This is a genomic window from Pseudomonas caspiana (assembly GCF_002158995.1).
GTDB lineage: Bacteria > Pseudomonadota > Gammaproteobacteria > Pseudomonadales > Pseudomonadaceae > Aquipseudomonas > Aquipseudomonas caspiana.
The window spans coordinates 76,667-134,337 of record NZ_LOHF01000017.1 but is presented as its reverse complement, the minus strand read 5'-3'; the positions used below and the strand labels follow the sequence as shown (position 1 = coordinate 134,337).

The following is a 57,671-nucleotide window of genomic DNA, read 5'->3' as shown; positions in this document are numbered from 1 at the left end:
TGCTGATGCCTGGGCAACTTGGGACCCGTACACCACGGTCGCCACCACCCAGAGCCATGACCGCGTTCTGGTCAGTGGCAGCGAGCTTTTGAGCAATCACCTGTATCTGGCCGCGACCAGTAAAGCCATCGCTGAGAAGCGCGTGCAGCTAGACGACTTCGTTGCGCGGGTTGAGCGTGCCTATCTGTGGAGCAACACCCACCCCGCCGAGTACGCCAAGGCTCAGGCCGCGATCACCGGCCTGCCGATCGAGGTTCATCTGGAAATTGCCAACGCCACCAAAATGAACCGCGTAGAGATTGACGACAACGTGATCAAGGGCCTGCAAGCCACCGCTGACATTTACCAACAGGAAGGCATCCTGACCAAATCGATCGACGTCTCAAAAGGCTTCGACAAAAGCTTCAATGCTTCGCGTGCTCAGGTTGTGCAAACAGCCGCTCATTAATCCTCAGACAAACCCTTTAAAATTCCGGAGCACGCTCATGAGCAAGCAACGTCAAAAAGAGCCACGTCAATTGAAGCTGGGCGCAATGGTCCACGGCGTCGGTCACGGCTGGGGCGAATGGCGTCATCCGAACGCATTGGCAGATGCCAGCGTGAATTTCAGTTTCTACAAACAGCAGGCAAAACTGGCAGAAGCGGCCAAGTTTGATTTCGTGTTCATCGCCGACAGCCTGCACATCCACGAGAAATCCAGCCCGCATTACCTCAACCGCTTCGAACCGCTGACCATTCTCTCGGCGCTGGCAGCGACCACGGAGAACATCGGCCTCGTCGCCACTGTCACAGTGAGCTACACCGAGCCATTTCAGGTAGCGCGACAGATTTCTTCGCTGGATCACATCAGCGGTGGCCGCGCTGGCTGGAACGTGGTGACGTCCTGGCTCAGTGGTACTGCCGATAACTTCAGCAAAGGCGAGCACCCGCCGCATCCGGTTCGCTACCGCATTGCCAAGGAGCACGTGTCAGTGGTCAAAGGCCTGTGGGATTCCTGGGAAGACGACGCCTTCGCCCGCAACAAAAAAACCGGTGAGTTCTTCACGCCCGGCAAGCTGCATGCGTTGAACCATAAAGGTGAGTTCTTCTCGGTCAAAGGCCCGCTGAACATCGCCCGCTCGAAGCAAGGCCATCCGCTGATCTTCCAGGCCGGGACGTCCGAGGACGGACGCAACTTTGCAGCCGAATATTCAGATGCGATCTTCGTCCATGCCGAGTCGCTGGAAGAGGCCCAGGCTTATTACCGGGACCTGAAAAAACGTGCAGTGGGCTTTGGGCGCACCCCATTGAACTTGTCGATTTTGCCGGGCATCCGTCCTATCGTCGGCCGCGATGAAGCAGAAGTTGAAAGCCGCTATCAACAGGCCGTGGAACTGGTGAGCATCGAAGACGCCATCGTCGCGCTGGGCCGTCCGTTCAATGATCACGACTTCAGCCAATACCCGCTCGACGCGCCGTTCCCGGAGTTGGGCGACCTGGGCTCCAACAGCCAGAAAGGCGGTTCGGACCGGATCAAACAACTGGCCAAAGATGAAGGCCTGACGCTGCGCGAAGTGGCGCTGTTCTTCTCCCGGCCACGCCGCGAATTCGTCGGCACTGCCGAGCAGGTTGCCGACACCATTCAGACCTGGTTCGAACACGAAGCGGCCGATGGTTTCATTATCAACTCGGTACTGCCGGATGGCTTGCAGTACTTCGCCGAACTGGTGGTTCCGGTCCTGCAGGCACGCGGCTTGTTCCGCAGTGAATACACAGGCTCCACCTTGCGCGAGCACTTCAATCTGCAAGTGCCGCAAAACCGCTATGCGCAGCAGGAAGAAGCTGAGCTGGCTTAATTTTTGTGGGAGCTGGGCTTGCCCGCGATAAACGATAACTCGGTCTGCCTGCGAGTTGCGACACATGCATCGCGGGCAAGCCCAGCTCCCACAGGGATTTGAGCCAGCATGCAAACGCTTCACCTCTTCAGGCATTGCGCAACATTCAGGATTGTAAGTAAAAGGAAACCCCATCAATGAGCGTATTTCCCCTTCGCCCCGTTGCCGCCAGCGACGTCGAGTCCGCCGAGACTTTCACCGCCCGGCTGGCGTCAATCACTGCCGCCCTGGCCACAACTGCCGAGCGCTACGACGCAAGTGGCGAGTTCCCCCACGAAAACTTCCGCCTGCTGCACGAGCATGGACTGCTGAGCCTGACTGTACCCGCTGATCTGGGCGGCGGCGGTGCGGACTTGCCCAAAGCGCTGCAAACCATCAGCGCCGTTGCTCAGGGTGAGCCGTCCACAGCGTTGATTCTGGTCATGCAATACATCCAGCATGCGCGCCTGCAGCAGAGCAAAAACTGGCCCCGGCATCTGCGCCTGCAAGTGGCGAAAGACGCGGTCCGTGACGGTGCGTTGATTAACTCCTTGCGAGTCGAACCCGATCTTGGCACACCCGCTCGCGGCGGCCTGCCTGCGACTACGGCACGACGTACCGCCGAAGGCTGGCGCATCAGCGGCAGCAAAATCTACTCCACCGGCAGCCATGGCCTGACCTGGTACAACGTCTGGGCACGCAGCGACGATGCCGATCCTTTAGTGGGTGGCTGGCTGGTGCACAAGGACACGCCAGGCATTCGAATCGTCGAAGACTGGGATCACCTCGGCATGCGTGCCACGTGCAGCCATGAAGTGATCTTTGAAGACGTCTTGGTGCCGCTGGAAAACGCTGTCAGCGTCAGTCCATGGAGCGCGCCTCAGGCAGAACTCGATCCAGCAGGCCTCATGTGGATGTCGGTCTTGCTGTCCTCGGTTTACGACGGTGTCGCCCGCTCGGCGCGTAACTGGTTTGTGCAGTGGCTGGAAGAACGCAAACCGTCCAACCTTGGCGCTGCGTTATCGACCCTGCCGCGCTTTCAGGAAGTGGTTGGCGAGATCGATACCCTGTTGTTCAACAACCACAGCCTGTTGCAATCGGCTGCCACTGGCCTGACCCCGGCAGCGCATGCGGCACAGATCAAATACCTGGTGACGACCAACGCCATTCGCGCAGTGGAGTTGGCTGTCGAAGCAGCAGGCAACCCCGGGCTGTCACGCAGCAATCCGCTGCAACGCCATTTGCGCAACGTGCTCTGCGCACGGATTCACACGCCGCAGAATGACGTGACGCTGATCGGCGTAGGCAAAGTGGTGTTTGCGGAGCGAGAAAAAGCGACGCGTTAGGTAGGAGCTGCTCTGCGTCTGCTTGCTACCTTGATAGCGCACCGCAGGGTTTGCCTATCCCCCTGAAGACCGCAAGAGCGGTTCAATCAGTGCTCGGAGGGGTAAGCCCTCAATTGAGCAGGTTAACGGTTATTCACAGTTCAATTCATTCACGACTAAAACGGGTTATCAGTTGCAATTGAAATACCGAAACACTCTAAAAGTTCCCGATCAAGTTTGGTTTATTTCAAACCATTACTATTTTCTATCCCACTTATAGAGCCTCCCCCCATTATCAGTTATCGTACAACTTATAAAAATTTTGATAATTGAATCTCCATACAGGCCTGTAGCGCCGAGCTAGAGCAGGCGCGGCCTGGCGGCAAAAAATAATTCTAAAAAAAATTGAACTCATTGAACTTTCAAATGTACATCTGCGCGCATCAAATATTTACGCCTGGAACCTGAAAGTTGTCGAGCCCGCATTAAAGTTTCCCAAACCACCACCGATAAAACTCCAACTGGATTATTGGCAAGGAGCAGCCTCATACCGTATTTCTAAAGATACTCGGAGCATTATTCATGCTGAAAATGATACATCGCGGGCTTTCGAATATAGCCGTTCATACCAAGCTTGCGCTGGGCTTTGGCATGGTCATGCTGCTCACCGTACTTATCGCCGGAGTGGGTTGGTCGGGCATCAAGGAAATGGGCGAACGAAGCCAGAGAATCGATGACATTGGCAAACTCGGCTCCCTGACCAGAGATATACGCATTGAACGACTGGCCTACATCATCACACCTGATGCTGAGCGAGCCGCCAGTTGGTTAAAAGCCGTGGACAGTCTGGACCGGCACCTCGAATACGCTCGTCCGATGTTCAGTTCCCCACTCAATGTCCCTCACATCAACTCCGCCAGTGATGGATTGAAAGACTATCGTGTCCAATACACTGCCGTGGTACAGGCCACCGGAGCACGAGAGGCAACACGGGACGTATTTGGCAAACATGCCGATGAAGCCGCTAAAAGCCTTGAACGCCTAAGCGCCTTCGCCAACGCTGAAACGGGCGATACCGCCATGCGTGACAGCGTGACACGTGCACGCGCCTTGTTTCAGCGCATGCGCTTTGATGTCAGGGGTTACACGTATACGTTGAATGCAGACGCTGAGCGGCAGGCCAAGGAATCGATAGCTGAAGTCATACGCTTCATCGAAAGCCTGAAAGGATCAGGACTACCGGCAGAGACGCTTCAAAGTATCGACACGTCGCTCAAGGCTTATCAAAGTACCGTGCAGCAGTTTTCTGATGCTCAGGCAAAAATCACCGAGTCCCAGGCCAATATTTCCAAAGACATAAAAATCCTGTTCGCAGCGGCCGACGAACTTACAAAAAACCAGACAACCCTGCGCCTGGAGGATCTGGCTCAATCTCGCGACTTGCTCATCATCGGTCTGGTTATCGCATTGATTGTCAGCACCCTCGCGGCCTGGATTATTACTCGCCTGATAGTCGCTCCTCTGTTGAAGACATTGGGTCTCGCTGAACGCGTTGCCGACGGCGATCTCACTCATGACCAGGTTACCGATCGTCAAGACGAACTGGGCCGACTTGAAAACAGCATGCAGAAAATGACCGTCAAGCTAAAAGGCTTGATCAGTGGGCTCAAGGACGGTGTCGTGCAGATCGCAAGCGCTGCCGAACAACTGTCTGCAGTGACCGAACAAACGAGCACCGGGGTCCAGAGCCAAAAATCCGAAACGGATCAAGTCGCTACAGCGATGCATGAGATGGGCGCCACGGTCCAGGAGGTCGCCCGTAATGCCGAGCAGGCTTCCAACGCGGCAATCAATGCGTCCAGAGAAGCCCGTGAGGGGGATGTGATTGTCTCCCAGGCGGTGACCCAGATTGAAAGCCTGGCAGTTGAAGTGAGCCATTCAAAAACAGCCATGGATGACCTTAAGCGCGAAAGCGACAAGATCGGTGGCGTCCTGGATGTTATCAAAGCCGTTGCGGAGCAAACCAATCTGCTGGCGCTCAACGCTGCGATTGAAGCGGCCCGCGCAGGCGAAGCAGGCCGTGGGTTTGCGGTGGTCGCGGATGAGGTAAGGAGTCTTGCTCAACGCACTCAAACGTCCACCGAGGAAATAGCCAGCCTGATTCACGGACTGCATAAAGGAACCGACAGAGTGGCAACGATTCTGGATAACAGTCGGAGCCTGACAGACAGTACTGTTGAGCTGACTCGCAAGGCGGGCACGTCATTGAATAGCATCAGCCGTTCGGTGTCTGAAATCGAGTCCATGAACCAGCAGATCGCAGCGGCTGCGGAACAGCAGAGCGCCGTCACCGAAGAGATCAATCGCAGCGTACTCAATGTCCGCGACATCTCGGAACAAACAGCCGCCGCCAGCGAGGAGACTGCGTCATCCAGCGTTGAACTGGCCCGCCTGAGTGTCCAGCTACAAACGATGGTCAGCCAGTTTAAAGTCTGACCCTTTTGACCATGCCTGTATGACCTGTGGGAGCTGAGCTTGCTCGGCTCCCACAAGAGCATTCCAATTCAAAACCTATGGCACCCACAGATGCAGTGGGACCGGCTTTAGCCGGGAAAGCGATATCTCTGACTGCACATTTTCAGGCTCTGTCCCGGCCTCTTCCCGGCTAAAGCCGGTCCCACGTCATCAGTCATTTCTGCGTGAGACTCCATGTTTACCCGAAGGCCCACGTCGTCAGTGATTCCTGTGGGAGCTGGGCATTTCCTCTCAAAACCTATCCTTCTCCGCTTCGCACGAAGTATGACGACTTTAGATACATCCTCTCTATAGAAAGAACCACCCCTCTCCCCCGAAACCTCCATACGCCCCATAAATCCGCACAAACCGATTGACAGACCCGACCCAGCGGGAAAATAATCGCCCCATCGTTGTATGACGACATACAGCATAGCCACCTAATAATCACAATATCCAAGGCAAGCTCTCCATGAAAATCACCCGTATCAGTGTCGAGGTCTTTTCCCATCCGTCGCGGCGCGCCGTCGATAGCGCAGGCCATGCTCATCCTGGCGAAGAAAAACCGGTCAATCTGGCCATGTTGCGCATCGCGTGTGACGACGGCAGCGAAGGCTATTCCTTCGGCGCTCCAGAGCTGATTCGTCCGCACATCATCGAATCCTTCGTGAAGAAAGTGCTGATCGGGCAGAACCCGATGAACCGCGAAAAAATCTGGCAGGAACTTGCTCACTGGCAACGCGGCAGCGCCAGCCAACTGACTGACCGCGCACTGGCACTGGTCGAACAGGCACTCTGGGATCTGGCCGGGCGCGTGCTGAAACAACCGGTCTACAAACTGCTCGGGGGTTATCGCGACAAGGTGTTGGCCTATGGCTCAACCATGTGTGGCGACGATTTGCCAGGCGGCCTTTCCACTCCGGATGAATACGGCCAGTTCGCCGAAAAACTGGTCGCTCGCGGCTACAAGGCCATCAAGCTGCACACCTGGATGCCACCGATTTCCTTCGCGCCAAACCCGCGCATGGACGTAAAAGCCTGCGCCGCAGTGCGCGAAGCGGTCGGCCCGGACATCGCGCTGATGCTCGACGGCTATCACTGGTACAGCCGCGTCGATGCGCTGTACATCGGCCGCGAACTGCAGAAGCTCGACTTCGCCTGGTTCGAAGAACCCATGATCGAAGACTCGGCCGAGTCTTATGCCTGGCTGGCCGCCAACCTCGACATCCCGGTGCTCGGTCCTGAAAGCATTGACGGCAAATATCACAGCCGTGCGAGCTGGGTGACATCCAGATCCTGCGATATTCTGCGCGCCGGGGTTGCCGGTGTAGGCGGTATCAGCCCGTGCCTGAAAGTCGCGCACATGGCCGAGGCGTTCGGCATGGATTGCGAGGTTCACGGTAACGGCGCGGCCAACCTGCAAGTGATTGGAGCCATCAGCAACTGCCGCTGGTACGAGCGCGGTCTGCTGCACCCGTTCCTGGATTACGAGCAGGTTCCGGCTTATCTGAACACGCTGGTCGACCCCATGGATGATGAAGGCTACGTGCATTTGTCGGACCGCCCGGGCCTGGGTGAAGACATCAATTTCCACTACATCGAGGCCAACACGCACCAGCGTTACTGACAGGCGGCACCGCACAGAGGCGACATGAGCGCCTCTGGCACAAGAGTCTTAATAAATATAAGAAAGGACTGCCCTATGAAACTCTGGCCTTCGCGCCTGCGCCAGTTACTGTGCGTGGCGCTGACTGCGACGCTTCTGCACACCTCGCCCGGTATGGCGCGCGGTGAAACGCCGGTTGATCAACTGGTGGTCGGCATGAGCATGATCAACCTGCTCTCTCTGGACCCTGCCGCTGCTACTGGCCTTGAAGTGTCCGAGGTCAATTCCAACGTCTACGACATGCTGCTCGAACAGGATGCCAGCGCGCCCGATACGCTGATTCCTGCGCTGGCCGAACGCTGGGAAGTCAGCGCAGACCGCATGCGTATCACCTTTCACCTGCGCCCCGGCGTGACCTTCCATTCCGGCCAGCCACTGACCGCACAGGATGTCGCCTGGTCACTGCAACGGGTCGTCACCCTTAATCGCGCGCTGGCTTCAACCTGGAAAGCTTACGGCTACACCGCGCAGAACGTCGCGCAACTGATGCGTGCCGAAGACCCGCTGACGTTCGTCCTCGACCTGCCACGGCCGACCGATCCGCTGCTGGTGCTCAACACACTGGCAACTTCGCCGAGCGCCTTTGTGATCGATCGCCATACCGCCATGCAACATGCCCAGGGCGAAGACCAGGGCGCGGCATGGCTGACGACGCACACCGCAGGCTCCGGCGCTTTCAAGCTGGACATCTGGCGCGCCAACGACGTGATCCTGATGACGCGTTTCGATAATTACTGGCGCGGTCCGGCGAAAATGCGCCGAGTGATCATGCGCAACATGACCGAATCCCAGGCCCTGCGCCTGATGGTCGAACGTGGTGATCTGGACGTGGCCCGAGGCATGGCCGCTACCGACATCAAAGCCCTGACCCGCTCCCCTGAAGTCAATGTGCAGACCATCGCTCGCGGGACTATTTACTACATTGCGCTGAGCATGGAGCAACCGCTGTTTCAGGACATCCGGGTGCGCAAGGCGATACGTCTGCTGATCGACTATCAAGGCATCAATGACGTGGTCATGCCCCACTACGGCGTAGCCAACCAGCGCCCGCTGCAATTGGGTCTGGCGGCCCGACTGGATGACCCCGGTTATCGCCTGAATGTGCAGGAAGCCAAACGTCTGCTGGCGGAAGCCGGGCATGAAAAAGGCTTCACGATTACCCTGCGCTCACTGACCGATTCACCCTTCATCAATATCGCCACCAGCCTGCAATCCACCCTGGCTCAGGCCGGTATTCGCGCCACGATCATTACCGGCACCGGCAACCAGATTTACGGCGCCATGCGCGACCGGCGCTTCGACATTCTGGTCGGGCGCGGCGGTGGCGGGGCCGAACGTCATCCCCATTCCAGCCTGCGAGCACTGGTCTACAACCCGGATAACCGCGAAGCAGCCAAGCTGAGCAACTTTCAGGGCTGGCGCACTTCGTTCTACAGCGCCGAACTCAATCAACTGATCGAGCAGGCCGAACAGGAACGCGATGCGCAACGCCAACTGGCGCTCTATCAGCGCATTCAGACCCTGTACGACCAGCAGGTCGGCGCGATCATGCCGATTTCGCAAATGACCGACGAGGTCGTGGTGCATGCCGACGTGCGTGACTACATCGGCCACAGCGCCGCCACGACACGCCTGCACGACGTCTACAAACAACGTTGATCCGGACTCAGTCGCTTTCGCAAGGCAGGAATTCTTATGACGAGTGCATCTGTTTCATTGTGGGGCAGCCGCATGGCTGGCACGACCCGGCGCAGCGGTTCAGTGCTGGCGACGCTGTTCGGCCTGTTGCTGCTCACGTTCTTCATCGGTCGGGTCATGCCGCTGGACCCGGTGCTGGCCATCGTCGGCCCGGACGCTGACGCTTCGACCTATGCCCAGGCCTACAAAGAGCTGGGGCTCGACAAGCCGCTTTGGGTGCAATTTGGTGGCTACCTCAACGACTTGCTGCACGGCAATTTTGGCAACGCGCTGCTGACGGGTCACCCGGTCATCGAAGACATTGCACGGGTGTTCCCCGCCACCCTCGAACTGGCCACGCTGGCTATCGTCTTCGGTGTTGTGGCCGGGTTGCCGTTGGGCGTATATGCGGCAACTCATCAGGGCCGCGCCGGCGACCATATCGCCCGGCTGTTCACCCTGTTCGGTTACTCAACGCCGATCTTCTGGCTGGGCATGATGGCCTTTCTGGTGTTCTACGCCTGGCTGGGTTGGGCCGGTGGTGTGGGACGCATTGGTCTGGCTTACGACGGTCTGATCCCGACACGTACCGGCTTGCTGCTGATCGACACCGCACTGTCCGGCGACTGGGAGGCGTTTCGCAGCGCCCTGCGGCACATTCTGTTGCCCGCGATCATCCTCAGCTTCAATTCGGTGGCGTACATCAGCCGCATGACCCGCAGCTTCATGCTTGAACAGCTGTCTCAGGAATACATCATCACGGCGCGGGTCAAGGGCCTTTCCCAGCGGCGGATTGTCTGGGGGCATGCGTTCCGCAATATCCGGGTGCAACTGCTGACCATCGTCGCCCTCGCCTACGGCGGATTGCTTGAAGGCGCGGTATTGATCGAGACGGTATTTGCCTGGCCCGGTTTCGGCCAGTACCTGACCAGCAGCCTGCTGCTGGGCGACATGAATGCGGTGATGGCGTGCGTGCTGTTGATCGGGCTGATCTTTGTCGCCCTGAACCAGATCAGCGACGCCCTTTATAAAGTCTTCGACCCGAGAACCCGCTGATGACGACTTCTCAAGCTACCCCTATGGCAGCGGCAGTACCCGCTTCAAGTCTGGCGGCCCTGACCGGCAGCGCGGCGCGCATGATGCGCTTTCTGTTGCGCAACCCGATGACGCTGGCCGGGCTGACCGTGATTTCAGTGCTGATGATCGTTGCGCTGTTCGCACCCTGGATCGCCAGCCATGATCCGCTGCAACAAGACCTGACCCGCGCCTTGCAAGCGCCAGGCGCGGCCCACTGGTTCGGCACGGATGAGTACGGCCGCGATGTGTTCAGCCGACTGGTTCATGGCTCGCGCATCACCCTGTACATCGTGTTGTTGGTGACGGTGATCGTCGGCCCTATCGGCCTGTTGATCGGCACGGTGTCCGGCTATTTCGGTGGCTGGGTCGACAGCCTGTTCATGCGCATCACCGACATCTTCATCTCGTTCCCGAGCCTGGTGCTGGCCTTGGCCTTTATCGCCGCGCTTGGCCCCGGCCTGGAGCATGCGGTAATCGCGATTGCACTCACCGCCTGGCCACCGATTGCGCGCCTGGCCCGAGCTGAAACCCTGTCGCTGCGTAATGCCGACTTTGTTGTCGCCGTGAAACTGCAAGGCGGCTCGCCGCTGCGCATCATCGGTCGACACATCATCCCCATGTGCCTGTCGTCAGTGATCATCCGCCTGACCATGAACATGGCCAGCATCATCCTTACCGCTGCGGCACTGGGTTTTCTCGGCCTGGGCGCGCAGGCACCGCTGCCGGAATGGGGCGCGATGATCTCCAGCGGTCGGCGGTACATGCTGGAAAGCTGGTGGCTTGTGGCAGCACCCGGCGCGACGATCATGCTGGTCAGTCTGGCGTTCAACCTGCTAGGTGATGGACTGCGCGACGTGCTGGATCCGCGTAATGAATAACAGCAACACGAGCGATAACGGTTTGCCTGACACACCGCCATCGCTGGCCTCGTAACCTCAGTGAGCGCCTATAGGATCGGGGCAACCTGAAAAATTGCATGTTAAACACCGAACCTGTAGGAGCGCACGAGCACCGCGAGGCCGCGATAGCGGTGCATCAGACAAGACGCCATCGCTGCCTCGCGATGCTCGTGAGCTCCTACAGAAAAGTATTAAAAATCAATAAGAGGTAACAGCCATGTCTCAGTTATCCGCATCACATAGCAAGCTCGTCGTAGACGACCTACGCGTCGAGTTCACCAACGCAGGCAAGACCACTCTGGCTGTGCAAGGCGTGTCGTTCAATCTGGGGCGGGAAAAGCTGGCGATTGTCGGCGAGTCCGGCTCGGGTAAATCCACAGTCGGCCGCGCCCTGCTGCGCCTGCATCCGGCAACTGCGCGCATCACTGCCAAGACCTTGCGATTTGATGACATCGACCTGCTCAGCGCCAGCGAGAAACAAATGCAGGGCGTTCGCGGGCGTCGCATGTCGATGATCATGCAAGACCCGAAATACTCACTGAACCCGGTGGTGAAGGTCGGCGAGCAGATCGCCGAGGCGTATCTGGCCCACCACAAGGTTTCGCATCAGGAAGCCAAAGAGCGTGCGCTGGACATGCTCGCCAAGGTGCATATCCGCGACCCGCAGCGGGTCTATCAGCTCTACCCGCATGAAGTCTCCGGTGGCATGGGCCAGCGAATCATGATCGCGATGATGGTCATCACCGATCCACAAGTAATCATCGCCGACGAGCCCACCTCGGCACTGGACGTGTCGGTACGCCGTCAGGTGCTAAACATTCTCGAAGAACTGGTGAGTGAACGGGACCTGGGCCTGCTGTTCATCAGCCACGACCTGAATCTGGTGCAGCACTTCTGCGACAGGGTCCTGGTGATGTATGCCGGACGGGTCATGGAATCACTGGAAGCCGCCGACCTCGCCAGAGCCGAGCATCCCTATACACGCGGGCTGCTTGCCGCGTTGCCGAGCCTGGACTTTCCGCGCAGCAGCCTGCCGGTGCTCCAGCGCGATCCCCTCTGGCTGACTCATTGAGGTATTTCCCATGGCGATGATCGAAGTCCAATCACTCAACCTCAGTTTCGGTACGGGTCCGGCGCTCAATCAGGTGCTGCATGACGTCAACCTGCGCGTCGAACAAGGTCAGGCGTTCGGCCTGGTGGGCGAATCCGGCTCAGGCAAAACCACCGTACTGCGCTGCCTCGCCGGGCAATACCAGCACTGGACCGGCGCCTTGCAGGTCAACGGCCAACAGGTGCAGCGCAAGCTGGATGCCGAGCATTATCGAACGGTGCAGATGGTTTTTCAGGACCCCTATGCCTCGTTGCATCCGCGGCACACCATTGACTCGGCGCTCAAGGAGCCGCTGGCGATCCATCGCATCGGCGACCGCGATGACCGGGTCAGGGAGATTCTGCGCAAGGTGGGCCTCAATGACAGCTTTCGCTTCCGCCATCCGCATCAACTGTCAGGCGGGCAGCGCCAACGGGTAGCGATTGCCCGGGCGCTGATCCTAGAACCCAGGGTTCTGCTGCTGGACGAGCCGACCTCGGCACTGGATGTTTCAGTGCAGGCGGAAATCCTCAACCTGCTCGCCGACCTGCGCCGCGAACAGGGCTTGACGTACCTGATGGTGACGCATGACCTGGCGGTCGTTGCCCACCTGTGCGAGCAGGTGGCGGTGATGCAAGGCGGCAAGATCGTTGAGATTCTCGACACGGGCGAACTGGCTCGACATGAGGCGCAACACGCATACACCCGTCTGTTGGTTCAGGCGAGTCGCGACATGAACACCCATAACATCGAACAACCGGTCGCCTGCCTGGCGCTGTAAGACCACTGGAGTTTTAACCCGTCGCGTGCTTCGGCATTTCTGCCGAGGAACCCGGCTGCCCGAAATCTGCTGTGAATAAAACCTTCCATTTCATTTAACAAGAATAAAAAACATGAAAACTACCCAAGCAATGATCACGTTTGCTGCACTGCTGACCTCCACGCTGGCCATGGCCGACAGTGGCTACGTCAATTATCGACATCAATATGCGGAAAGTACGCGAATGCACTCGGACCGGGTCAAGTTTGGTACGCGGCTTGATAACGGTTTGGGGTTTGAAGGTGAACTTAAATACAAGACGGCCGGTGACCGACAGGACGTTGCCTTTGACAATACCGTGGGCAACGGTCACGAACTGGGTATGACGTACCAATACAAACTCAATGCAGACTGGATGCTGACCCCTTCTATTGCGCTGGAAAGCATCGAAAAATCCACCGCCTACAAAGTCGGCCTGAAAGCCACCTACCGCATCAGCGACACCTTGAATGCCTCGGCGCGCTACCGCTATGACTCCATCAAGCTGGATCGGGACAAGATCAATGAGGACATGCCCGACAACGCGATGGACAACCAGAGCATCAACCGTTATGACGTCTGGCTCAACTATGCCCCGCAAAACAGTAAATGGGCTTATGAATATCAGTTCACCTATTTTGATGCCGACTATATTCGCTACGACAACGGTAAAACTGACTATGAGCAGAACGCCGTATTCAAATACAAGATCGATAAACGCTGGGTGCCGTTCTTCGAAGTCGGCGATATAAAGGTCGACAGTGCTGATGACAAACGTCAATTACGTCTACGGGTCGGCGTGCAATACAACTTCCTGTAACTACCCGGCGCTCGTTAAACGCTAGTTGCTGTATAACTCCTGGCTTGCCTGGGTTTGATGCAAACGGATGCGGCTGCTGTTCAGGTGCAAGTACATGGCCGAACGCGCCGCATCCACATTCCCGGCGGCAATCGCCAGATAAATCTGCCGGTGCTCGGCGTTGATCCCGGCCAGATACGCCGTGCGATCACTCTGCCCGGTGTAGGCCGAATTCATCCGGGTGCGGGGAATCAGCTTGGTGCCCAGGTGCTTCATGATGTCGATCAGGTAAGTATTGCCCGATGCCTTGGCGATTTTCAGGTGGAACTGGAAATCGGCATTGATCGTGGTCCCGGACTTTTGCGGCCCTTCGAGCAAGGCATCCAGCGCCTGCTTGATTTCCAGCAGGGCTTCGGGGGTACGCCGTTGTGCAGCCATGCCCGCTGCTTCGACTTCCAGACTCAAACGAAACTCCAGCAGATTAAGCACGTCAGGCAAGGTCGCGATGGTCGCCGGGCCAATCACGAAACCGGCAGGCGCAGGCATGTCCAGAACAAAGGTGCCTACCCCGTGACGGGTTTCCACAAGTCCCGCCGCCTGCATGCGCGACAACGCATCGCGCACCACCGTGCGGCTGACGCCCTCGGCCTCCATGATATGCAGCTCGGGAGGCAGTTTTTCACCACGTTTGAGCACGCCATCGCGCATGCGCTGGGCAAAGCGATCAACCAGGGTCTCGGCTAAACGTCTGTGTTTTTTCTGGGACGAAAGGTCTGGGTCCGACATGGGCTGACTCGTTTTCGAAGAACCGACATTATAGTGCCAGCTGGCGCCAGCGTGGCAGCTGGCTGAGGTTATACTCTGCGGCCCAATGGAAACTTGAATGAGTGACATGGAAATCCCTCCTGCAACCCCGGATCGGCGTACCAGCCTGGCTCAGCAATTGGTCAATGACTTCTCGCGCAGAATCCGTGAGGGCGAGATCAAGGCCGGGGAAAAACTGCCCACCGAGCAGGTGATCATTCAGGAGAAAGGCGTCAGCCGCACGGTGGTTCGCGAGGCCATGTCCAGGCTGCAGGCCGAAGGGCTGGTGGAAACCCGGCACGGCATCGGCACCTTTGTGGTGGATGCCAGTCGCCCCAATGATTTCCAGGTCGACGAGCGCACCAGCGGCACGTTGCGCGATGCCATCGCGATCATTGAGCTGCGTCAGAGCCTCGAAGTGGAGTCCGCCGCGCTGGCGGCCGAGCGGCGCACGCCGGAGCAACTGCAGGCGATCCGCCAGGCACTCGACACCCTCAATGCCTGCCCGCCGGGCAGCGACACCGCACTTGCCGATTTCGAATTTCATCATCAGATATCGCTATGCACCGCCAACAGCTTCTTCACCGACGTGATGGAGCAACTGGGCAGCAGCATCATCCCGCGTTCAAGAGTGCAGCTCAGCAACGCCCACTCGCCGGACTATCTGGAAATCCTGCGTCGCGAACACGAGCAGATCTTTGCGGCAATTGCCCATCAGGATCGCGATGCGGCGCGAGCGGCGATGCGCTTGCATCTGAGCAATAGTCTGGAGCGCTTGCGGCAGAGTCGGTATCAGAATTAATGCGCAATTGAACTGGAATGCAGACCCTGTGGGAGCGGTCGACGGTCAATACGGTCGAGCAGGCGCTGCGGTGTTTCGTGCAGACCGCGTCATCGTTTATCGCGAGCAAGCTCAGCTCCCACATAGACCGCGCTATTCCGTAGGACTGCCCTGGCGGGATTGCAGGCAAACATAGAATCTCCCACAGGAATCACTGATGACGTGGGACCGGCTTCAGCCGGGAAGGGGCCTGCACATTCAGTACATCTTCATCGTCAGAAATGCAGCCTTCCCGGCTAAAGCCGGTCCCACGTCGGATTGCAGGTAAACATAGAATCTCCCACAAGGGAAAGCGTTCCAACCGGAGGACCCAATGCCCCTTATGACACCATCATCGGCGGCTCGAACGCCGTGACTTCCGGCAACGCCCCTTCCCACTTCGCGATCTCCACCGTCGCCGTTTGCGCCGAGCAGCCTTGGGACAGACTTGATGAGCCGACATCCTGAGTAATCATGTTCGGGTTGCCGTGTTTTTCCAGACTACCGGGCTCGCCATGCACCAGCGGATCGAACCACGCGCCGGTGGCGATCTGGACCACGCCGGGGCGTATGTTATCCGAGACAATGACCCCGGCCAGGAACGCTCCACGGTCATTGAAGACCTTGACCACGTCACCGTCGCTGATACCCCGTGCCCGCGCATCTTCAGCATTGAGCGTCAGGGGTTCACGCTGTTGAATCTTTGATGCGCGGCTGTAGCTGCCATGATCGTATTGGCTGTGCAGACGGGTTTTCGGTTGGTTGGATAACAGATGCAGCGGATAGTTGGCGGCAGGCTTGTCCAGCCAGGCCGGGTGTCCGGGGCAGTCGGTATAACCAAACCCGGCGATGCGCTCGGAAAAAATTTCGATACGCCCCGACGGTGTTGGCAACGGATGAGCGTCCGGGTCCTTGCGGAAGTCTTGCAGCAACACCGTATCCAGCTCCGGATACTCGACTTCGAATACACCATCACGCCAGAACTGATCATAATCCGGCAACTGGATGCCAAACTCACCCGCCCTGCCACGTGACTCTTCGTAAATGTGCCGCAACCAGCCCGACGCATCGCGGCCTTCGGTGAAGCTGTCGGCAAAACCCAACCGCTCGGAAAGCCCGGCCAGAATCGCGTAATCGTCTCGAGACTCGCCCACCGGCTCGATCGCCTGCTGCATGGCGACCATGAAGCGATCCGAGGCCGAACTGCCGATATCGTTACGCTCCAGCGCCGTCGTGGCGGGCAGCACAATGTCGGCGTATTTGGCCTGAGCGGTCCAGAACTGCTCGTGGACGACGATGGTTTCCGGGCGCTGCCAGGCGTGGAGCAGATGATTGAGGTCCTGGTGGTGGTGAAAGATATTGCCGCCCGCCCAGTACACCAGACGGATATCCGGGTAATGCCGTTGCTGGCCGTTGTAATCGAACGCCGCGCCGGGATTGAGCAGCATATCGACGACCCGCGCCACAGGAATAAAGTCTTTGACGGGGTTCTGGCCCTGGGAAAAACGCGGCCCGGAAAACGCCTTGCGGCCGCTACCGGTATTGTTCATGCAACCGTAACCAAGACCGAAGCCACCACCGGGCAAACCGATCTGCCCCAACAGCGCAGCCAACGTCACGGTCATCCAGAACGGTTGCTCGCCATGCACCGAACGCTGCAAGGAATAGGCGATATTGATCATCGTGCGCTTGCTGGCCATGCGTCGAGCCAGAGCGGTAATCTGCGCGGCCGGAATATCAGTCAAAGCCTGCGCCCAGTCAGGGCTTTTAGGCTGACCATCGTCAAGGCCGAGCAAGTAATCACGGAAGCGCTCATAGCCCACCGCATAACGCTGCACAAAGTCTTCGTTATGCAGGCCTTCGGTGACCAATACGTAAGCCAAAGCCATCATCAGGGCGGTGTCGCTGCCCGGACGCACCGGCAACCATTCGTTGCGCGCAGGCCCCACCAGATCATCCCGCAACGGGCTGACATTGACGAATTCCACGCCCGCCGCGGACATGTCTTGCAGGGCCTTGGTCAGAAGGTGATCACTGGCGCCACCGGGGCTGGTCTGGGCATTTTTGGCAGGCAAGCCGCCGAACGCGACGAACAGCTCGCAATGTTGCGCAAGGTTTTTCCATGAGGTGTGCGCTGCCAGCAGCCAGTCCATGTTGCCGACGATGTGTGGCATCAACACGCGCCCAGCGCCCAGGCTGTAGCTGTCGACGCTGGCCACGTAACCGCCGAAACCATTGAGGAAACGGTGCAGCTGGCTTTGCGCATGATGAAAGCGTCCGGCACTGCCCCAACCGTAGCTGCCGCCGAAAATCGCCTGATTACCGTGCTCGGATTTAACCCGTTTAAGTTCTTTGGCAACCAACTCCAGCGCGACATCCCAGGAGACTTCGACGAAGGGTTCCTGACCGCGTAACTCCGGGCTGCCACCCTGCCCCTCCAGAAAACTGCGCCGCACGGCCGGTCGCCGAATACGGGTGGGTGAGGTCACCGCAGCAGCGACTGAATCACCAATAGGTGAAGGATCGCTGTCCCACTCCACCGGCACCAACGCCCTCAGGTCGCCATCGACGACTTGCGGGCGATAAGCCCCCCAATGCAGAGAAGTGAAACTCATGATCCAGTACTCCTGTGGTGTAACCCGCACTCAAACGGCTTAAACCATAACATTGAGGTCTTTAGTCCCTAAATTCATTTTTAGAATGGGTTTATATGCAAAGACAACAACATAACTTGTGGGAGCGCACGAGCACCGCAAGGCCGCGATGGCGGTGTATCAGCCAGGACGCCATCGCGGCCTCGCGGTGCTCGTGCGCTCCTACAGTATTCGGTGTTTGGCATCACCCCGCCTGAATCTTGAACCTGGCCACGGTCTGATGCAGCGTTCCCGCCATCTGCGCCAGTTCATGCCCGGCGGTGTTGGTGTGTTGCGCACCTTGTAGCACCTGATTCGACAAGTTGCGAATGCCCACCAGATTACGATCCACCTCTCGCGCCACCAATGCCTGCTCCTCAGTGGCACTGGCAATCATCATGTTGCGCTCATTGATCTGCGAGATAGAGCGGGTGATTTCCTCAAGGGCATCCCCCGAGCGCCTGGCGATCAAAAGTGTGGCTTGTACCAGCTCGCTGCTGCTTTGCATTGCCGATACGGCCTGACCGGTGTCGAGCCGGATGTTGCCGATCATCTGTTCGATTTCTTGCGTCGAGACCTGTGTGCGATGCGCCAGCGCTCGTACCTCGTCAGCCACCACCGCAAAACCTCGTCCGGCATCCCCTGCGCGCGCCGCCTCAATCGCCGCGTTCAGCGCCAGCAGGTTGGTTTGTTCGGCAATGCTGCGGATCACATCCAGCACGCCACTGATGTCCTGCACCCGTCCGGCCAACTGCTGAATACGCCCGGAAGTGTCGGTGACACCATCGGCCAGCGCACTGATCGATGCCACGGTTTCCTGAACCTGTTGCCGGCCGCGCTGAGCGGTTTGTTCGGACTCTCGAGACGCCTCACTGGTACTGACCGCGTTGCGTGCCACTTCATCAACGGCTGCTGTCATCTGATTGACCGCCGCCGCTGCCTGTTCGATTTCCAGCCCTTGGGCTTGCAAGCTATTACTGGTCTGGCTACTGACCGCACTCAGTTGCTCGGATGAACTGGCTACGCGATCCACCGAACCGGCAATGCCACGAACCATTTCATTGAGGTTCTGCTGCATGTCACGCATGTTCATCATCAGGCTACCGCCGTCACCGGAGCGCAACGGCACGGCAATCGTCAGGTCACCCTGGGAAATCCGACTCAAGATCCGCGCCGCATCATCAGGCTCGCCACCCAATGGGCGAATCACGCTGCGCGTAACGATTACCGCCGCGGCCACCATCAGCGCGATGCACGCCAACAGCAGGGCCAGCAGATTACGTTGCGCATCGCTGTACAAACTTTGCGCGACTTGCTCGCGCTCAGCGAAAACCCGCCCCTGCAACACCATCAATTCATCCAGGCTTTTATAGACTTCCTGCTCGGCGGGAATCACTTTCTGCTGCAACTGGGTCATCGCCGCATCGGTTGCGCCTTGTTTGATCAGGGCTTGCACCTGAACGAACGCCGCAACATAAGCCTCGCGATTTTTCTTCAGGGCCTGATAACCGCTTTTTCCTTCCGGCGTGTAGAGCAACGGCTCAAGCGTCTCGAACGCCTGACTGATGCGCTTTTTGGTGGCGTCGATGGCGTCATGGGTTTGCTGGTTTTCTTTATTGAGCAGCAAGTCGCGGGTGTTCTTGCCGTTATCGCGCACCCCGGTTGCGATGACCATCATGGGCGCGATTTTCGGCCAGTCTTCCTTGACGATGACCACCGCCTGATCCTTGAGTGTCGCCATGTCCTGCAAGGCATAGAGAACCATGCCAGCCAAGGCCAAAGGAGCAATTGCGAAGCCGATGACAATCCGTTTAGCGGTACTCAGTTTGGCCATTTCTTTACTGCTCCATGTTCAGACAACTGCCCGGCACCTGAAACCGTCGGGCAGGAAACTCACTCCACTGCGAGCTGTACGTCCTCACCATCAAAACGCACGGGCCAGACCCGCAAGCGCTGTTCCGGATACTCCAGACAGCTGCCATCCTTTAAACGAAAGTGTTGTTTGTACAGCGGCGAGGCAATCACCAGATCCCCCTTGATGCTGCCGATCAATCCACGACCGATAACGTTAACGCCCGACTGTGGATCGCGATTGTCCACCGCGTAAAGCTGACCGTTCTCGGCGTCCGGCAGGTAGAACAGCGCAACCTGCGCGCCGTCCAGCCAGACGACTACGCCTGAGTTGCTCACCAGATCTTCTCGAGTACAAACCGTGTGCCACGCGGCATTCAGGTTTTGAGTCGGTTGGAATTCGCCACGTTCGATAGTTGCCAGGCTCATCAGAGTGCCTCCTCGACGACAGGAATAAGGTTCAATTCAGCAGCCGTGGCCGGACGACGCTGGCCGCGTTCTTCGACGAAATGAATGTCCGGATCAGCGCGCTTGTCGTTGACGAAGGTGCGGAAGCGCTTGAGTTTTTCCGGGCTCTTGAGGGTGTTGGCCCATTCGCATTCGTAGCGATCGACCACCAGTTGCATCTGCGCTTCCAGCTCTGCGCCCAACCCGAGGCTGTCGTTGATGATCACGTCTTTGAGGTAATCCAGGCCGCCCTCAAGGCTTTCGCGCCACACCGAAGTACGCTGCAGTTTGTCGGCGGTACGAATGTAGAACATCAGGAAACGGTCGATGTAGCGGATCAGGGTTTCATCATCCAGATCGGTGGCGAACAGCTCTGCATGGCGCGGACGCATGCCCCCGTTACCGGAGATGTAGAGGTTCCAACCCTTCTCGGTGGCAATCACGCCGACGTCCTTGCTCTGCGCTTCTGCACACTCACGGGTACAGCCGGAGACCGCGAACTTGAGCTTGTGCGGAGAGCGTAAACCTTTGTAACGATCCTCGATGGTCAGGGCCATTTGCACGCTGTCCTGCACGCCGTAACGACACCAGGTGCTGCCGACGCAGGACTTCACCGTACGGGTCGACTTGCCATATGCGTGGCCAGTCTCGAAACCGGCCTCGATCAGCTCCGACCAGATGTCCGGCAACTCATGCAGTTGCGCACCAAACAGGTCGATACGCTGGCCGCCAGTGATCTTGGTGTACAGGTCGTATTTCTTGGCCACGACGCCGATGGCAATCAGTTTGTCGGCCGTGATTTCGCCACCGGCAATGCGCGGCACAACGGAGTAAGTGCCGTTCTTCTGCATGTTGGCCATGAAGGTGTCGTTGGTGTCCTGCAAAGGCACCAGCGATGCATCCATGATTGGCTGGTTCCAGCACGACGCCAGAATCGAACCCACGGCCGGTTTGCAGATATCGCAACCGGTATGCCCACGGCCATGCTTGGCGAGCAGTTCTTCGAACGTCAGTACACCTTCAACCCGCACCAGTGCGTACAACTCCTGACGGGTGTAGGCGAAATGTTCGCACAGGCTTTTATCGACGCTGACGCCACGGGCAATCAGTTCGTGTTCGAACACGGTTTTCAGCAAGGCCGCACAGCCACCACAACCGGTGCAAGCTTTGGTCTCGGACTTGAGCACGCCCAAATCGGTACAACCGCCATCAATGGCCGAGCAGATCGCGCCCTTGGTGACGTTGTGGCACGAACAAATGGTCGCGGTTTCCGGCAAAGACGCCGGGCCCAGGGTTGGTGCGCCAGAAGAGCTCGGCAAGATCAGGCTGGCAGGTTCGGCTGGCAGCGCGATCGCGTTCTGCATGTATTGCAGCAGCGTGTCGTAGTAGCTGTTGTCACCCACCAACACTGCGCCAATCACATGCTTACCCGAAGCATCGACCACCAGACGGCGGTAGCTGGCAGTGGTCTGATCGATGAATTGATAGCTGCGCGAACCCGGCGTGTGGCCGTGAGCATCACCGATGGAGCCAACATCGACACCTAAAAGCTTCAGCTTGGTGGACATGTCGGCGCCCATGAACGGATCCGCTTCGCCGCCGCACAACGTCGTCGCCACAGCGCGCGCCATCTGGTAACCCGGTGCAACCAAGCCAAAGATACTGCCGTTCCAGGCCGCACACTCACCAATCGCGTAGATATCCGGATCGCTGCTCAGGCATTGGCCGTCAATACTAATGCCGCCACGTGGGCCAGTCTCCAGACCGCATTGGCGGGCCAGCGCATCCTGCGCACGAATCCCCGCCGAGAACACGATGAGGTCGGTTTCAAGGAACTCGTCGTTGCCGAAGTTCATCCGGTAGCGGTACTCCTCACCCGCAGTAATCGACTGCGTGCCTCGGGCCAGATGCACACCAACGCCGAGTTGCTCAATACGATCCTTGAGGGCAATACCGCCCTGCTCGTCCAGCTGCACCGGCATCAGGCGCGGCGCGAACTCTACGACGTGTGCTTCGAGACCCAGGCTTTTCAGGGCATTCGCCGCTTCCAGCCCCAGCAAACCACCGCCAACCACTACACCACGAATGGCATTGGTGGCCGCAGTGCGGATCGCATCCAGATCTTCGAGGGTGCGGTAAACCAGGCGCGAATCACCATGAGCGCCTTCAATCGGCGGCACAAACGGGTAGGAACCGGTGGCCAACACCAGCTTGTCGTAATGCAAGCTGCCGGTGGCGGTGATGATGGTGTGACTTTCGCGGTCAATTTCCAGCACTTGAGTGCCCAGGTGCAGCGTGACGCCGGGCGTCTGATACAGCGCAGCATCGGAAAGCGCCAACGACTCTGCATCGCGGCCGGTGAAATACTCGGACAGATGCACCCGGTCATAGGCACGCATCTGCTCTTCGCCGAACACGTGCAATTGATAGTGTTGCAGTGCGCCACCGGCGATCAACTGCTCGACACAGTGGTGTCCGACCATGCCATTGCCGATCACGATCAGGGTTTGCAGCGAGTTCAAAGGATCAATATTGGTGTTCATGGATAGCACCCGACCAAAGCCAATCACGGAATAAAAAGCAAAAAAAACGCCTGAAACCTTGCGGTTTCAGGCGCCTTTGCCTGTTCGTTTGGTGGTTAACCTGGCCTCTATGCCCGATCCACCTCTATTGCCCTGGCCTTGTTGGCTGATCGATCTTCGTTGACCGACGGGGCTGCCCACTCAACTAAATTCGCGGTGGACCTGACGAGGGTGATGCAGCGTTTGTGCCAGCCTGCGTGCAAATCGGGTAAACCCGCGTAAAACCCGACTGTAGATGCGGGTATAGAGGGTTATCGAAACGCCGTGCCCCATCATCTAGCGCTTCCGCATGGTGCAAACACAGCGCCATCGGCTTTATATGAGTGCAGAAACTTCTTTACCTGAAGGATGGGCCAGCATGGATCCAGATCAATAAAAGCCTCAACCAGGTCGATTACCCTCGTCGATTTCGTGACCGACGCCTCCCTATGCCAAACCTTGCTGCTGCGCCCTCCACTGCTACTCGCCATGCTCCAGACGTAATGGCTCCTGAACTGCTGGCCCCAGCCGGAACCCTGAAAAACATGCGGTACGCCTTCGCGTATGGCGCCGATGCGGTTTACGCAGGTCAGCCACGCTATAGCCTGCGCGTGCGCAACAACGAATTTGATCACGCGACTTTGGCGATAGGTATTCAGGAAGCGCACGCGCAGGGCAAACGCTTCTACGTCGTGGTGAACATCGCGCCGCACAACGCCAAGCTGAAGACCTTCCTGAAAGATCTGGAACCGGTAATCGCCATGGCGCCAGATGCGCTGATCATGTCCGATCCGGGCCTGATCATGCTGGTCCGTCGCCACTTCCCGCAAATACCGATTCACTTGTCGGTGCAGGCCAATACGGTGAACTGGGCCAGCGTTGAATTCTGGCAGCTACAGGGCGTGAGTCGAATCATCCTGTCCCGCGAACTGTCGCTCGAAGAGATTGACGAAATCCGCAAGCAAGTGCCAACCATGCAGCTGGAAGTTTTTGTCCACGGAGCACTTTGCATGGCCTACTCCGGGCGCTGCCTGCTGTCGGGCTACATCAACAAGCGCGACGCCAATCAGGGCGGTTGCACCAATGCCTGCCGCTGGAAATATTCAGCTCAGGAAGCGACGGAAAATCAGCTCGGCGACATTGTGCAGACCTTCCAGCCAGAACCGACACTCGGCGAAGGCACGCCGACTGATCAGGTGTTTCTGCTGCAGGAAGCCAATCGCCCAGGCGAACTGATGCCCGCCTTCGAGGATGAGCACGGCACTTACATCATGAACTCCAAAGACCTGCGCGCTGTGCAGCATGTCGAGCGCCTGACTCAAATGAGCGTGCACTCACTGAAAATCGAAGGCCGGACCAAATCCCACTTCTATTGCGCGCGTACCACTCAGGTTTACCGCCGCGCCATCGACGACGCGGTAGCCGGTCGTGAATTCGACCGCAGCCTGATGGGCGATCTGGAATCCCTGGCGCAACGCGGCTACACCGAAGGCTTCCTGCGCAGGCATGTGCACGATGAATATCAGAACTACCAGAACGGCAGCTCAGTTTCGGAGAAGCAGCAGTTCGTTGGCGAACTGACCGGCGAAAGACGCAATGGACTGGCCGAAGTCCGAGTCAAAAACCGCTTCCATCTGGACGACAACCTCGAACTGATGACGCCTGGCGGCAACCTCCACTTCGATCTGGAGTACTTGCAGAACCTCGAAGGCGAAGCGATCGGCGTTGCACCGGGGGATGGCCATACGGTTTACATCCCTGTGCCCGAGGGAGTGGATTTAAGATTCGGGTTGTTGATGCGGGATGTGAGTGAGGAATAAGGCTTGCTGGTGATGCGCTGGAAGCGGCTGCACGCTGATTTTCGGATTGGGGTGACTTGCAGTAGATCTTGCTCTGCCAATGACGCCAAGCTGTTGCACAGCAAACGCAGGATCTGTAGGAGCTCTCATCAAACAAGATATAAATCACTGAATAGATGCGGTTTTTTGTGGGAGCGGTGCTTGCCCGCGATAAGAACACCTCAATCCCCCTTTAAAATCGCGTCGCCCTTATCGCGGGCAAGCACCGCTCCCACATTGATATCTGTTTGTTGCGCGAAAGCGCAGTGTCAGGGACACCTGGACGGCTCCTACAGAAAAATATTCCAAATCAGATAGCTGGGCATTAAAAAACGCACAAACAAAAACGCCGCTCTATTGAGCGGCGTTTTCGTTAAATATGGAGCGGGAAACGAGACTCGAACTCGCGACCCCGACCTTGGCAAGGTCGTGCTCTACCAACTGAGCTATTCCCGCAATGGCGTCCCCTAGGGGACTCGAACCCCTGTTACCGCCGTGAAAGGGCGGTGTCCTAGGCCACTAGACGAAGGGGACACGCTAACTGAAACACATGGTGTGTATTTCAGTGCCCAAATCCAAGTCCGAAGACTGGGTTCTGGTTTCACTCAGCCTCGCCCGAAAGCAAGACTGCATAAACTGGAGCGGGAAACGAGACTCGAACTCGCGACCCCGACCTTGGCAAGGTCGTGCTCTACCAACTGAGCTATTCCCGCAATATGGCGTCCCCTAGGGGACTCGAACCCCTGTTACCGCCGTGAAAGGGCGGTGTCCTAGGCCACTAGACGAAGGGGACACACGTACAACTTCACTACTTAACTTGCGTTTCGCTAGGTGCTTTACGCTGTAAGTGGCGCGCATTCTATGGATGGATTGAAGGGTCGTCAACCCCAATGTGAAAATTTATCTAAATCAATGACTTCGCCTGCTTTAACCAGCCGCTTGGCGGTACGCGCTTCAGCTATTTCAGGATTGGCCGACAAACTACAAGCAGTGCATCTATGCGCAATAGTGCTTAGCCACTACACTCTCTTCACTATTATTGACTACAGCTATATAGAGGTTCGCGCGGTGACTCCACTGATGATTACCCTGATGGTAGTAGCCGGCATCGCGCTCCTGATCGCGATCGGTTACCTCAACCATGTGGCAGAGAACTCCAAGCTCGATAAAGCGCGAACGAAGATAGAGCTCAGCGACCGGCTGCGTCGTTGCGCTGAAATTTCCGAAACGTTCCCAGGCCAACTGGTCACCCCTGCTTTAAAGCTGCTGATGACCCGTCTTGAACTTAACGTAGTGCAGCGCATGCTTGCGCTGGATAAAAACAACGCTCAGCTCAAAACCCGCGTCGATGAACTGAACACTCTGGTTGCTCAAGGCGATGCCATTGCAGTGACCAACCCGGCCAGCCCGATCCTGACCGAAGCCAAGGCCAAAGATGTACGCTTCCTGTTAGAAGCCCTGCATGGCCAAGTCACTCGCGCAGCCCATGACGGCTTCCTGCAAACCAGTGAAGCCAAGCACTGGATTCGAGAGATCCGCAATATTCTGGTGATGCTGCACATTGAGTTCTTCAATAACCTGGGACAGGCCGCACTGCAGCAGGATCAACCCGGGCAGGCGCGTCTCGCCTTCGAACGCGGCGTACAGTACCTGAAGAACCAGCCAGACCCGGTGACGTATCAAGCTGCACTGCTGGCCATGGAAAAACAACTGGCACGAGCCAACTCCATGGTGCTGACCAACATTGCGCCAACCGCAGATGACGACAACGCTCTGACCGAAGGCCTGAAGGCAGACGAAACCGAATCGGAATGGAAGAAAAAGGTCATCTACGACTGATAGAGCGCTGGTCGGCGCACATCCCTCAGGCAATGCGCCGACCAGAACTTCAGCAATCGGTCGATTTCAGAAAAATAGCCGCCAACTGCTCAATGCCCGCCTGATCCTGCTCCGAGAAGCGTCCTGTCTTCGGGCTGTCCAGATCCAATACCCCAATCAAACGCCCTTCCTTTACCAACGGCACGACCAGCTCGCTGTTCGACGCGCTGTCGCAGGCGATATGGCCCGGAAAAGCGTGCACATCTTCGACCCGTTGGGTTTGTCGGCTTTGCGCAGCCGCGCCGCATACCCCACGACCAAACGGGATTCGGACACAGGCGATCTGCCCCTGAAACGGCCCGAGCACCAGCTCTTCATCGCGATTAAGGTAAAAGCCTGCCCAGTTCAGATCGTCGATCTGGTTGTATAAGAAAGCCGAGAACTGCGCGGCGTTGGCGATAAAGTCTTTTTCATCAGCCAATAGAGATTCCAGCTGCGCAGCCAGAAGGCTATAGCCTTCCAGGCCGGCACCGGTGTTTTGCAAATCGATCATGGTTGTTGCTCCAACAATTTCAAACCTACCCAGTAACGTGCGAATTGATAGGCACACCGGCCATTGCGGTTGCCCCGCCCGGTCGCCCAGCGGACCGCGTGCTTATCCAGCTCCTCATCACGCTGCCAGCTCAGACCGGCTGCCAGCGCGAGTTGCGTAATCCAGTGCTCAACCACATTCAGGTAATGCTCCTGAGTGAATGGATAAAACGACAGCCACAGACCAAAACGATCTGACAGAGCGATCTTGTCTTCTACTGCCTCACTTGGATGCAGCTCACCATCCACGTGCTGCCAGTTGAGGTTGTCACTCTCCTTTTCCGGCACCAGGTGACGACGGTTGGAGGTGGCATAAAGAAGAACGTTGTCCGGTGCCTGCTCCAGAGAGCCGTCGAGCACACTCTTAAGAACCCGGTAATCACTCTCCCCCGCCTCAAAGGACAGGTCATCGCAAAACAGCACAAAACGCTGCGGCAGCTTTTGCAGTTGCTCGACGACTCGCGGCAAATCGCCCAAGTGATCGCGTTCAATTTCAATCAGTCGCAAACCCGCCTGAGCATACTCGGCGAGCAGCGCGCGGATCAGCGAAGATTTACCGGTCCCACGCGAGCCCCAGAGCAACGCATGGTTTGCGGGCAGACCGTCGATGAACTGACGAGTGTTGCGACCCAGTTGCTCGCGCTGCAAATCTACACCGATCAAATCCGAGAGACGCATGTCCAGGCTGACCTCAAGCGGCAGCAGATAACCACTACGACCTTCACGAACCCAGCGTGCAGCCATGGAGTGTGACCAGTCGACCGCTTGGCGAGGCGCTGGCAAAAGTGGTTCCAGCCGTGCCAAAACAGCATCGGCGCGTTCGAGAAAAGCATTCAAGCGAGAGTCCACGATGGCTCCTTGGTTAACTCAGTAGACACGTCGGGACCGGCTGGAGCCGGAAGGAAAGCCGTTTTGGTCACACGTATAAATAAAAATGTGCCGACGCCTTCCCGGCTAAAGCCGGTCCCACATTCATTTCGATTCAGTTAACTATAAGTGGCTTGATGAGAGCCAGCTCCGATCGGCTATGCTTGCCCCCGCGAAGGACACGAGAAGTGGCAGTACCCTTATGGACATAGCGTTTACTAACCGGCTCTCCTATAAACAGGCCCGCCTGACGGTGCTACTCGGCTTCGTTCTGGGAACGCTGTTGAGCGTGATACAAATCGCCATCGATTATGCCAGCGAAGATGCCTCCATTAATCGTGAAATTCGCTCGCTGCTGGAAATCAGCCACAACCCGGCCTCTCGCATCGCTTACAACATCGACGCTGAACTGGCTCAGGAACTGACTCTGGGCCTGCTGCAATCACCTGCGGTAGTCGGTGCCAGACTGACCGATAACAACAATGTGGTGCTCTCCAGCGTCGAGCGCCCGTTCTCGCAAAGTCGCTACCGGATTGTCAGCGACTTTCTTTTCGGTGAAAGCCGCCAGTTCGAAGACATCCTGAACCTGGCACACCTGCCTAATGAATCCATCGGCGTCCTGCGTCTGAACGTAGATACGTTCGCCTTTGGCAGCCATTTCCTGCAGCGCTCGGGCATCACCCTGCTCAACGGTTTCGTGCGCAGCCTGATACTGGCGGGCGTGCTGACCATGTTGTTCTACCTGACCCTGACCAAGCCCTTGGTTGACGTGATACGCGCCCTGGCCAGGCGCGACTCGAGCGACCCCACGGCAAAATCGCTGCAATGCCCACCCAAACATGAAAACGATGAAATCGGCGTGCTGGTGGATGTCGCCAATCGCCAGTTCGCAAACATCGCTTCAGAACTGGCACGCCGGGTAGAAGCCGAAGACAGATTGACGGCGCACCGCAATGAACTGGAAGACATCGTTTCGGCACGTACCACCGAACTGAAGGCCAGCAATGCGCGGCTTAGCAAATCCAATGAAGAACTGAAAATCGCGCGCAGCACCGCGCTGGACATGGCTCAAGCCCGCACTGCGTTTCTGGCCAACATGAGCCATGAAATCCGCACGCCGCTCAACGGTCTGCTAGGCATGCTCGCTTTGGCGCTCGATAGCCCGCTCAGCGCCGAACAGCGACAGCAACTGTCCATTGCCCACGACTCAGGCAAGGTGCTGGTGGAGCTGCTAAACGACATCCTCGACATGTCCAAATACAACGCAGGCCAATTGCAGGTGGAGCGGATTCCCTTCGATCTGGGCGTGCTGATCGAGGACACCGCCAATCTGCTGTCTCAGAATGCTGCGCCCAGCGTCGAGTTGACGTGCTTCATCGATACACAATTTCCCGCCCTGGTGCTGGGAGACCCAACCCGGGTCAGGCAAATCGTCAGCAACCTGCTCTCCAACGCGCTGAAATTCACCCGCTTCGGCCGGGTCGATGTGCGATTGAGCAACCATCACGATCCTGAAACGAAAGAAAACTGGGTCCGCATTGAAGTCCACGACACCGGCATCGGCATTGCCCAAGAGGCGCAGGCAAGGATTTTCCAGCCATTTACTCAGGCTGAGGCTGCGATTACGCGGCAGTTTGGCGGAACGGGGCTGGGCCTGGCATTGACCCACAGCCTGTGCGAGGCCATGTCGGGACGCCTGAGCATCCAGTCCCAATCCGGATTCGGCAGCCAGTTCTGCGCAGACCTGCCTTTGCCTGTGCATCACCCAGCGGTTACACCGCCTCAGCTCAAAGGGAATGTCGTGGTCGTCAGCACGGCCGGTAGCGGGCTGGTAGAGCTGCTGGGGCATTTACTGCCTGAATGGGGCATCGACTTTCGGCGCTGGAGCATGGACGACAAGATGCTGGACATGGAGGCACAGATTGCCCCGGACCTGGTGATCACCGATTGTCCGGAATGCCTGTTTGGCATGCGTCCAGCCATCGATGTGCCGATTTTACTGGTGACGGCCTACGGCAACTTCATGCCCAGTGAACAGGTCAGCGCCCTCGCACCACTTCAACAGCATGCGCGTCCACTGGCGCGCAACGCGCTCTACCAAAGCCTGTGTCGCACACTGCAACCTGAGCAGGTAACCGACATGGATGCCGATGCGGGCGACACAAAAGCAATGCGTCCGGCGAGGATCCTCCTGGTGGAGGACAACCCCGTCAATCAACTGGTGGCCAAGGGCATGCTAAGCAAGCTGGGCTGCGAGGTGATTGTCAGCGGTCACGGCGGCGAAGCGCTGGAGCAGCTTGAACAGCATGCGTTCGATCTGGTCCTGATGGACTGCAACATGCCGGTCATGGACGGCTACGAAGCCAGCCGCCAGATCCGCCAAAGCGGACGCTGGCCACAACTACCGATCATTGCGCTGACCGCCAATGCCATGCCGGAGGAGCGCGAACGCTGCCGGGCGGCAGGCATGAGTGATTATCTGGCCAAGCCGTTTCGCCGCTCCGAGCTGATCAGCCTGCTGGACCAATGGCTACCCGCAGACTGATTATCTGAGCAGCGCTTCGATTTCGCTGGTGAGTTCTTCAGGCTTGGTCAGCGGCGCGAAACGTTTGACCAACTGCCCCTCTTTGCCAATCAGAAACTTGGTGAAATTCCACTTGATACGTTCCGAGCCCAGCAGTCCGGGTGCCTGCTTTTTCAACTGAACAAACAAAGGATGTGCGTCGCCACCATTGACGTCGATTTTTTTGAACAACGGAAAGCTCACCCCAAAATTCAGCTCGCAGAACTCCGAAATCGCCCCTTCGTTACCCGGCTCCTGCTTGCCAAACTGATTGCAGGGAAAGCCCAATACGACCAGCCCCTGATCCTTGTAATCCTGCCAAAGCTTCTCAAGCCCTTTGTACTGTGGGGTAAAACCACACTTACTGGCCGTGTTGACCACCAACACGGCCTTGCCGGCAAAGTCTGCGAGGGTTTTCGATTCGCCCTTGATGGTCGTTACCGGAATGCTCAGCAGATTGGCGCTCATGACAGTGATCCTTGATGAGAAGCGGGTCATGAAATTAGCGCGCCATTGATTGGCGCGCATCTCAATTTCCGGGAGTGATGGAGGCCTATAACCGACTACACAAGACCTGCTCGTGCGCTCCTGTGGAAGATCAGGCGATTCAGACGCCGCGCGGCACCAGATCCAGACACACCGAGTTAATGCAATAACGCAGGCCGGTTGGCGGCGGGCCGTCAGGGAATACGTGGCCCAGATGCGCGTCACATTTGGCGCAGACCACTTCTGTACGAATCATGCCGTGGCTGACATCACGCACTTCGACCACTGCACTGCCCTCAAGCGGCGCATAAAAACTTGGCCAGCCGCAGCCGGAATCAAACTTGGTGGTGGAGTCAAACAGCGCCTCGTTGCAACAGATGCAATGGTAGACACCGTCGGTCTTGGTGCTGTTGTATTTGCCGGAGAACGGACGTTCGGTGCCTTTGAGGCGGCAAACGTTGTACTGCTCCGGGTCAAGCATGGCCCGCCATTCCTCAAGCGTTTTGTCCAACTTTTCCACAGGTACACCTCCGCAGTCGAAAAAGCCTGATCTGTATCTTCTCCACAGATCAGGTGGCACGTATCATTGCGCCTCGTTAGGCGCCAGTCTGTCACTCACGTTTCGCCCATACAAACTCATTTTTACGGCGTCATACCCGGCGAACCAGGTTTTCTACTCGCTACGGCTCGTCCATTTTCGGGATCAATCACCATGCAGTTCAGCAAATCGAACAAGCTCGCCAACGTCTGCTATGACATTCGCGGCCCAGTGCTCAAGCACGCCAAACGCCTGGAAGAGGAAGGTCATCGCATCCTCAAGCTGAACATCGGCAACCCTGCGCCATTTGGTTTCGAAGCGCCGGACGAAATTCTGCAGGACGTGATCCGCAACCTGCCAACCGCACAGGGCTACAGCGACTCCAAAGGCCTGTTCAGCGCGCGCAAGGCCGTAATGCAGTACTACCAGCAGAAGCAGGTTGAAGGCGTCGGCATCGAAGACATCTACCTGGGCAACGGCGTTTCCGAACTGATCGTGATGTCGATGCAGGCACTGCTGAACAATGGCGATGAAGTGCTGATCCCCGCTCCGGACTACCCGCTATGGACGGCTGCTGTCAGCCTCGCCGGTGGTAACCCAGTGCACTATTTGTGCGACGAGCAAGCCAACTGGTGGCCGGATCTGGCTGACATCAAGGCCAAGATCACGCCGAACACCAAAGCCATGGTGATCATCAACCCGAACAACCCGACCGGTGCCGTGTATTCCAAAGAAGTACTGGAAGGCATGCTCGAACTGGCGCGTCAGCACAATCTGGTGGTGTTCTCCGACGAGATTTACGACAAGATTCTCTACGATGATGCTGTGCACATCTGCACCGCGTCGCTGGCACCTGACGTGCTGTGCCTGACGTTCAACGGCCTGTCCAAATCCTATCGCGTCGCGGGCTTCCGCTCCGGCTGGGTAGCCATCTCGGGCCCTAAACACAACGCGCAAAGCTACATCGAAGGCATCGACATCCTGGCCAACATGCGCCTGTGCGCCAACGTGCCAAGCCAACATGCCATTCAGACGGCGCTGGGCGGCTACCAGAGCATCAACGACCTGGTACTGCCTGCCGGTCGCCTGCTGGAGCAACGTAACCGTACCTGGGAATTGCTAAACGACATTCCCGGTGTCAGTTGCGTGAAGCCAATGGGCGCGCTCTATGCGTTTCCGCGCATAGACCCCAAGGTATGCCCGATTCACAACGACGAAAAGTTTGCCCTCGACCTGCTGTTGTCGGAAAAGCTGCTGATCGTTCAAGGCACTGCATTCAACTGGCCATGGCCTGACCACTTCCGCGTGGTGACCCTGCCGCGTGTCGACGACCTGGATCAGGCCATCGGTCGCATCGGCAACTTCCTCAAGACGTATCGTCAGTAACAACAGGGCCTGCGGCGCCGCATGAAAATGTGGCCCGCGGGAATTCCTGGAGTCTCTTCGCGGTCATAGCGATTCCCGGGTATGGGATCGCTATTGCTGGACCGCGCTTGTGCCGAAATACAAAAAAACAATGTACGCATGACCGCACTGAGAGCCAGTCGCTCTGGGTCGGGACCTGTTTGCCTAAAGCGAATGCAACTGGTTCGCGCCAGACGACACAGTTTGAAATAGTCGCCGGGTTGAATAGCCGTCTACATCACCTTATATACCCCGCAACGCGTTACATATTCGTCACAGGAGAACATCCAAACCATGATGCGCATTTTGCTGTTTTTGGCCACTAACCTGGCGGTCGTGCTGATTGCCAGCATCACCCTGAGCCTTTTTGGCTTCAACGGGTTCATGGCGGCCAATGGGGTTGATCTAAACCTCAATCAGCTGCTGATCTTCTGCGCTGTATTTGGTTTCGCCGGCTCGCTTTTCTCGCTGTTCATCTCCAAGTGGATGGCGAAAATGAGCACCGGCACACAGATCATCACCCAGCCGCGCACCCGTCATGAACAATGGCTGGTGCAAACCGTTGAGCAACTGTCCCGCGACGCTGGCATCAAGATGCCGGAAGTCGGGATCTTCCCTGCCTACGAAGCCAACGCTTTCGCTACGGGCTGGAACAAGAACGACGCATTGGTTGCCGTCAGCCAGGGCCTGCTCGAGCGCTTCTCCCCCGATGAAGTGAAAGCGGTACTGGCACACGAAATCGGCCACGTTGCCAACGGCGACATGGTGACCCTGGCGCTGGTGCAAGGTGTGGTGAACACCTTCGTCATGTTCTTCGCCCGTATCATCGGTAATTTCGTCGACAAGGTGATCTTCAAGACCGAAAACGGTCAGGGTATCGCTTACTACGTGACCACGATCTTTGCCGAACTTGTCTTGGGCTTCCTGGCCAGCGCCATCGTCATGTGGTTCTCGCGCAAACGTGAATACCGTGCTGACGAAGCCGGTGCGCGACTGGCGGGCACCAGCGCCATGATTGGCGCCCTGCAACGTCTGCGTTCCGAACAGGGCGTGCCGGTGCAAATGCCTGACAGCCTGACGGCTTTCGGCATCAACGGTGGCCTGAAGAGCGGCCTGGCTGCGCTGTTCATGAGCCACCCGGCTCTGGAAGATCGTATCGAAGCACTGCGTCGCCGCGGTTGATCGATCGGCATAAAAAACCCGGCCCTGGTGCCGGGTTTTTATATGAGTGCGTAACTTGTAGGAGCTGTCGAAGGCTGCGAGGCATTCCAGCCTGACGTACCGCCATCGCAGCCTTCGGCAGCTCCTACAGGTCATATCGCACCAGCCGATAAGCCCGCTCCTCCAGACGCTCCACACCGCGCTGCTCAAACTTTACACTGCCCTTGAGGACGTCGCTGGTCTGCAATATGTCCAGCTCCCAGCCCCCGGCCAGCAGTCGCTGCACCTCCTCGTCCGGAACGGAAAACGGCGGTCCATCAATCTTTGCCTGATCGTAATCCAGCGTAATCAGCAGCCCATGACATTGAGCAGGCAACATTGATGACAGGTGTGCGACATACCGTTCACGCATAGCAGGCGGCAAGGCAATCAATGCGGCTCGATCATAAAGGGCTGTGCATTCGCCAACATCCTCGGCACGCAATGCAAAGAAATCGCCACACCACAATTCGATCCCTTCGCAGCCGTACACCTTGAAAGCGCCATTCTGGCTGATGACCGGCTCTAGCTGCTGCTCACTGAAGAACTCCTGAACTGCCTTTTCTGACAGCTCCACGCCCAGCACTCCATGCCCCTGCCTGGCAAGCCAGACAAGATCCAGGCTTTTGCCGCACAAGGGCACCAAAACCCGAGCGCCCTGCCCGACCTCGAGTTCCGGCCAGAGGCGCTGGAGCAAGGGATTCACCTGTCGCTGGTGGAAACCAATCTGGTTGGCCGCCCACCGCTCATGCCAAAATTCGGCCTGCATGGATGCTCCTTATAATTCGATCAAAAAGTGCTAAAACTTATATTAGATTTAGATCAATGATCTGACTGAAGATGGTGACATCTTAACGCTCAGGACTCCCACTATGTTCCCCAGCCTGTTTATATCCCACGGCTCGCCGATGCTTGCGCTGGAACCCGGTGAAAGCGGCCCGGCCCTGGCGCTTCTCGCAGCCGAGATGCCCAGGCCGAAGGCCATTGTTATTGTTTCAGCTCACTGGGAAAGCCAGGAACTGCTGGTCAACGCCAATCCACATCCGGAAACCTGGCATGACTTCGGTGGATTCCCCGCAGCCTTGTTCGCGGTGCAGTACCCTGCCCCAGGCTTGCCGACGCTGAGCACTGAAGTTGCGGGGTTATTGCAGGCTGCCGGACTGCCGGCACGCACGAACAGCCAGCGGCCGTTTGATCATGGTGTTTGGGTTCCTCTGTCATTGATGTATCCCAATGCCGACATTCCGATCGTTCAGGTCTCCCTGCCCAGCAGAGAAGGTCCGGCGCTACAAACTCGCGTCGGCCGGGCGCTGGCCAGTTTGCGTGATCAGGGTGTATTGATCATTGGCTCGGGCAGCATCACCCACAACCTGCGCGAGCTGGACTGGCACGCCGGACCGGAAAGCGTGGAACCATGGGCCAAGGACTTTCGCGACTGGATGATCGAAAAGCTGGCCAGCAACGATGAAGCTGCCCTGCATGACTATCGGGTACAGGCGCCAAATGCCGCGCGCAACCATCCAAGTGACGAGCATTTGCTGCCGCTGTATTTCGCCCGCGGTGCCGGTGGTGAATTCAGCGTGGCGCACAAAGGCTTCACGATGGGCGCGCTGGGGATGGATATTTACAGGTTTGGGTGAGATCTGAATCCAATCCTGTAGGAGCTCACCGAGGTTACGAGGCCAGCGATAGCGGTCTGTCAGACAAAACCGTCATCGCTGGCCTCGTAACCTCGGTGAGCTCCTGCATAAACCCTGCTTTGCTGCGACATATCAGAATCCACAGACAAAAAAAATCCCCGAACCTGTCGGGGATTTTTTGTCTCAGACGATCAACTCAGGAGTCGATCAATCTTCGCGATAGCGACGCAGCTTCAACTGCTTGCCTGCAACGCGGGTGTCCTTGAGTTTGGTCAGCAGACGCTCAAGGCCATCTTCCGGCAGTTCAACCAGGCTGAAGCTGTCGCGCACCTGGATGCGACCGATTGCTTCGCGGGCCAGGCCGCCTTCGTTGAGGATTGCACCCAGCAGGTTCTTGGCAGCGATGCCATCACGCGCACCCAGCGCGGTACGGCAACGAGCACGACCTTCGGCCAATGGGACCGGAGCACGACGCTCACGATCACCACTGCGCTCTGGACGATCCGACGACGAACGATCGCTACGCTCACGCGGCGTGTTGTTCGGCACCAGCGGACGCTCGCGCTCGATGGCTGCCAGGGTCAGAGCCTGACCGTTGGTAGCTTTGCGCAGCAGAGCAGCGGCCAGGGCGCGCGGGCTGCAACCGATATCGGCAGTCAGACGATCCAGCAGCTCGCCGTGAGTCGACTCGGCATCGCCAACCAGCGGCGACAGGCTGTTGGTCAATTTCTTGATGCGGGCATCGAGAACAGCCTGAGCATCCGGCAGGCGGACTTCGGCAACTTTCTGACCGGTTACACGCTCGATCACTTGCAGCATGCGGCGCTCACGTGGAGTCACCAGCAGCAGTGCACGACCTTCGCGACCGGCACGGCCAGTACGGCCGATACGGTGAACGTAGGACTCTGGGTCGTACGGCATGTCAACGTTGAATACGTGAGTGATGCGCGGAACGTCCAGACCACGAGCAGCAACGTCGGTCGCTACAACGATGTCCAGGCGGCCATCCTTGAGGGAGTCGATAACGCGCTCACGCTGGTTTTGAGCGATGTCGCCGTTCAGTGCAGCTGCCTTGTAGCCTTTGGCTTCAAGTGCGCTGGCCAGATCCAGAGTCGCTTGCTTGGTACGAACGAACATGATCAGGGCGTCGAAATCTTCGACTTCCAGCAGGCTCAGTACGGCAGAGGTCTTCTGGTCAGCGTGAACCAACAGGTGAGCCTGTTCGATCGCGGTAACGGTCTGGGTTTTGGTCTGGATCTTTACGTGCTTCGGATCGCGCAGGTGGCGCTCAGCGATGGCACGGATCGACTGCGGCAGGGTAGCCGAGAACAAAACGGTCTGACGGGTTTCCGGCATGGCCTTGAAGATGACTTCCAGGTCGTCCATGAAGCCCAGTTTGAGCATTTCGTCTGCTTCGTCGAGAACCAGGTGGTTCACGGTAGCGAGGACTTTCTCGTCACGACGCAGGTGATCGCACAGACGGCCCGGAGTAGCGACAACGATTTGCGCGCCATTACGGATTGCTTTCAGTTGCGGGCCCATCGGCGCACCGCCGTAGACAGCCACAACGGTAACGCCCGGCATTTGCTTGGCGTAGGTTTCGAAAGCGGTGGCCACTTGCAGGGCCAGTTCGCGAGTCGGCGCCAGGATCAGTGCTTGCGGCTCGCGCTTGCTTGGGTCGATACGATGCAGGATAGGCAGTGCGAACGCGGCGGTTTTACCGGTACCGGTCTGCGCCTGACCGATCATGTCGTGGCCAGCAAGGATAATAGGGATCGATTGCTGCTGAATGGCCGAAGGCTCTTCATAGCCAGTCGCGACGACTGCTGCAACAATATTAGGATGAAGTTCAAGAGCGGCGAAGCCGCCGATTTCCTGGGTCATGGGTCTGCCTCTAGTGCATCCGCAAAGACCCATGCTCCAAAGCTGCGCGTGCCGTGTACGACCCTAAAGTCACCCTGGCTGCTTTGTCGGCGGGGATTTGCGAAAACGTTTGATGAATGGATCGCCTAGGATAGTCCGCAGAGCGAACAAGCAGCCGAAGCTGGCTTCGGGGAATTGCAATACCTTGACGAGGGTCCTGTTAAAGACCGGCGCGCACTATACCGGAATTACGCAAAAAAGTGAGGATTTTTTTCACTACTAATGATGGCCGATGCCCAAAGCCTACAGGCTTTGCGCAAACCTGTAACAGTGTCTATTTTGCAACAGGCCCGGCATTACGGGAGAACCTGCTTAAACGGTTCACCCGATCAGTCAAATAGTCTGCCCCCGATCCTACTTCAAGCGCAGGGATTTCCTACATGACTTCCTCTATAAAAGGCCGCGTCAGCCGTGAACTGCACGACCACGTCATGCTTATCGGCCTGGACCGTGTCGCCAAGCGCAATGCGTTCGACCTGGAACTGCTCAACCAGTTAAGCCTGGCTTACGGGGAATATGAACGTGAGGAACAAGCGCGGGTTTTGGTGGTTTTTGCGCACGGCGAGCACTTCACTGCTGGCCTGGACCTGGCCGAAGCCGGCCCGGCCCTGATCAATGGCTGGCAGGTTCCGGAGGGTGGCTGTGATCCCTGGGGCATATTCGCCGGCCCGCGGGTCAGCAAGCCGGTGATCGTTGCTGCACAGGGCTATTGCCTGACGCTGGGTATCGAGTTGATGCTCGCATCGGATATCAATCTGTGCGCGAGCACCACCCGTTTCGCGCAGCTTGAAGTCCACCGGGGAATCTTCGCGTTTGGCGGCGCCACGTTACGCCTGCATCAGATCGCGGGTTGGGGCAACGCGATGCGCTGGCTGCTGACCGGGGACGAGTTCGATGCCCACGAAGCCTGTCGCATGGGGCTGGTGCAAGAGGTCACCGCCCCGGAGGACCTGCTGCCTTATGCCTTGCTGCTGGCCGGACGCATTGCCGAACAGGCACCGCTGGCGATTCGCGCAACAATCGCCTCTGCCCGTCAGGCGGTGCTTGAAGGCGAAACAGTCGCCGCTCAGGCGTTACCGGCCAGAGTCCAGGCGATCATGAGCACCGAAGATGCCAAAGAGGGTCTGCTTGCCATGCAGGAACGCAGACCCGGCGCGTTTCACGGAAGTTGAGCATCAGGTCGCGGGACGCACATCCTTGATCAATGATGCCAACGAGTAACCCAAGCGAGGCGCCAGCTCTTCAGCACGAGCATTCAGCGACGCCATGTCCAGCTCCTGATCCAGATCGGCAGGAACGATCAGGATAACGTTGCCCTCCTTCACCGGCAGTTCCCAGTAGTGCCGGTGATAGAGGCCGCGCAACAGCGCCGCGCCCAGCGGTTTGCCGTCATCCGCAGCCCATTGATTAATGACCAGCCAGCCCCCCGAATTCAGACGCTTCTGACAGTTCTCGAGGAATTTCCAGGCAAGGTGCCCGACGCCCGGCCCGACATCGGTGTAGAGGTCAACGAAAATCAGGTCAGCCGGCTCAGCGGTTTCAAGCAGCTCCAGCGCGTCACCAATGCGAATAAAGAGCCGGGGATCATCGTCCAGCCCCATGAACTCAATCGCCAGACGCGGTACGTCAGGGCGCAATTCGATAGCTTCAACATCTTCCAGCGGCAAGAACTTCAGACAGGCCTGAGTCAGAGTGCCCGCGCCCAGCCCCAGAAAAAGCGCGCTTTCGGGAGCTTCGTGGCACAACGCGCCAATCAGCATCGCCCGGGTGTAGTCGTACTCAAGCCAGCTGGGATCGGCCGTGAAAGTGCAGCTTTGCTCGATGGCATCGCCGAATTCCAGAAAGCGGTAATCATCCACTTCCAGTACGCGAATCATGCCGAAATCGTCGTGCACCTCGGCCAGAATCCGCTCCACCCGCTCCTCAGTCATTGCTTCTCCTAACGGCGAGCCCAAGTCTGGCCTGTTGATGCGGTCGCTGGACCGCGCAAAAAGTGAATTGTCGATCAAGCACAGCAACAAGGTCACGCTCTTTCTCTTTAATTGCCGCCTCTCATATTGGCGCTGGGGCTCCGATCATCCCTTGTTTGCTGGCGACGGCTCGGCGAACTGCTAACATGCCGGTCCGATTGCCTGACCTTGAGTTCATGATGAGCCAACCCTGGAGCCCCGACAGCTGGCGGGCATTGCCCATTCAGCAGCAACCTCAATACCCTGATGCTGCGCACCTGCTGAAGGTAGAGCAGACGCTGGCCAGTTATCCGCCATTGGTGTTTGCCGGTGAGGCCCGAGAGTTGCGTCGACAGTTCGCCGAGGTGACCCAAGGTCGCGCCTTCCTGCTGCAAGGTGGTGATTGCGCAGAGAGCTTCGTCGAGTTTTCCGCAGCGAAGATCCGCGACACCTTTAAAGTGCTGCTGCAGATGGCAATCGTCATGACCTTTGCCGCTGGCTGCCCGGTGGTCAAAGTAGGCCGTATGGCCGGGCAGTTCGCCAAGCCGCGCTCGGCCAACGACGAAACCATCGACGGCGTGACCTTTCCTGCTTACCGCGGCGATATCGTCAACGCCATCGGCTTCGATGAAAAAAGCCGCGTTCCGGACCCTGACCGACTGATTCAGGCTTACAACCAGTCCACCGCGACCCTGAACCTGCTGCGTGCCTTCGCTCAAGGCGGTTTTGCCGACCTGCACCAGGTGCACAAGTGGAACCTGGACTTCATCGCCAACTCGGCGCTGGCTGAAAAGTACAGCCAACTGGCCGACCGCATTGATGAAACTCTGGCGTTCATGCGTGCCTGCGGAATGGACAGCTCACCGCAATTGCGCGAGACCAGCTTCTTTACCGCCCACGAGGCTTTGCTGCTGAACTACGAAGAAGCCTTTGTGCGGCGCGACAGCCTGACCAACGATTACTACGATTGCTCGGCGCACATGCTGTGGATCGGCGACCGCACCCGGCAACTGGACGGGGCTCATGTGGAGTTCTTACGCGGGGTGAACAACCCGATCGGCGTGAAAGTCGGGCCAAGCATGAACACCGATGACCTGATTCGCCTAATCGACATCCTCAACCCGGACAATGACCCCGGCCGCCTCAACCTGATCGCCCGCATGGGCGCGAACAAGGTCGGCGACCACTTGCCACAGCTGATTCGTGCCGTTGAGCGCGAAGGCCGCAAAGTGCTGTGGAGTTCCGACCCGATGCACGGCAACACCATCAAAGCCAGCAGCGGCTACAAGACACGCGACTTCGCGCAGATCCTTGGCGAGGTGAAGCAGTTCTTCCAGGTGCATCAGGCAGAAGGCACCTATGCCGGTGGTATTCATATCGAAATGACCGGGCAGAACGTCACCGAATGCATTGGCGGTGCCCGGCCGATTACCGAAGATGGCTTGTCGGATCGCTACCACACCCACTGCGACCCACGGATGAACGCCGATCAGTCGCTGGAGCTGGCGTTCCTGATTGCCGAGACGTTGAAGCAGGTTAAGCGCTAGGTCTCAGACAACCCAAAACCTATAGGAGCTGTCGAAGGCTGCGATTGGATACCTTTGACACGGCCGCCATCGCAGCCTTCGGCAGCTCCTACAGAGGTTATATATAGGCGACATCAGCGCTTCATCGGATCTTTCCAGAAGTGCTGCTCGGCCTCCTGATAGACATCCGCACGGCTCAAACCCAGATCCTTCAATGCCGTGTCACTCAGACTCGCCAATTGCCGACGCTGACGATGCAGTTCGTACCAGCGGGATGTATGTTTCTTGACTGACTTGAGCAGGCGCTCGATCCAGGAATCCCGGGACAGGGTTTTAAGTACCAACACGTAACCTTTTTGACCTTTCATCATCTTGCCCTCCATGTGGGATGGCTAGAGTCTCGCGCCAGCGATAAGATCAATCCAACGAATGTTTCTTATGCACTGCATCTGGGAGATTGATGTATTGGCCAGTTACCCGAGCATCGACACCGAGCTCTTGCGCACCTTCGTGGCCATTGCCGATCACGGTGGATTTACCCGTGCAGGCGAAGTGGTGAACCGCACTCAATCGGCGGTCAGCATGCAGATGAAGCGTCTGGAGGAGGATTTAATCCAGCGTCCGCTGTTCCAGAAGGACGGACGCACGGTGAGCCTGACGATTGAGGGTCAAGTACTACTGGGCTATGCGCGGCGGATCCTGAAGCTGCATGGAGAGGTCTTCAATACTCTGCGCGAGCCTCATATGGTGGGCGTGGTAAAAATTGGCTCACCGGACGATTACGTCATGCGCTTTTTGCCCGGCATTCTCCAGCGTTTTGCTCAGGCCTATCCGTTGGTGCAGATTGAAGTGCACTGCGAACCCTCAAGGCAATTGCTCCTGCGCCAGGATCTGGACCTGAGTATCGTCACTCGCGAACCCGGCACCGAGATCGGCCAGATCCTGCGTCAGGAGCGTTTCGTCTGGATGGCTGCTCAAGGCTTTTATCCTCACGAACAGAACCCGATACCTCTGGCGATGTTCAACACCGACTGTTTTTGCCGGACGTGGGCCTGCAACGCTCTGGACGCCATGCAACGCGATTATCGGATTGCCTACACCAGTGCCAGTCTGGCGGCCATTAGCGCGGTAGTGACGGCGGGTCTGGCAGTGACAGCGCAACTGGAAAGTCTGCTGACCCCTGATTTACGCATCATCGGCGAGGCGGAACAAATGCCGCAGCTGCCACTGGCGAGCATCGTCCTGCTGCGTAATCCAAAAAACCCGTCACCCATCACTGAATGCCTGGCCGAACACATCGCCGAAGGTTTCAGGCTTTGAGCTTTCAGGCTTTAAAGGCCAGGATCACCGCGCAGACCACCAGGAAACCGCAGAACAGCGAACGCAACAAACGCTCGGGCATCGAATGAGCCAGCTTCACGCCCCAACTGATGCTGGCCAACCCGCCAACGGCCAACGGAATGCCCATGCCCCAATTGACGTGATCGTGCAGCGCATAGGTGAACAGCGTAATCGCGGTGCTGGGTGTCGCCAGCGCAAGTGCCAGACCCTGCGCGACCACTTGAGTCGCACCAAAAAAACTGGTCAGGATTGGCGTTGCAATCACTCCGCCGCCAACGCCAAACAAGCCACCGGTGATGCCTGAGCCCATCCCCAACAACCAGAGACGGTTGACGTGGCGCAACTCACTGCTGGCCTGATCCTTGCGCCAGAACATCTGCGCCAGATTGAAAACCGTCAGCAAGATCAGGAAGGCGATAAAGGCCAGTCGCATGTGTTGCGGGTCAAGGCGCACAGCCCACAACGAGGTCAGCCACGCCAGACAAAAGCTAGGAATGATCAACATCATCGCGTTGCGCATGGAAATACGGTTGCGCTGGTTATAGCGCCACAGGGCCAGCAGCACATTAGGCAGTACCATTAACAACGCAGTACCTTGGGCCAGCTGTTGGTCAAGCCCGAACAGGACACCCAAAGCAGGAATCGCGACCAGACCGCCGCCAATGCCAAACAATCCACCCAGAGTGCCCATTGCAGCACCCAGCAATACGAACATCACCACTTCCATCACACCGCGATCCCCACTCAAACGATGCGCGCATGCTACGCAGTCTGGCTGTGCAGGCAAATAACCGATACGCGCTATTACGCAGGTTTCATGCACGTGATAGAGAGCAACGACCGGATGAGTGCACAGGCTGAATGGAATTTATCTGGCGCAATAAACATCACAGCACTAAATTGTCGTCATGACACCCGCTAGAGAGGATTACCCCATGAGCGCTGACGCCAGCTCCACTGCCGACAGTAACTGCCACGCGTTGCAGCTCGACAACCAACTGTGTTTCGCACTGTATTCGACCTCGCTGATGATGACCAAGGTCTACAAGCCACTGCTTCAGGCGCTGGGCCTGACCTATCCCCAGTACCTGGCCATGATGGTGCTGTGGGAACAGGACGGTCTCACCGTTGGCGACGTGAGCACTCGCTTGCTGACTGATCCGGGCTCTTTGACCCCGCTACTCAAGCGTCTGGAAGGCGAAGGTCTGATCAGCCGCACACGCAGCAAGGAAGATGAACGGGTCGTGCTGCTGCGCCTCACCGAACAAGGCCGTGCCCTGCAACAAAAAGCCCTGACCGTCCCTGGCTGCATCCTGACAGCCAGCGGTCTGGAAATTGAGCAGTTGCAAGCGCTGCAAGGCGAACTGCTCAAGCTTCGCGGAAATTTGCAGGGCAGTGTTTGAGGCATTTGCCTCCAGGACACACGGCAGAAGCTTTAAATGCAATGTGTTTCCTGCAGGAGTGATCGCCACCCGATCACTCCTGCAGGTCCGCTTTCTTCACCATAGCGCTGTGATTTCTTACAAAAGCAACAGGATTGAAATGCAATCCCGTTGCGACCATGCGCTACGCCGCCTCCCCCCAAAAAAACCATCCAGTCCGAAAATCTAAAAAATTACCTTGCGCGCAAACTATTTGCGCGATACATTTAATTCGCACTCAGTTAGCGCGCAAATATTTAGCGCAAACAGACAATTTTTGAACCACTCCGATCCCTACGATCTTTCAACCATAAAATGAGGTGACACCATGAATACTCTCTACACCGCAATCGCAACTGCAACCGGCGGCCGTGATGGTCGTGCTGTTTCCAGCGACAACATCCTCGACGTAAAGCTCGCTACACCAAAAGAACTCGGCGGTGCAGGTGGTGCAGCCACTAACCCCGAGCAACTGTTCGCTGCCGGTTACTCGGCTTGCTTCATCGGCGCGTTGAAATTCGTTGCCGGTCAAAGCAAACGCAGCATCCCGGCTGACGCCTCGATCACTGCCCATGTCGGTATCGGTCAGATCCCAGGCGGTTTCGGCCTGGATATCGACCTGAACATCAACCTGCCAGGCCTGGAACAAGCCGACGCCGAGCAACTGGTTGAAGCCGCTCACCAGGTATGCCCGTACTCGAACGCTACTCGTGGCAACGTTGATGTGCGTCTGCACGTAACCGTGTAAACGCCCGATCACTACTCAGGATTCGAACATGAAAACCGTGAACAAAGTCTTGACCGGTGCCCTTCTCGCCCTGTCCATCAACAGCGCATTTGCTGCAGGCACCGTGGAACACAACACTCAGGCATTTCTCGATGCGCTGAACTCTGGTGCTGGAAAGCCGATTGAGCAGTTGTCGCCCAAAGATGCCCGCGCAGTGCTTACGGGCGCTCAGGCCGGGGTCAAACTGACCATGCCCAAAGCTGACGTCAGCGAGAAAACCATCAAGGCCGACGGCCAGGACATCAGCCTGACCATCGTGCGTCCGGCCGGCGTCAAAGGCACGCTTCCGGTGTTCATGTTCTTCCACGGTGGCGGCTGGGTTCTGGGAGATTTCCCGACTCACGAACGTCTGGTGCGTGATCTGGTGGCGGGTTCAGGTGCGGTAGCGGTGTTCGTCAATTACACGCCGTCACCGGAAGCGCACTACCCGACAGCGATCAATCAGGCTTATGCGGCGACCAAATGGGTGGCTGAGCATGGCAAGGAAATCAATGTCGACGGCAAGCGTCTGGCCGTGGCGGGCAACAGCGTCGGCGGCAACATGGCAGCGGTAGTTGCCTTGATGGCCAAAGACAAAGGCACCCCGGCGATCAAATACCAAGTGCTTCTGTGGCCAGTAACCGACGCAAATTTCGAGACTGGCTCTTATGATCAGTTCGCAGAAGGTCACTTCCTGACCCGCAACATGATGAAGTGGTTCTGGGATAACTACACCACTGATACTAAACAGCGTAACGAGATCTACGCCTCACCGTTGCGTGCAACGGTAGATCAACTCAAAGGCCTGCCGCCCGCATTGGTGCAGACCGCGGAGAACGATGTATTGCGTGATGAAGGCGAGGCGTATGCCCGTAAATTGGATCAGGCCGGGGTGTCAGTCACCTCAGTGCGCTATAACGGCATGATCCACGACTACGGTCTGCTGAACGTCGTCAGTCAGGTTCCGGAAGTGCAGTCGGCGCTGTCACAAGCTTCTCAAGAGCTGAAAGTGCATCTGAAGTAACCGCGGCCCCTGTAGGAGCTCACCGAGGTTACGAGGCCAGCGATGGCGGAGTGTCAGGCAAACCGGTATCGCTGGCCTCGTAACCTCGGTGGTTCCTACAGAAATGCATTTCAGTTCAGCACGTTATTCGTTGTTTGACTCAACTCAACACCCACAAAAAAGCCCGCATCGCTGCGGGCCTTTTTGTGGAAGCGGTAAAAGCTGTGCTTATTTAGCACGGCCTTTGTAGGAACCGCCTTCGCGTGTATCGATCTCGATGCGATCACCGATTTCGATGAAATCAGCAACTTGCAGCTCGGTACCGTTGGCCAGCTTGGCAGGCTTCATCACCTTGCCGGAAGTGTCGCCACGAGCCGAACCTTCGGTGTAGTCAACTACACGAACGATGGTGGTCGGCAGCTCTACGGAAACCAGACGCTCTTCGAAGAAGATCGCTTCGCAAACGTCGGTCATGCCTTCTTCCACGAATGGCAGAACGGCTTCGATGTCTTCAGCGTTCAGCTCGTACATGGTGTAGTCAGTGGTGTCCATGAACGTGTAGGTGTCGCCGCTGATGAAGGACAGGGTCGCTTCTTTGCGGTCGAGGATTACGTCGTCCAGTTTGTCGTCAGCGCTGTAAACGATCTCGGTCTTGTAACCGGTCAGCAGGTTTTTCAGCTTGGTCTTCATGATGGCGCTGTTACGACCGGACTTGGTGAATTCAGCTTTCTGAACCAGCCAAGGGTCGTTTTCAAGACGAATCACGGTACCGGGTTTGAGTTCTTTACCAGTTTTCATTGCGCATATCCGAATTTGGATGGAAGTTGCCGAGGCTCTGTACGAGAAACCGCTTTACGCAGTCACGCAAAGGTCTTTTTCGTACAGAGCCTAATCTCAAGGCCGCGTATCATACGAAACTCCACAAAACAGTACCAGCGTCGTCGCAAGATCCGCATGGGAAGCTTGTTGCAGACACCAGTTCTCGCCGTGTTTTTTGATCTCATCCCAGTGATCAAGAACCGCATGCCAACTTTCAGCCCCCTCATGACCTGCATTCCAGGTGTGCCAAAAACGGCTCAAAGCCTTGGCAGCATCGGGCGAGAGCCCTGCAAGGTAGTGTTTCATAAAGGCATCGAGCTTGATCCAATGGGCATCATCCTCCTGCTCATAGATGTGCCAGAGCAGCGGTCGACCCGCCCATTGTGCCCTTACAAAGGAGTCTTCGCCGCGAACTATGTTGAAATCACAACACCACAGCAGGCGGTCATAATCTTCCTGCCTGACGAACGGCAACACCTGGACAATCAACGCACCGCGTTTTTCCAGTGCACCGGCTTTCAAGCCGTCCACCTCCAGCCAGCGTTGCACATCACCGAGAATACGACCTTCGGGCACCAACAAATGCGTAGCTTTGTTATCGGTAGCCAACGCGTCAAGCCAGGCACCGAGGCCGGGATTCTCATAGGCAAATACCGAAATCAGCCGCGCAGTATCGTCGGGCGTAACGTCCAGCGCCCGGAGGAACCCTTGGCGCTCTTCCCTGCTCAGCTGAAACGCCTGGCGTGTCATGAGCAAGTCGCGCTCGCGCAACAAGCCACCGGTGGTCGGAACAAAGCCCGGGAAGAAGAAAAACTTGCGCAGGCCATTGGATTGCACCGATGGCAGACCATGGCAACCGCTTACCCAGTCCTCAGCACTGAGGTATTCGAGATTGATCCACACCGGCCGTGGCGAACATTGCGCAATAGCGTCTATGTACTCGGGTGGTAAACGGCAGGCGAACGCCTCAACGATCACATCTGGGAGATCAGTGGCCAGCCATTGCTTCGGCCATTGATGAACGCTGACGCCTTCGCGCCACTGCTGCGCAGCCTCGGCATCAGCGCCAGGGCTGATGCGCACGAAAGCAGCCAGATCATCGACCCACAGTCGCACCTTAATGCCATGTTCGGCTACTAGTTGCCGGGCCAGACGCCAGGTCACGCCGATGTCGCCGTAGTTGTCGACGACACTGCAAAAAATGTCCCAAGAGGCTTTCATTTCCGGCTCCCTGAGGCTGGATGATAAAAAACGTCGATTGTCCTTCAGACAACCGGCATTCACCAGCCTTCGCTCATGGCACAATCACAGCATCTGCAGTCAACGCCGAGATCCTGCCATGCCTACTTCCCATCGCCGCGAGCTGAATGTTTCCGTTCACCCACTGAAACTGATCGCCTGTATCGCCATTGGCATCTGGCTTGGTTTTATCGCTGTGGTGTTGACCGGCATGTTGTTCTACAAGGCTCTGCCCGCAGCCGAAACTCAGGTAATCAATAATGCCGCCGCTCAATTGAGCGCGCCGCCCGTCACCAAACCGGCGCCCGCTGCGGAAAAAACCATGTTCGAAAAATATGAGCAAAGCCTGCGTGAAAGCGAGGCTCGCCAGGCGTGGGAGCAGGCTCAGGAACAACAGCAGAAAAACTTCAATGGCCCCAAATGCAACTTCTGGATGCAGCAGGATCGCACCGCTCCCAGCGAAAAGAGCCGCGCCAATGTCATCCAGTTCTGCGGATAAACCATGAACAAGCAAGACGTGTTGCAACTGATCATCAGCAAATTAGAAGTGGACCTGGATATCGCCCAGCGCGCTGCGCAGACCGCCTATGAAACCGCGACCCACGAAGAAAACATCGCCGAGAACAAGTACGACACACTGGGCCTGGAAGCTTCTTACCTCGCTGCAGGTCAGGCGAGGCGTGTGGAAGAAATTCGCCAGTCGCTCATGCTCTATCAAAAGCTGGCGCTCGCACCGTTCAACGAGCACAAAGGGATTCAGCCCGGCGACCTGATCACACTGGAAAATCATTGGCGTTGAACAGCATTTGTTTCTGGGACCTGATGCCGCTGGTCTGAAGGTTCAATACGACGCGCACGCAATTACAGTGATTACCGCCCGTGCGCCATTGGGCCAGACCCTGCTGGGTAAACTGGCGGGCGATGAGCTCGAAATCCACGTCAATGGCAGCAGCCAAACCTTCGAAGTCACACAGATAGTGTGACCGGCTATTCATTTGCAGGGTTGATCGCTCCAACTTTTTCTGGGTAAGGTGGCCTCGTCGCCACACAAAGTGACCGGGACTACATAACCGGAAGCAAGGACTCACTAAGTAGGAGATATTTCATGACTAACGTCATTGCTTTTCCTGACGCCCATGAACGTGATCGCCTCAAGTCAAGTGACCACCCTGGGCTGAGATACCTGAACAAGAAAGAGCGACTGCTGATCGACCAGTTACGTGAGACCAGCCATGCCGGGCGCCAGTACGTCTATGACTACGCGGCCATCATGCTGCTGTCCAAACCATTGCATCCGGATTGATTGCCTGCCTGGATGAGTCGCCCGCAAGACTGGCTTTAGCCGGGAGCCTGTTGTTCCTGCCCAAATGTGGGCAGAGACTGCGAATGCGCTCTCGCGGCTGAAGCCGCTCTTACGAAAGTGTGTACATCTATCGGCGCCCGTATCTCCCAGAAGCGCCTATAGTGGCCGCACGCCCCGGCAATCTGGAAACCGTCATGAACTCCGCTGGATTTGAATCGCCCTCCTCCGAACCTCGCAAAACTACAGAATCGACCGGCAAGAAAATCGTCGACCATCTGCGCTTCCACAAGAATCACGCACATCTGGCCAGTACTTTCGGCAACGATGGGTTTGCTCTCAAGGCCGAAGCCTTCGCTCGCTTCTTTGGTACACCGGCTTTCCTCGGTGCGCAAACCGTCATCGTCTTGCTCTGGGTGGTGTGTAACACCACAGGCCTGACGCAATTCGATCTGTACCCGTTCATCCTGCTGAATCTGGCGTTCAGCCTGCAATCGGCCTACGCCGCGCCACTGATTCTGTTGGCTCAAACACGCCAGTCGGCCCGAGACAAAGCCAACGCGGATGCTGATGCCCAACACCGCGAAGACCTTGCTGCGCAAATGCTTGGGTTACTGGAGCAAAACACTCGCCTCACCGAGTTGACCAAGAGCCTGACTGAACGTATCGAGACGCTGACCTCCGACATGCACAAGCATTTCGTGAAGCGCGACCCTGTCGATTGCGACAAAAAGCCGGGCTGATCTGCCGTCCATCCCTCGCACCTTCCCGATAGTAGATCGCCAACGGCTCTGCGGCCTTTGCTCCACGCGCCGGCCTGATGAAATTGCCCGAGAGCGGCCATGCACACCTTAATATTGCGCTCATCATAAAACAGCAGGATTATGACCGTAATTCAAACCGTCATTGCCTCTGGAGCGCGCGCCATGCAGACCCTGTCCCGAGAAGAAAAACTCAACCATTGGCGACAAGAAGAACAGGCGATACGTGAACGCCTGGGTGCGGCGGGCACGATGCGCCTGACCGAAGTAGCCAGCCTGGAACCCTCAGAATTCTTCGACGGCATCGGCCGTGGCGATCTGCCCTGTCCGCCCATTGGCGCGCTGATGGATTTCATCCCACTGCGCTGGTCGCCGGGGGAGTTTATTTTTCAGGGGACGCCTGACGAACGCCACTACAACCCGCTCGGCAGCGTGCATGGCGGGTACGCCGCGACATTGCTGGACTCGTGCATGGGCTGTGCAATCCATAGCCTCCTGAAAAAAGGTCAGGGCTACACCACCCTGGATTTGCGCATCAGTTACGTAAGAGCGTTGAACCATGCAGTCGGCCCCGTGCGCGCGGAAGGCAAAGTGCTCCACGTCGGCCGTTCAACTGCCCTGGCCGAAGGCAGGCTATACGACGTTGATGACCGGCTCTACGCGATTGGGAGTACGACCTGCATGATTCTCAATATGGATACTTGAACAAAACCTCGGAAGGAGCGCACGAGCACCGCAAGGAAAAGATGGCGACGTGTCAGACAAAACGCTATCGCTGCCTCGCGGTGCTCGTAAGCTCCTACAGTTCCTGTGTTTGCTGAATAAGCTAAATCTTGAACCCTGAATGCCTTCTATTGACCAATCTTACACGCTCATTCGTGACGCACAGGCAAATATCCCTTTCCCGTCCCACTGTTTTTCTCCGCAGTCCGAGTCGGGATACTGAGCTCACGTATTGTTTGTTGAATCAATTTGAAGGAGCACTGCACATGACTATTCCAGCATTGGGCCTCGGCACTTTTCGCCTCAAGGACCAGGTTGTCATCGACTCGGTGACCAACGGTCTGGAGGTCGGCTATCGAGTGATCGATACCGCACAGATCTATGGCAATGAAGCAGAAGTCGGTAAAGCCATTGCAGCAAGCGGCGTCCCTCGTGAAGAGCTGTTTATCACGACCAAAATCTGGACGGACAACTTCGCCGCCGACAAGCTGATCCCCAGCCTCAAGGAAAGTCTGGCAAAACTGCAGACTGATCATGTGGATCTGACGCTGATCCACTGGCCATCACCTGAAGGCAAAGTCTCGGTCAAGGAATTCATGACAGCATTGCTGGATGCCAAAAAGCAGGGGCTGACGAAACAGATCGGTATTTCCAACTTCACGATCGCGTTGATGAAGGAGGCCATTGAAGTGGTGGGTGCCGAGAACATCGCGACCAACCAGATCGAGCTGCATCCCTACCTGCAAAACCGCAAGGTGGCTGATTTTGCCAAACAGCAGGGTATCCACATCACGTCTTACATGACCCTCGCCTACGGAGAAGTGCTCAAGGACCCGGTGATCGAACAGATCGCCAAGCGCCACAACGCTTCGACTGCACAAGTGACGCTGGCCTGGGCGATGCAATTGGGCTACGCGGTGATCCCGTCGTCGACCAAACGCAGCAACCTTGAGAACAACCTAAAGGCCCGCGAGCTTAAGCTGAGCGACGAAGATATGGAGCAGATCGCAGCGCTGGATCGAGGCCACCGCCTGACCAGCCCTGCCAGCCTTGCGCCGAAATGGGATTGATCAGAACCTGATTTGGAATGCGATAGCAGTGGGAGCTAGCTGTCTCTGACGCCACGATGTCGCGAAGCAAACACGGAACTGTAGGAGCGCACGAGCACCGCGAGTCCGCGATAGCGGTGTGTCAGACTAACCGCCATCGCTGCCTCGCGGTGCTCGTAAGCTCCTACAGAAAAGCATCCCAAGTCAGCTAATTGCAGGTGCTCTCACAAGAGATCCAATTCCTATTCATTGAGATGCATTCACCCCACCGCCACCAACCGCTCCAGCACCGACTGATCACGCCCAGCCCGCACCACATTGGCGTACAGCGACTCGGCAATTTCATCAGCACGGATTGGCAGCACTGATAACAAGGTGTCGCTCAAACCGTGGCTCGCTTCACAGAAGCCCTGCATATAAATCGAGGCTTTGCAGCGGCTGTCAGTCTTGATCCGATAGTCGCGATCCACTTCGAAATCCCCCAGGTACTCGCTCAGCGGTTCCAGCAGATGGCGATGTAACTGACGCTCGTAACCGGTGGCCAGGACCACGGCGTCGTAGGTCTGCACGCTGCTTTCACCATTGGCCAGATTGCCCAGCGCCACTTCAATACCGTTGGCCGTAGCCTTAGCGTTCTGCACTGAGGTCAGGCTGCGGAAAGTATGACGGGCAATGCCGGAGACTTTCTGGCGATAGAACACACCATAAATGCGCTCAATCAGATCAATGTCCACCACCGAATAATTGGTGCTGTGGTATTCACGAATCATCTGTTCGCGCTGCTGGCCGTTCTGGCTGAACATCAGGTCAGTGAATTCGGGTGAGAACACCTCGTTGACGAACGGGCTGTCGTCGGCAGGCTTGAGTGCAGGGCTGCGCAGAATCATGTCCACCTGCACCGACGGATAGCTGTCGTTCAGATCGATGAAGGCCTCGGCCGCACTCTGCCCGCCGCCAATGATCGCAATGCGCATTGGCTTGCCAAGGGCGCAGGCTTGCTGGGCCATGGACTGCAGATATTTCGAATGGTGGAACACTCGCGCGTCCCCCTTCAGGCTGGAGAATGCTTCAGGGATACGCGGCGTACCACCAGGGCTGACCACGACCGAACGGGTGGTCCGTACGTGATTCTGGCCTTGTGTATCACGGGAAATAACCCGCAGCGCCTCGACCTGCTGTTTGTGCAGTACCGGCTCGATGGCGGTGACTTCTTCGCCATAGCGGCTCTGCTCGTTGAACTGCGCCGCGACCCAGCGCAGGTAGTCGTTGTACTCCATCCGGCACGGGTAAAACGTCCCGAGGTTGATGAAGTCCACGAGGCGACCGTGTTGCTTGAGGTAGTTAACGAACGAAAACGGGCTGGTGGGATTGCGCAGCGTGACCAGATCCTTGAGGAAGGAAATCTGCAATTCGCTTTGGGTCACCAGCGTGTTGCCGTGCCAGCGATAATCGGCCTGTTTGTCGAGGAACAACGCATCCAGCGCACCCTCCCGTTCACCCCGCTCCTGCAGGGCAATTGCCAGTGCCAGATTGGATGGACCAAAACCGATACCGATCAAATCGTGAACCACGGCAGATACAAGAGCCTGTGTCATTCCAGTGTCCTCGGGAGATGTCGCCCGCTCGTCAATCGATGGCCAGCAAGGTGGCCTGTTGCAGTAGGAAACGAGGACAGAGAAACAAAATTTAACGATTGATCGGACACTGCTGTCGCTTACGTCAATCTTCTGTAGCAGCTCACGAGCAACGCGAGGCAGCGATGGCGGTGTGTCTGATACACCGCCATCGCTGCCTCGCGTTGCTCGTGAGCGCCTACAGGGCTGAATTCAAATGCGTGGGCTTAACGCAACTCCCCACGCAACAGCGCCACTTGCTCGCGTGCCGCTGCCGGGGCGGCGGCATCACCGGTCAACGCCGGCCCGGCAACCACAGTCACCCGCGACCAAAGGCGCCGGAACAAGCCTTTACCCGGTGCGCGGCTGAAAAAGCTGCCCCACAAGCCTTGCAGCGCCATTGGGATAACCGGCACCGGCGTCTGCTCAAGAATGTGCGTCATACCGCTTTTGAACTGATCGATCTCGCCGTCGCTGGTCAACTTGCCTTCCGGGAAGATGCACACCAGTTCGCCTTCGCTCAGGTAGTGCGCGACTTTCTTGAACGCCTGATCGTAGATCTGCAAGTCCTCACTGCGCCCGGCGATAGGAATGGTCCCGGCAGTGCGGAAGATGAAATTGAGCACCGGCAGGTTGTAGATCTTGTAGTACATGACGAAACGAATCGGCCGCCGCACCGCACCGCCGATCAACAGCGCATCAACGAAAGAAACGTGATTGCAGACCAGCAATGCCGGGCCTTCGTCGGGAATCTGATCGAGATTCTGGTGTTTGACGCGATACATGGAATGGCTGAGCAGCCAGATCATGAAGCGCATGGTGAACTCGGGAACGACCTTGAAGATGTAGACGTTGACCGCGATGTTCATCAACGAGATGACCAGAAACAGCTCCGGGATCGACAGCTGAGCCACGCTGAGCAGCAAGATCGAAACAATCGCCGAGACCACCATGAACAGCGCATTGAGGATGTTATTGGAAGCAATCACCCGCGAGCGCTCGCTTTCCAGCGTTCGGGACTGAATCAACGCGTACAGCGGCACGATGTAGAAGCCACCGAAAATCCCGATCCCGAGAATGTCCAGCAACACCCACCACGCCTGACTGAAACCCAGCACGCCCAGCCAGTCGTTGGCCATGACGTTCTGCGGCATCTGCCCGGAATGGCACCACAGCAACAGGCCAAACACCGTGAGGCCCATCGAACCAAACGGCACCAGACCGATTTCCACCTTGCGTCCGGACATGCGCTCACACAGCATCGAGCCAGTTGCGATGCCAATGGAAAACACGGTCAGAATCAGCGTCACCACGGTTTCGTCGCCGTACAGCCACTCTTTGGCGTAGGACGGGATTTGCGTCAGGTAAATCGCACCGACGAACCAAAACCACGAGTTACCGACAATCGAGCGCGACACCGCTGGCGTCTGGCCAAGCCCCAAGCGCAGGGTGGCCCAGGTCTGAGTGAAGATGTTCCACTCGATTTTCATCTGCGGCGCAACGGCTGCGGCCCGCGGGATACTATGGCTGGCGATGTAGCCCAGACACGCAGTCAGCACCATCACGCTGGCGACGAACATCTCGTAATGCGCAGTAGACATGATGATGCCGGCACAGATGGTCCCGGCCAGAATTGCCAGAAAGGTGCCCATTTCAACCAGCCCATTGCCGCCGACCAGTTCTTCTTCTCGCAGGTGTTGCGGCAAGATCGAATACTTCACCGGCCCGAACAACGCTGAGTGGGTCCCCATCGCGAACAGCGCCAATAGCATCAGCCACAGGTGTCCGAACAGAAACCCCACCGATCCCACCAGCATGATGCCGATCTCGGCCAGCTTGATCACACGAATCAACGCATCCTTGGCGTACTTCTCACCAAACTGCCCGGCCAGTGCAGAAAACAGGAAGAACGGCAAGATGAACAGCAAGGCGCACAGGTTCACCCAGATCGAGCGATCACCGTCGATGTTCAACTTGTAGAGAATGGCCAGAATCAGCGATTGCTTGAGGATGTTGTCGTTGAATGCCCCAAGTGACTGGGTGATGAAAAACGGCAGGAATCGACGCTTTCCAAGCAGGGTGAATTGTGACTGATGGCTCATCGTCCGCGATCCTGAATGACTTGGGCCACATTGAAGACGTTAGATGACGTAATGTCGATAGGACGTTTCCGAATGTTGTAGATCTGGAGGTCAATTCAGAATGGCGCAGATCCTGTGGGAGCGAGGCTTGCCCGCGATTCAGGCGCTGTGGTTGCCCAGACAGACCGCATCATCGTTTATCGCGAGAAGCTCGGTTCGTATCCAGACTACCTGTATGCCACTGAATTGAAATACATGCTGGAGCTCACGAGCACCGCGAGGCCGCGATGGCAGTTTGTCTGATACACCGCTATCGCGGCCTCGCGGTGCTCGTGCGCTCCTACAAGTCCATCTCCATCGTTTGGCGTGAGATAGCGCGGTGTGATGAACACCCGGGCTGCTCCCAAAGGAATCAACAGATTTGCGGGCAGTGCTTGCCTGCGACAAGCGCCCCAAGTGCCCACATCCGCCCACTCTTCCCTTTCACGACTAAAGTCGCTCCTACTACCCCGAACCTTCATGCGAGACTAGCCAGCTTGTTATTGAGGCTCTGAATGTCTATGTCGCTGTCCACCGGGCTGATTGCGGCCGTTGCCCTGGCTTATATGGCCATCATGTTTGCCATCGCCTTTTACGGTGACCGGCGCAGTACGTCGCTGCCGCCCCGGCTGCGCGCGTGGGTGTACAGCCTGTCGCTGGCGGTGTACTGCACCAGCTGGACGTTCTTCGGCGCGGTTGGTCAGGCCGCCGAGCAATTGTGGTCGTTCCTGCCGATTTACCTAGGGCCTGTGGTGCTGATGCTGCTGGCGCCATGGGTACTGCAGAAAATGGTGCTGATCAGCAAACAGGAAAACATCACCTCGATTGCCGACTTCATCGCCGCCCGATACGGCAAGTCGCAATCCCTGGCAGTAGTGGTTGCGCTGATCTGCCTGGTTGGGGTTTTGCCCTACATCGCCCTGCAACTCAAAGGCATCGTGCTCGGTGTGAACATCCTCATTGGCGCCGTCGCGGACGCCGCCGGGACCCGGGCGCAGGACACAGCACTTATCGTCTCGCTGGTCCTCGCTCTGTTCACCATTGTTTTCGGTACGCGCAATCTGGACGTCACCGAGCACCACCGTGGCATGGTCATGGCCATTGCCTTCGAGGCCTTGGTCAAGCTGTTCGCCTTCATGGCGGTGGGCGCGTTCGTGACGTACGGCCTGTATGACGGCTTCGACGACCTGTTCAATCAGGCCCTGATCGCGCCACGGCTTGAGGAGTACTGGAAGGAAACCATCAACTGGCCTTCAATGGTGGTCCAGACCGGCGTGGCAATGATGGCGATTGTCTGCCTGCCACGACAGTTTCACGTCACCGTCGTAGAAAACATCGACCCGCAAGACTTGCGGCTGGCCAAGTGGGTGTTTCCCGCCTATCTGGTTCTCGCGGCACTGTTCGTAGTGCCAATCGCACTGGCCGGGCAAATGCTCCTCCCGGACTCGGTGCTGCCGGACTCGTTCGTGATCAGCCTGCCACTGGCGACGACTCACCCTTCGCTGGCCCTGCTGGCGTTCATCGGCGGCGCCTCGGCGGCCACGGGAATGGTGATTGTGGCGAGTGTCGCGCTGTCGACGATGATCTCCAACGACATGCTGCTGCCGTGGCTGCTGAGCCGTAAAACGGCTGAGCGCCCGTTTGAAGCGTTCCGCCACTGGATGCTGTCGGTGCGCCGGGTCAGCATCGTGGTCATTCTGTTGCTGGCCTATGTTTGCTACCGACTGCTGGGTTCGACTGCCAGTCTGGCAACCATTGGCCAGATCGCCTTCGCTGCCATTACCCAACTCTCCCCCGCGATGTTCGGCGCACTGTGGTGGAAGCAGGCCAACCGCCGTGGAGTTTTTGCCGGGCTGGGTGCCGGGATCTTTCTCTGGTTCTACACGCTGGTATTGCCGATTTCCGCTGAAAGCCTCGGTTGGTCTCTGGATACCTTTCCACTGCTGACATGGCTGCACAGCAATCCACTGGGGCTGCCGATTACTCCGTTGACCCAAGGCGTAGTGCTGTCGCTGGCGGGCAACTTCATCCTGTTCGGCTGGGTGTCGGTGATCTCCAAGACGCGGGTTTCCGAGCACTGGCAGGCCGGGCGCTTCATCGGTCAGGACGCCAGCGTCAGCACCGGCAACCGGCCGCTGCTGGCGGTGCAGGTCGAGGACTTGCTGAACCTTTCCGCGCGCTTCGTGGGTGAAGAACGCGCCCGACAAAGCTTCATCCGCTTTGCCTATCGGCAGGGCAAAGGCTTCAACCCGAACCAGAACGCCAACGGTGACTGGATCGCCCACACCGAGCGCCTGTTGGCCGGTGTACTCGGCGCGTCATCGACCCGCGCCGTGGTGAAAGCCGCCATCGAAGGCC

General features: G+C 57.4%; 48 protein-coding genes, 4 tRNA genes and 2 pseudogenes (2 of these 54 running past the window's edge). 32 read left to right on the top strand and 22 right to left on the bottom strand.

Features of this window, described 5'->3' with window-relative positions; translation table 11 throughout:
* From AUC60_RS19060 to AUC60_RS19005, 12 genes and pseudogenes are all read left to right on the top strand, one after another.
* Positions 1 to 448 carry the final stretch of an ABC transporter substrate-binding protein gene (locus tag AUC60_RS19060; RefSeq protein ID WP_087271061.1) on the top strand. Its footprint begins 533 nt before the window's first position, so only the last 448 of its 981 coding nucleotides appear in the window; its start codon lies off the left edge, out of view; it ends in the stop codon at positions 446 to 448.
* A 37-nt stretch (positions 449 to 485) separates the two neighbouring features.
* On the top strand, positions 486 to 1,835 hold the full coding sequence (locus tag AUC60_RS19055; RefSeq protein WP_087271058.1) for an LLM class flavin-dependent oxidoreductase: 1,350 nt from the start codon (positions 486 to 488) through the stop codon (positions 1,833 to 1,835).
* Positions 1,836 to 2,011: 176 nt separating this feature from the next.
* Positions 2,012 to 3,199, top strand: coding sequence for an acyl-CoA dehydrogenase family protein (locus tag AUC60_RS19050; RefSeq protein ID WP_087271055.1), 1,188 nt, complete (start codon positions 2,012 to 2,014; stop codon positions 3,197 to 3,199).
* Between the two features lie 561 nt (positions 3,200 to 3,760).
* Positions 3,761 to 4,813 (top strand): annotated as a pseudogene (locus tag AUC60_RS28610) (methyl-accepting chemotaxis protein); the annotation flags it as partial.
* On the top strand, positions 4,802 to 5,674 hold the full coding sequence (locus tag AUC60_RS28605; protein WP_420800743.1) for a methyl-accepting chemotaxis protein: 873 nt from the start codon (positions 4,802 to 4,804) through the stop codon (positions 5,672 to 5,674). The pseudogene AUC60_RS28610 and the gene AUC60_RS28605, both read left to right, overlap by 12 nt.
* A 490-nt stretch (positions 5,675 to 6,164) precedes the next feature.
* The gene (locus AUC60_RS19035; protein WP_087271049.1) at positions 6,165 to 7,319 is read left to right on the top strand and encodes a mandelate racemase family protein; all 1,155 of its coding nucleotides are present in this window, start codon (positions 6,165 to 6,167) and stop codon (positions 7,317 to 7,319) included.
* A 75-nt stretch (positions 7,320 to 7,394) separates the two neighbouring features.
* Positions 7,395 to 9,017, top strand: coding sequence for an ABC transporter substrate-binding protein (locus AUC60_RS19030; protein WP_087271046.1), 1,623 nt, complete (start codon positions 7,395 to 7,397; stop codon positions 9,015 to 9,017).
* 36 nt (positions 9,018 to 9,053) lie between these two features.
* Complete coding sequence (locus tag AUC60_RS19025) at positions 9,054 to 10,091, top strand: ABC transporter permease (protein ID WP_087271043.1); 1,038 nt, start codon at positions 9,054 to 9,056, stop codon at positions 10,089 to 10,091.
* A complete protein-coding gene (locus tag AUC60_RS19020) occupies positions 10,091 to 10,990 on the top strand; it encodes an ABC transporter permease (RefSeq protein WP_087271040.1) in 900 nt (299 codons plus the stop codon). Before AUC60_RS19025 ends, AUC60_RS19020 begins: the two co-directional genes overlap by 1 nt.
* Before the next feature lie 238 nt (positions 10,991 to 11,228).
* The gene (locus AUC60_RS19015) at positions 11,229 to 12,083 is read left to right on the top strand and encodes an ABC transporter ATP-binding protein (RefSeq protein WP_087271038.1); all 855 of its coding nucleotides are present in this window, start codon (positions 11,229 to 11,231) and stop codon (positions 12,081 to 12,083) included.
* 10 nt (positions 12,084 to 12,093) lie between these two features.
* A complete protein-coding gene (locus AUC60_RS19010) occupies positions 12,094 to 12,882 on the top strand; it encodes an ABC transporter ATP-binding protein (protein WP_087271035.1) in 789 nt (262 codons plus the stop codon).
* A gap of 112 nt (positions 12,883 to 12,994) precedes the next feature.
* Complete coding sequence (locus AUC60_RS19005) at positions 12,995 to 13,720, top strand: oligogalacturonate-specific porin KdgM family protein (protein ID WP_087271032.1); 726 nt, start codon at positions 12,995 to 12,997, stop codon at positions 13,718 to 13,720.
* A 21-nt stretch (positions 13,721 to 13,741) separates the two neighbouring features.
* Here AUC60_RS19005 and AUC60_RS19000 read toward each other — a convergent pair whose 3' ends face one another.
* Positions 13,742 to 14,485, bottom strand: a complete 744-nt coding sequence (locus AUC60_RS19000; RefSeq protein ID WP_087271095.1) for a FadR/GntR family transcriptional regulator — start codon at positions 14,483 to 14,485, stop codon at positions 13,742 to 13,744.
* Positions 14,486 to 14,582: 97 nt separating this feature from the next.
* Here AUC60_RS19000 and AUC60_RS18995 point away from each other — a divergent pair, with 97 nt between their 5' ends.
* Positions 14,583 to 15,305, top strand: coding sequence for a FadR/GntR family transcriptional regulator (locus AUC60_RS18995; RefSeq protein WP_372489340.1), 723 nt, complete (start codon positions 14,583 to 14,585; stop codon positions 15,303 to 15,305).
* A 359-nt stretch (positions 15,306 to 15,664) separates the two neighbouring features.
* On the opposite strand, the gene AUC60_RS18990 is transcribed toward AUC60_RS18995, so the two are convergent.
* The 4 genes from AUC60_RS18990 to nirB form a co-directional block, all read right to left on the bottom strand.
* Positions 15,665 to 17,938, bottom strand: coding sequence for a molybdopterin guanine dinucleotide-containing S/N-oxide reductase (locus AUC60_RS18990; RefSeq protein WP_087271026.1), 2,274 nt, complete (start codon positions 17,936 to 17,938; stop codon positions 15,665 to 15,667).
* A 223-nt stretch (positions 17,939 to 18,161) separates the two neighbouring features.
* Entirely contained in the window at positions 18,162 to 19,790 is a 1,629-nt protein-coding gene (locus AUC60_RS18985) for a methyl-accepting chemotaxis protein (RefSeq protein WP_087271023.1), read from the bottom strand.
* Positions 19,791 to 19,849: 59 nt separating this feature from the next.
* Complete coding sequence (nirD, locus tag AUC60_RS18980) at positions 19,850 to 20,236, bottom strand: nitrite reductase small subunit NirD (protein WP_087271020.1); 387 nt, start codon at positions 20,234 to 20,236, stop codon at positions 19,850 to 19,852.
* Complete coding sequence (nirB, locus tag AUC60_RS18975; RefSeq protein ID WP_087271018.1) at positions 20,236 to 22,797, bottom strand: nitrite reductase large subunit NirB; 2,562 nt, start codon at positions 22,795 to 22,797, stop codon at positions 20,236 to 20,238. Before nirB ends, nirD begins: the two co-directional genes overlap by 1 nt.
* A gap of 521 nt (positions 22,798 to 23,318) precedes the next feature.
* Here nirB and trhP point away from each other — a divergent pair.
* A complete protein-coding gene (gene trhP / locus AUC60_RS18970) occupies positions 23,319 to 24,635 on the top strand; it encodes a prephenate-dependent tRNA uridine(34) hydroxylase TrhP (protein WP_087271015.1) in 1,317 nt (438 codons plus the stop codon).
* Between the two features lie 398 nt (positions 24,636 to 25,033).
* Here trhP and AUC60_RS18965 read toward each other — a convergent pair.
* From AUC60_RS18965 to AUC60_RS18950, 4 genes are all read right to left on the bottom strand, one after another.
* Positions 25,034 to 25,109: transfer RNA gene (locus tag AUC60_RS18965), tRNA-Gly, on the bottom strand.
* Between the two features lie 2 nt (positions 25,110 to 25,111).
* Positions 25,112 to 25,187, bottom strand: a tRNA-Glu gene (locus tag AUC60_RS18960).
* A 103-nt stretch (positions 25,188 to 25,290) separates the two neighbouring features.
* Positions 25,291 to 25,366, bottom strand: a tRNA-Gly gene (locus AUC60_RS18955).
* Between the two features lie 4 nt (positions 25,367 to 25,370).
* Positions 25,371 to 25,446, bottom strand: a tRNA-Glu gene (locus AUC60_RS18950).
* A 287-nt stretch (positions 25,447 to 25,733) separates the two neighbouring features.
* Between AUC60_RS18950 and AUC60_RS18945 the strand changes: the two genes are divergently transcribed.
* Positions 25,734 to 26,492: a hypothetical protein gene (locus tag AUC60_RS18945; RefSeq protein ID WP_087271012.1), complete on the top strand. Its 759-nt coding sequence runs from the start codon at positions 25,734 to 25,736 to the stop codon at positions 26,490 to 26,492.
* A 49-nt stretch (positions 26,493 to 26,541) separates the two neighbouring features.
* On the opposite strand, the gene AUC60_RS18940 is transcribed toward AUC60_RS18945, so the two are convergent.
* Both AUC60_RS18940 and AUC60_RS18935 read right to left on the bottom strand, forming a co-directional pair.
* Positions 26,542 to 27,024, bottom strand: coding sequence for a GAF domain-containing protein (locus tag AUC60_RS18940; protein ID WP_087271009.1), 483 nt, complete (start codon positions 27,022 to 27,024; stop codon positions 26,542 to 26,544).
* The gene (locus tag AUC60_RS18935) at positions 27,021 to 27,911 is read right to left on the bottom strand and encodes an ATP-binding protein (protein ID WP_087271006.1); all 891 of its coding nucleotides are present in this window, start codon (positions 27,909 to 27,911) and stop codon (positions 27,021 to 27,023) included. Before AUC60_RS18935 ends, AUC60_RS18940 begins: the two co-directional genes overlap by 4 nt.
* A gap of 220 nt (positions 27,912 to 28,131) precedes the next feature.
* Here AUC60_RS18935 and AUC60_RS18930 point away from each other — a divergent pair, with 220 nt between their 5' ends.
* Complete coding sequence (locus AUC60_RS18930; protein WP_087271002.1) at positions 28,132 to 30,474, top strand: hybrid sensor histidine kinase/response regulator; 2,343 nt, start codon at positions 28,132 to 28,134, stop codon at positions 30,472 to 30,474.
* On the opposite strand, the gene AUC60_RS18925 is transcribed toward AUC60_RS18930, so the two are convergent.
* Positions 30,475 to 30,960, bottom strand: coding sequence for a glutathione peroxidase (locus AUC60_RS18925; protein ID WP_087270999.1), 486 nt, complete (start codon positions 30,958 to 30,960; stop codon positions 30,475 to 30,477). It abuts the gene before it with no gap.
* 139 nt (positions 30,961 to 31,099) lie between these two features.
* Positions 31,100 to 31,498, bottom strand: coding sequence for a peptide-methionine (R)-S-oxide reductase MsrB (msrB, locus tag AUC60_RS18920; protein WP_087270996.1), 399 nt, complete (start codon positions 31,496 to 31,498; stop codon positions 31,100 to 31,102).
* 192 nt (positions 31,499 to 31,690) lie between these two features.
* Between msrB and AUC60_RS18915 the strand changes: the two genes are divergently transcribed.
* The gene (locus AUC60_RS18915; RefSeq protein WP_087270992.1) at positions 31,691 to 32,902 is read left to right on the top strand and encodes a pyridoxal phosphate-dependent aminotransferase; all 1,212 of its coding nucleotides are present in this window, start codon (positions 31,691 to 31,693) and stop codon (positions 32,900 to 32,902) included.
* A 312-nt stretch (positions 32,903 to 33,214) separates the two neighbouring features.
* The gene (htpX, locus tag AUC60_RS18910) at positions 33,215 to 34,102 is read left to right on the top strand and encodes a protease HtpX (RefSeq protein WP_027902444.1); all 888 of its coding nucleotides are present in this window, start codon (positions 33,215 to 33,217) and stop codon (positions 34,100 to 34,102) included.
* Positions 34,103 to 34,226: 124 nt separating this feature from the next.
* Here the strand turns inward: htpX and AUC60_RS18905 are convergent, their stop codons facing one another.
* On the bottom strand, positions 34,227 to 34,889 hold the full coding sequence (locus tag AUC60_RS18905; protein ID WP_087270989.1) for a thiopurine S-methyltransferase: 663 nt from the start codon (positions 34,887 to 34,889) through the stop codon (positions 34,227 to 34,229).
* Positions 34,890 to 34,992: 103 nt separating this feature from the next.
* On the opposite strand from AUC60_RS18905, the gene AUC60_RS18900 reads away from it, so the two are divergent.
* Positions 34,993 to 35,760 carry a DODA-type extradiol aromatic ring-opening family dioxygenase gene (locus AUC60_RS18900; RefSeq protein WP_087270987.1) on the top strand — a complete coding sequence of 256 codons (768 nt, stop codon included), beginning with the start codon at positions 34,993 to 34,995 and terminating at the stop codon, positions 35,758 to 35,760.
* 207 nt (positions 35,761 to 35,967) lie between these two features.
* Here the strand turns inward: AUC60_RS18900 and AUC60_RS18895 are convergent, their stop codons facing one another.
* Positions 35,968 to 37,644, bottom strand: coding sequence for a DEAD/DEAH box helicase (locus AUC60_RS18895; RefSeq protein WP_087270985.1), 1,677 nt, complete (start codon positions 37,642 to 37,644; stop codon positions 35,968 to 35,970).
* A 419-nt stretch (positions 37,645 to 38,063) separates the two neighbouring features.
* Between AUC60_RS18895 and AUC60_RS18885 the strand changes: the two genes are divergently transcribed.
* Complete coding sequence (locus AUC60_RS18885) at positions 38,064 to 38,855, top strand: crotonase/enoyl-CoA hydratase family protein (RefSeq protein ID WP_087270982.1); 792 nt, start codon at positions 38,064 to 38,066, stop codon at positions 38,853 to 38,855.
* A gap of 3 nt (positions 38,856 to 38,858) precedes the next feature.
* Here AUC60_RS18885 and AUC60_RS18880 read toward each other — a convergent pair whose 3' ends face one another.
* Positions 38,859 to 39,614, bottom strand: coding sequence for a spermidine synthase (locus AUC60_RS18880; RefSeq protein WP_087271093.1), 756 nt, complete (start codon positions 39,612 to 39,614; stop codon positions 38,859 to 38,861).
* 218 nt (positions 39,615 to 39,832) lie between these two features.
* Here AUC60_RS18880 and AUC60_RS18875 point away from each other — a divergent pair, with 218 nt between their 5' ends.
* Positions 39,833 to 41,179: a class II 3-deoxy-7-phosphoheptulonate synthase gene (locus AUC60_RS18875; RefSeq protein ID WP_087270979.1), complete on the top strand. Its 1,347-nt coding sequence runs from the start codon at positions 39,833 to 39,835 to the stop codon at positions 41,177 to 41,179.
* 113 nt (positions 41,180 to 41,292) lie between these two features.
* Here the strand turns inward: AUC60_RS18875 and AUC60_RS18870 are convergent, their stop codons facing one another.
* Entirely contained in the window at positions 41,293 to 41,529 is a 237-nt protein-coding gene (locus tag AUC60_RS18870) for a DUF1127 domain-containing protein (RefSeq protein WP_167384371.1), read from the bottom strand.
* Between the two features lie 67 nt (positions 41,530 to 41,596).
* Between AUC60_RS18870 and AUC60_RS18865 the strand changes: the two genes are divergently transcribed.
* The gene (locus AUC60_RS18865; protein WP_405623143.1) at positions 41,597 to 42,478 is read left to right on the top strand and encodes a LysR substrate-binding domain-containing protein; all 882 of its coding nucleotides are present in this window, start codon (positions 41,597 to 41,599) and stop codon (positions 42,476 to 42,478) included.
* Positions 42,479 to 42,482: 4 nt separating this feature from the next.
* Here the strand turns inward: AUC60_RS18865 and AUC60_RS18860 are convergent, their stop codons facing one another.
* Positions 42,483 to 43,229 (bottom strand): sulfite exporter TauE/SafE family protein, encoded by a 747-nt coding sequence (locus AUC60_RS18860; protein WP_167384375.1) that lies wholly within the window; start codon positions 43,227 to 43,229, stop codon positions 42,483 to 42,485.
* Positions 43,230 to 43,434: 205 nt separating this feature from the next.
* Between AUC60_RS18860 and AUC60_RS18855 the strand changes: the two genes are divergently transcribed.
* The 3 genes from AUC60_RS18855 to AUC60_RS18845 all read left to right on the top strand — a co-directional run bounded on the left by AUC60_RS18855 (position 43,435) and on the right by AUC60_RS18845 (position 45,710).
* A complete protein-coding gene (locus AUC60_RS18855; RefSeq protein ID WP_087270968.1) occupies positions 43,435 to 43,902 on the top strand; it encodes a MarR family winged helix-turn-helix transcriptional regulator in 468 nt (155 codons plus the stop codon).
* 346 nt (positions 43,903 to 44,248) lie between these two features.
* A complete protein-coding gene (locus tag AUC60_RS18850; protein WP_087270965.1) occupies positions 44,249 to 44,668 on the top strand; it encodes an organic hydroperoxide resistance protein in 420 nt (139 codons plus the stop codon).
* A gap of 28 nt (positions 44,669 to 44,696) precedes the next feature.
* Positions 44,697 to 45,710, top strand: a complete 1,014-nt coding sequence (locus tag AUC60_RS18845; protein ID WP_087270962.1) for an alpha/beta hydrolase — start codon at positions 44,697 to 44,699, stop codon at positions 45,708 to 45,710.
* Between the two features lie 207 nt (positions 45,711 to 45,917).
* Here the strand turns inward: AUC60_RS18845 and AUC60_RS18840 are convergent, their stop codons facing one another.
* Together AUC60_RS18840 and earP are read right to left on the bottom strand one after the other, a co-directional pair.
* Complete coding sequence (locus tag AUC60_RS18840; RefSeq protein ID WP_027900557.1) at positions 45,918 to 46,487, bottom strand: elongation factor P; 570 nt, start codon at positions 46,485 to 46,487, stop codon at positions 45,918 to 45,920.
* Between the two features lie 96 nt (positions 46,488 to 46,583).
* Positions 46,584 to 47,729, bottom strand: a complete 1,146-nt coding sequence (gene earP / locus AUC60_RS18835; protein ID WP_087270959.1) for an elongation factor P maturation arginine rhamnosyltransferase EarP — start codon at positions 47,727 to 47,729, stop codon at positions 46,584 to 46,586.
* A 118-nt stretch (positions 47,730 to 47,847) separates the two neighbouring features.
* Between earP and AUC60_RS18830 the strand changes: the two genes are divergently transcribed.
* The 6 genes and pseudogenes from AUC60_RS18830 to dkgB all read left to right on the top strand — a co-directional run bounded on the left by AUC60_RS18830 (position 47,848) and on the right by dkgB (position 51,601).
* The gene (locus AUC60_RS18830; RefSeq protein WP_087270956.1) at positions 47,848 to 48,246 is read left to right on the top strand and encodes a hypothetical protein; all 399 of its coding nucleotides are present in this window, start codon (positions 47,848 to 47,850) and stop codon (positions 48,244 to 48,246) included.
* A gap of 3 nt (positions 48,247 to 48,249) precedes the next feature.
* Positions 48,250 to 48,730: pseudogene (locus AUC60_RS18825) on the top strand (GreA/GreB family elongation factor).
* Between the two features lie 122 nt (positions 48,731 to 48,852).
* Positions 48,853 to 49,050, top strand: coding sequence for a hypothetical protein (locus tag AUC60_RS18820; protein ID WP_087270954.1), 198 nt, complete (start codon positions 48,853 to 48,855; stop codon positions 49,048 to 49,050).
* Between the two features lie 194 nt (positions 49,051 to 49,244).
* Complete coding sequence (locus AUC60_RS18815; protein WP_087270951.1) at positions 49,245 to 49,790, top strand: DUF1003 domain-containing protein; 546 nt, start codon at positions 49,245 to 49,247, stop codon at positions 49,788 to 49,790.
* A gap of 183 nt (positions 49,791 to 49,973) precedes the next feature.
* Entirely contained in the window at positions 49,974 to 50,513 is a 540-nt protein-coding gene (locus tag AUC60_RS18810; RefSeq protein WP_087270948.1) for a PaaI family thioesterase, read from the top strand.
* 284 nt (positions 50,514 to 50,797) lie between these two features.
* Positions 50,798 to 51,601 carry a 2,5-didehydrogluconate reductase DkgB gene (gene dkgB, locus AUC60_RS18805; protein ID WP_087270945.1) on the top strand — a complete coding sequence of 268 codons (804 nt, stop codon included), beginning with the start codon at positions 50,798 to 50,800 and terminating at the stop codon, positions 51,599 to 51,601.
* Between the two features lie 239 nt (positions 51,602 to 51,840).
* Here dkgB and AUC60_RS18800 read toward each other — a convergent pair whose 3' ends face one another.
* Together AUC60_RS18800 and AUC60_RS18795 are read right to left on the bottom strand one after the other, a co-directional pair.
* A complete protein-coding gene (locus AUC60_RS18800; protein ID WP_087270942.1) occupies positions 51,841 to 53,175 on the bottom strand; it encodes a lysine N(6)-hydroxylase/L-ornithine N(5)-oxygenase family protein in 1,335 nt (444 codons plus the stop codon).
* A 245-nt stretch (positions 53,176 to 53,420) separates the two neighbouring features.
* Positions 53,421 to 55,295 (bottom strand): MFS transporter, encoded by a 1,875-nt coding sequence (locus AUC60_RS18795; RefSeq protein ID WP_087270939.1) that lies wholly within the window; start codon positions 55,293 to 55,295, stop codon positions 53,421 to 53,423.
* Positions 55,296 to 55,834: 539 nt separating this feature from the next.
* Here AUC60_RS18795 and AUC60_RS18790 point away from each other — a divergent pair.
* Positions 55,835 to 57,671, top strand: partial view of a hybrid sensor histidine kinase/response regulator gene (locus AUC60_RS18790; protein ID WP_087271087.1) — the 5' portion only. 1,637 nt of this gene lie beyond the right edge of the window; 1,837 of the gene's 3,474 nt are visible here — the first part of the coding sequence; its start codon is at positions 55,835 to 55,837; its stop codon lies beyond the right edge, outside the window.

Bases quoted from the DNA above. Each gene is read 5' to 3' on its own strand.
- AUC60_RS19055 (WP_087271058.1), top strand. From the start codon at position 486: ATGAGCAAGCAACGTCAAAAAGAGCCACGTCAATTGAAGCTGGGCGCA.
- AUC60_RS19050 (WP_087271055.1), top strand. From the start codon at position 2,012: ATGAGCGTATTTCCCCTTCGCCCCGTTGCCGCCAGCGACGTCGAGTCC.
- AUC60_RS28605 (WP_420800743.1), top strand. From the start codon at position 4,802: ATGCAGAAAATGACCGTCAAGCTAAAAGGCTTGATCAGTGGGCTCAAG.
- AUC60_RS19035 (WP_087271049.1), top strand. From the start codon at position 6,165: ATGAAAATCACCCGTATCAGTGTCGAGGTCTTTTCCCATCCGTCGCGG.
- AUC60_RS19030 (WP_087271046.1), top strand. From the start codon at position 7,395: ATGAAACTCTGGCCTTCGCGCCTGCGCCAGTTACTGTGCGTGGCGCTG.
- AUC60_RS19025 (WP_087271043.1), top strand. From the start codon at position 9,054: ATGACGAGTGCATCTGTTTCATTGTGGGGCAGCCGCATGGCTGGCACG.
- AUC60_RS19020 (WP_087271040.1), top strand. From the start codon at position 10,091: ATGACGACTTCTCAAGCTACCCCTATGGCAGCGGCAGTACCCGCTTCA.
- AUC60_RS19015 (WP_087271038.1), top strand. From the start codon at position 11,229: ATGTCTCAGTTATCCGCATCACATAGCAAGCTCGTCGTAGACGACCTA.
- AUC60_RS19010 (WP_087271035.1), top strand. From the start codon at position 12,094: ATGGCGATGATCGAAGTCCAATCACTCAACCTCAGTTTCGGTACGGGT.
- AUC60_RS19005 (WP_087271032.1), top strand. From the start codon at position 12,995: ATGAAAACTACCCAAGCAATGATCACGTTTGCTGCACTGCTGACCTCC.
- AUC60_RS19000 (WP_087271095.1), bottom strand. From the start codon at position 14,485: ATGTCGGACCCAGACCTTTCGTCCCAGAAAAAACACAGACGTTTAGCC.
- AUC60_RS18995 (WP_372489340.1), top strand. From the start codon at position 14,583: ATGAGTGACATGGAAATCCCTCCTGCAACCCCGGATCGGCGTACCAGC.
- AUC60_RS18990 (WP_087271026.1), bottom strand. From the start codon at position 17,938: ATGAGTTTCACTTCTCTGCATTGGGGGGCTTATCGCCCGCAAGTCGTC.
- AUC60_RS18985 (WP_087271023.1), bottom strand. From the start codon at position 19,790: ATGGCCAAACTGAGTACCGCTAAACGGATTGTCATCGGCTTCGCAATT.
- nirD (WP_087271020.1), bottom strand. From the start codon at position 20,236: ATGAGCCTGGCAACTATCGAACGTGGCGAATTCCAACCGACTCAAAAC.
- nirB (WP_087271018.1), bottom strand. From the start codon at position 22,797: ATGAACACCAATATTGATCCTTTGAACTCGCTGCAAACCCTGATCGTG.
- trhP (WP_087271015.1), top strand. From the start codon at position 23,319: ATGGCTCCTGAACTGCTGGCCCCAGCCGGAACCCTGAAAAACATGCGG.
- AUC60_RS18945 (WP_087271012.1), top strand. From the start codon at position 25,734: ATGATTACCCTGATGGTAGTAGCCGGCATCGCGCTCCTGATCGCGATC.
- AUC60_RS18940 (WP_087271009.1), bottom strand. From the start codon at position 27,024: ATGATCGATTTGCAAAACACCGGTGCCGGCCTGGAAGGCTATAGCCTT.
- AUC60_RS18930 (WP_087271002.1), top strand. From the start codon at position 28,132: ATGGACATAGCGTTTACTAACCGGCTCTCCTATAAACAGGCCCGCCTG.
- AUC60_RS18925 (WP_087270999.1), bottom strand. From the start codon at position 30,960: ATGAGCGCCAATCTGCTGAGCATTCCGGTAACGACCATCAAGGGCGAA.
- AUC60_RS18915 (WP_087270992.1), top strand. From the start codon at position 31,691: ATGCAGTTCAGCAAATCGAACAAGCTCGCCAACGTCTGCTATGACATT.
- htpX (WP_027902444.1), top strand. From the start codon at position 33,215: ATGATGCGCATTTTGCTGTTTTTGGCCACTAACCTGGCGGTCGTGCTG.
- AUC60_RS18905 (WP_087270989.1), bottom strand. From the start codon at position 34,889: ATGCAGGCCGAATTTTGGCATGAGCGGTGGGCGGCCAACCAGATTGGT.
- AUC60_RS18900 (WP_087270987.1), top strand. From the start codon at position 34,993: ATGTTCCCCAGCCTGTTTATATCCCACGGCTCGCCGATGCTTGCGCTG.
- AUC60_RS18895 (WP_087270985.1), bottom strand. From the start codon at position 37,644: ATGACCCAGGAAATCGGCGGCTTCGCCGCTCTTGAACTTCATCCTAAT.
- AUC60_RS18885 (WP_087270982.1), top strand. From the start codon at position 38,064: ATGACTTCCTCTATAAAAGGCCGCGTCAGCCGTGAACTGCACGACCAC.
- AUC60_RS18880 (WP_087271093.1), bottom strand. From the start codon at position 39,614: ATGACTGAGGAGCGGGTGGAGCGGATTCTGGCCGAGGTGCACGACGAT.
- AUC60_RS18875 (WP_087270979.1), top strand. From the start codon at position 39,833: ATGAGCCAACCCTGGAGCCCCGACAGCTGGCGGGCATTGCCCATTCAG.
- AUC60_RS18870 (WP_167384371.1), bottom strand. From the start codon at position 41,529: ATGATGAAAGGTCAAAAAGGTTACGTGTTGGTACTTAAAACCCTGTCC.
- AUC60_RS18865 (WP_405623143.1), top strand. From the start codon at position 41,597: ATGCACTGCATCTGGGAGATTGATGTATTGGCCAGTTACCCGAGCATC.
- AUC60_RS18855 (WP_087270968.1), top strand. From the start codon at position 43,435: ATGAGCGCTGACGCCAGCTCCACTGCCGACAGTAACTGCCACGCGTTG.
- AUC60_RS18850 (WP_087270965.1), top strand. From the start codon at position 44,249: ATGAATACTCTCTACACCGCAATCGCAACTGCAACCGGCGGCCGTGAT.
- AUC60_RS18845 (WP_087270962.1), top strand. From the start codon at position 44,697: ATGAAAACCGTGAACAAAGTCTTGACCGGTGCCCTTCTCGCCCTGTCC.
- AUC60_RS18840 (WP_027900557.1), bottom strand. From the start codon at position 46,487: ATGAAAACTGGTAAAGAACTCAAACCCGGTACCGTGATTCGTCTTGAA.
- earP (WP_087270959.1), bottom strand. From the start codon at position 47,729: ATGAAAGCCTCTTGGGACATTTTTTGCAGTGTCGTCGACAACTACGGC.
- AUC60_RS18830 (WP_087270956.1), top strand. From the start codon at position 47,848: ATGCCTACTTCCCATCGCCGCGAGCTGAATGTTTCCGTTCACCCACTG.
- AUC60_RS18820 (WP_087270954.1), top strand. From the start codon at position 48,853: ATGACTAACGTCATTGCTTTTCCTGACGCCCATGAACGTGATCGCCTC.
- AUC60_RS18815 (WP_087270951.1), top strand. From the start codon at position 49,245: ATGAACTCCGCTGGATTTGAATCGCCCTCCTCCGAACCTCGCAAAACT.
- AUC60_RS18810 (WP_087270948.1), top strand. From the start codon at position 49,974: ATGCAGACCCTGTCCCGAGAAGAAAAACTCAACCATTGGCGACAAGAA.
- dkgB (WP_087270945.1), top strand. From the start codon at position 50,798: ATGACTATTCCAGCATTGGGCCTCGGCACTTTTCGCCTCAAGGACCAG.
- AUC60_RS18800 (WP_087270942.1), bottom strand. From the start codon at position 53,175: ATGACACAGGCTCTTGTATCTGCCGTGGTTCACGATTTGATCGGTATC.
- AUC60_RS18795 (WP_087270939.1), bottom strand. From the start codon at position 55,295: ATGAGCCATCAGTCACAATTCACCCTGCTTGGAAAGCGTCGATTCCTG.